The 57,671-nt window shown below is 40.2% G+C and carries 35 protein-coding genes (2 of these 35 cut by a window edge); 29 read left to right on the top strand and 6 right to left on the bottom strand.

What is annotated here, in order from left to right; all coding sequences use genetic code 11:
- Positions 1-194, top strand: the final stretch of a protein-coding gene (locus AC07YT_RS06505) for a hypothetical protein (protein ID WP_086545588.1). It extends 655 nt beyond the left edge of the window; 194 of the gene's 849 nt are visible here — the last part of the coding sequence; its start codon lies beyond the left edge, outside the window; its stop codon occupies positions 192-194.
- Between the two features lie 56 nt (positions 195-250).
- Here AC07YT_RS06505 and AC07YT_RS06500 read toward each other — a convergent pair whose 3' ends face one another.
- Together AC07YT_RS06500 and AC07YT_RS06495 are read right to left on the bottom strand one after the other, a co-directional pair.
- Positions 251-2,086, bottom strand: coding sequence for a RagB/SusD family nutrient uptake outer membrane protein (locus tag AC07YT_RS06500; RefSeq protein ID WP_086545589.1), 1,836 nt, complete (start codon positions 2,084-2,086; stop codon positions 251-253).
- 21 nt (positions 2,087-2,107) lie between these two features.
- Positions 2,108-5,314 carry a SusC/RagA family TonB-linked outer membrane protein gene (locus AC07YT_RS06495; RefSeq protein ID WP_086545590.1) on the bottom strand — a complete coding sequence of 1,069 codons (3,207 nt, stop codon included), beginning with the start codon at positions 5,312-5,314 and terminating at the stop codon, positions 2,108-2,110.
- Between the two features lie 609 nt (positions 5,315-5,923).
- Between AC07YT_RS06495 and AC07YT_RS06490 the strand changes: the two genes are divergently transcribed.
- Positions 5,924-7,759: a hypothetical protein gene (locus AC07YT_RS06490; protein ID WP_086545591.1), complete on the top strand. Its 1,836-nt coding sequence runs from the start codon at positions 5,924-5,926 to the stop codon at positions 7,757-7,759.
- Positions 7,760-8,243: 484 nt separating this feature from the next.
- On the top strand, positions 8,244-8,459 hold the full coding sequence (locus AC07YT_RS06485) for a hypothetical protein (protein ID WP_494945238.1): 216 nt from the start codon (positions 8,244-8,246) through the stop codon (positions 8,457-8,459).
- A 57-nt stretch (positions 8,460-8,516) separates the two neighbouring features.
- Here AC07YT_RS06485 and AC07YT_RS06480 read toward each other — a convergent pair whose 3' ends face one another.
- The 3 genes from AC07YT_RS06480 to AC07YT_RS06470 all read right to left on the bottom strand — a co-directional run bounded on the left by AC07YT_RS06480 (position 8,517) and on the right by AC07YT_RS06470 (position 12,932).
- Complete coding sequence (locus AC07YT_RS06480) at positions 8,517-9,962, bottom strand: sulfatase family protein (RefSeq protein WP_086545592.1); 1,446 nt, start codon at positions 9,960-9,962, stop codon at positions 8,517-8,519.
- Between the two features lie 431 nt (positions 9,963-10,393).
- Positions 10,394-11,683 (bottom strand): M12 family metallopeptidase, encoded by a 1,290-nt coding sequence (locus tag AC07YT_RS06475; protein ID WP_086545594.1) that lies wholly within the window; start codon positions 11,681-11,683, stop codon positions 10,394-10,396.
- A 349-nt stretch (positions 11,684-12,032) separates the two neighbouring features.
- Complete coding sequence (locus tag AC07YT_RS06470; protein WP_086545595.1) at positions 12,033-12,932, bottom strand: hypothetical protein; 900 nt, start codon at positions 12,930-12,932, stop codon at positions 12,033-12,035.
- 1,284 nt (positions 12,933-14,216) lie between these two features.
- Between AC07YT_RS06470 and AC07YT_RS06465 the strand changes: the two genes are divergently transcribed.
- From AC07YT_RS06465 to AC07YT_RS06385, 17 genes are all read left to right on the top strand, one after another.
- The gene (locus AC07YT_RS06465) at positions 14,217-14,927 is read left to right on the top strand and encodes an SDR family oxidoreductase (RefSeq protein WP_494945237.1); all 711 of its coding nucleotides are present in this window, start codon (positions 14,217-14,219) and stop codon (positions 14,925-14,927) included.
- A 2-nt stretch (positions 14,928-14,929) separates the two neighbouring features.
- Entirely contained in the window at positions 14,930-15,247 is a 318-nt protein-coding gene (locus AC07YT_RS06460) for a hypothetical protein (protein ID WP_494945236.1), read from the top strand.
- Positions 15,244-15,888: an NAD-dependent epimerase/dehydratase family protein gene (locus tag AC07YT_RS06455; protein WP_086545597.1), complete on the top strand. Its 645-nt coding sequence runs from the start codon at positions 15,244-15,246 to the stop codon at positions 15,886-15,888. Before AC07YT_RS06460 ends, AC07YT_RS06455 begins: the two co-directional genes overlap by 4 nt.
- Positions 15,885-16,682: a helix-turn-helix domain-containing protein gene (locus AC07YT_RS06450; RefSeq protein WP_086545598.1), complete on the top strand. Its 798-nt coding sequence runs from the start codon at positions 15,885-15,887 to the stop codon at positions 16,680-16,682. Before AC07YT_RS06455 ends, AC07YT_RS06450 begins: the two co-directional genes overlap by 4 nt.
- Before the next feature lie 305 nt (positions 16,683-16,987).
- A complete protein-coding gene (locus AC07YT_RS06445; RefSeq protein WP_086545599.1) occupies positions 16,988-17,734 on the top strand; it encodes a YceI family protein in 747 nt (248 codons plus the stop codon).
- A 367-nt stretch (positions 17,735-18,101) separates the two neighbouring features.
- Positions 18,102-21,410 (top strand): SusC/RagA family TonB-linked outer membrane protein, encoded by a 3,309-nt coding sequence (locus tag AC07YT_RS06440; protein ID WP_086545600.1) that lies wholly within the window; start codon positions 18,102-18,104, stop codon positions 21,408-21,410.
- A gap of 24 nt (positions 21,411-21,434) precedes the next feature.
- The gene (locus tag AC07YT_RS06435) at positions 21,435-23,216 is read left to right on the top strand and encodes a RagB/SusD family nutrient uptake outer membrane protein (RefSeq protein WP_494945235.1); all 1,782 of its coding nucleotides are present in this window, start codon (positions 21,435-21,437) and stop codon (positions 23,214-23,216) included.
- 25 nt (positions 23,217-23,241) lie between these two features.
- Complete coding sequence (locus AC07YT_RS06430) at positions 23,242-24,081, top strand: endonuclease/exonuclease/phosphatase family protein (protein WP_494945234.1); 840 nt, start codon at positions 23,242-23,244, stop codon at positions 24,079-24,081.
- A 147-nt stretch (positions 24,082-24,228) separates the two neighbouring features.
- Positions 24,229-25,863: a ribosomal protection-like ABC-F family protein gene (abc-f, locus tag AC07YT_RS06425; RefSeq protein ID WP_086545602.1), complete on the top strand. Its 1,635-nt coding sequence runs from the start codon at positions 24,229-24,231 to the stop codon at positions 25,861-25,863.
- A gap of 443 nt (positions 25,864-26,306) precedes the next feature.
- A complete protein-coding gene (locus AC07YT_RS06420) occupies positions 26,307-27,452 on the top strand; it encodes a formylglycine-generating enzyme family protein (RefSeq protein WP_086545603.1) in 1,146 nt (381 codons plus the stop codon).
- A gap of 161 nt (positions 27,453-27,613) precedes the next feature.
- Positions 27,614-30,727, top strand: a complete 3,114-nt coding sequence (locus tag AC07YT_RS06415) for a SusC/RagA family TonB-linked outer membrane protein (protein ID WP_086545604.1) — start codon at positions 27,614-27,616, stop codon at positions 30,725-30,727.
- 27 nt (positions 30,728-30,754) lie between these two features.
- Entirely contained in the window at positions 30,755-32,275 is a 1,521-nt protein-coding gene (locus AC07YT_RS06410) for a RagB/SusD family nutrient uptake outer membrane protein (RefSeq protein WP_086545605.1), read from the top strand.
- A 44-nt stretch (positions 32,276-32,319) separates the two neighbouring features.
- Entirely contained in the window at positions 32,320-34,635 is a 2,316-nt protein-coding gene (locus AC07YT_RS06405) for an arylsulfatase (RefSeq protein ID WP_086545606.1), read from the top strand.
- A 72-nt stretch (positions 34,636-34,707) separates the two neighbouring features.
- Positions 34,708-35,301 carry a hypothetical protein gene (locus tag AC07YT_RS06400; protein ID WP_086545607.1) on the top strand — a complete coding sequence of 198 codons (594 nt, stop codon included), beginning with the start codon at positions 34,708-34,710 and terminating at the stop codon, positions 35,299-35,301.
- Positions 35,253-35,972 (top strand): hypothetical protein, encoded by a 720-nt coding sequence (locus AC07YT_RS06395; RefSeq protein WP_086545608.1) that lies wholly within the window; start codon positions 35,253-35,255, stop codon positions 35,970-35,972. Before AC07YT_RS06400 ends, AC07YT_RS06395 begins: the two co-directional genes overlap by 49 nt.
- Before the next feature lie 17 nt (positions 35,973-35,989).
- On the top strand, positions 35,990-36,301 hold the full coding sequence (locus AC07YT_RS06390) for a hypothetical protein (protein ID WP_086545609.1): 312 nt from the start codon (positions 35,990-35,992) through the stop codon (positions 36,299-36,301).
- A 150-nt stretch (positions 36,302-36,451) separates the two neighbouring features.
- Positions 36,452-38,650, top strand: a complete 2,199-nt coding sequence (locus tag AC07YT_RS06385) for a polysaccharide lyase family 8 super-sandwich domain-containing protein (RefSeq protein WP_086545610.1) — start codon at positions 36,452-36,454, stop codon at positions 38,648-38,650.
- Between the two features lie 122 nt (positions 38,651-38,772).
- Here AC07YT_RS06385 and AC07YT_RS06380 read toward each other — a convergent pair whose 3' ends face one another.
- The gene (locus AC07YT_RS06380; protein WP_086545611.1) at positions 38,773-39,366 is read right to left on the bottom strand and encodes a GIN domain-containing protein; all 594 of its coding nucleotides are present in this window, start codon (positions 39,364-39,366) and stop codon (positions 38,773-38,775) included.
- A 349-nt stretch (positions 39,367-39,715) separates the two neighbouring features.
- Between AC07YT_RS06380 and AC07YT_RS06375 the strand changes: the two genes are divergently transcribed.
- The 9 genes from AC07YT_RS06375 to AC07YT_RS06335 all read left to right on the top strand — a co-directional run.
- The gene (locus AC07YT_RS06375; protein ID WP_494945233.1) at positions 39,716-40,756 is read left to right on the top strand and encodes an adenylate/guanylate cyclase domain-containing protein; all 1,041 of its coding nucleotides are present in this window, start codon (positions 39,716-39,718) and stop codon (positions 40,754-40,756) included.
- A 759-nt stretch (positions 40,757-41,515) separates the two neighbouring features.
- Complete coding sequence (locus AC07YT_RS06370; RefSeq protein ID WP_086545613.1) at positions 41,516-42,898, top strand: glycoside hydrolase family 88/105 protein; 1,383 nt, start codon at positions 41,516-41,518, stop codon at positions 42,896-42,898.
- Positions 42,899-42,925: 27 nt separating this feature from the next.
- Entirely contained in the window at positions 42,926-44,287 is a 1,362-nt protein-coding gene (locus tag AC07YT_RS06365; protein WP_494945232.1) for a TolB-like translocation protein, read from the top strand.
- Between the two features lie 447 nt (positions 44,288-44,734).
- Positions 44,735-46,960: a fasciclin domain-containing protein gene (locus AC07YT_RS06360; protein ID WP_086545615.1), complete on the top strand. Its 2,226-nt coding sequence runs from the start codon at positions 44,735-44,737 to the stop codon at positions 46,958-46,960.
- Positions 46,961-46,966: 6 nt separating this feature from the next.
- Positions 46,967-50,215: a SusC/RagA family TonB-linked outer membrane protein gene (locus AC07YT_RS06355; protein WP_086545616.1), complete on the top strand. Its 3,249-nt coding sequence runs from the start codon at positions 46,967-46,969 to the stop codon at positions 50,213-50,215.
- A gap of 10 nt (positions 50,216-50,225) precedes the next feature.
- Positions 50,226-51,689, top strand: coding sequence for a RagB/SusD family nutrient uptake outer membrane protein (locus tag AC07YT_RS06350; protein WP_086545617.1), 1,464 nt, complete (start codon positions 50,226-50,228; stop codon positions 51,687-51,689).
- Positions 51,690-51,699: 10 nt separating this feature from the next.
- The gene (locus AC07YT_RS06345) at positions 51,700-53,514 is read left to right on the top strand and encodes a fasciclin domain-containing protein (RefSeq protein ID WP_086545618.1); all 1,815 of its coding nucleotides are present in this window, start codon (positions 51,700-51,702) and stop codon (positions 53,512-53,514) included.
- Positions 53,515-53,546: 32 nt separating this feature from the next.
- Positions 53,547-54,980 (top strand): fasciclin domain-containing protein, encoded by a 1,434-nt coding sequence (locus AC07YT_RS06340; protein WP_086545619.1) that lies wholly within the window; start codon positions 53,547-53,549, stop codon positions 54,978-54,980.
- A 29-nt stretch (positions 54,981-55,009) separates the two neighbouring features.
- Positions 55,010-57,671 carry the 5' portion of a SusC/RagA family TonB-linked outer membrane protein gene (locus AC07YT_RS06335; protein WP_494945231.1) on the top strand. 572 nt of this gene lie beyond the right edge of the window, so the window shows 2,662 of its 3,234 coding nt (coding positions 1-2,662); the start codon lies at positions 55,010-55,012; its stop codon lies off the right edge, out of view.

Raw genomic sequence — 57,671 nt, 5'->3', positions numbered from 1 at the left:
GGGTATCAAGTTATGGATCTACCAATAGTAATGCAGTACAGCGATATGATGTTAGTGTGAGTCTTCAGATCTACATGGACAATAATGCGAGTATCTATAATGAAAGTCACAAAGCCTTCCTGAGCAATACTGATGGATCCTACAGTGGTCCGCTCGAATATTTGTTAAAAAGATGCCCTTTATACCGTAAATAATTCATTTAAGGTGCATGCTGAAATAAAAAAACCGCAATTTTGCGGTTTTTTTATTGTTACCATCCGGGAGATTGTGCCAGATTTTTATTTAACACCAGTTCCTGAGTAGGGACGGGTTCGTAATAAAATTTATTAAGCCAGCCTGGTGGCGTACCGAAAAATTCGACATATCCAGAAGCTCCACCACCAGAAATACTTAATTTATTACCATAGTCAGCATTATTGACCCAAACACCCAGTTGCTGTTTATTTACGTAAGTTCCCTTTTTCCAGCGTTTCAGGTCGTTAAACCTAAAACCGTCTCCAAAAAGTTCAACACGTCGCTCTCTCCTAATTTCCCACAATAGGGGTGTTACATCAGGATCACGCTTGGGATCGAAAGATGCATTGATATCAGCAACGGTCATTTTTGGCAGACCAGCGCGGGGCCTTAATTTATTTATGGTCTGATCGGCTACTGCCTGCGTAAATAAGCCCAGTTCTGCCATAACTTCTGCATAATTTAACCAGATCTCTTCGATGCGAAAAAGAGGGCAATCGGTTGTGGCATAACTGCTTTTTGCATCAAGAGGCAATCGGTTGTAGCTTTTCCAGTAATAATAGCCTAGCTCACCCACCACTTGAGGTTGCCCAGAATTTGATTTTCTGAAATGTGGCGATTCGCTGATGATGGTTCCCGTTTGCATGGTTTGACTCCATTGGGCAATAGGCAGCGATTTTTTAATTGTATTCTCTGATTGAAATGTGGTAAACAGATCAATGTATTCTGCATCAGCAGCATTAGCATTTTTTTTCCAGGTATAGTTAGGATTGCCGATTACAACCTTATAGGGCGGAACAACCGTATACAGCAATCGTCTATCGCGGTTACGAAATTCGTTGTACATCGTCTTGTCGCCTGCATATACCGCACTGCTTCCAATTGGTCGTCCATCGGTACATAAATAACTTTCTACTGCATCCTTTGCCACATCAATATAACTGTTGGCACTTCCTTGCAACCTTACTCCCGAAAAGTGGGTGGTAAGGTTTGCCGCGTATTGCTTAAAAAGGATAATCCCTGGTTTTTTACTTAAATCTTCCAGGTTATAAAGATCATCATAGTTGGCCATGCAGGTGCTAAAGTTATTCATCAACTTTTCTGAAGCCGTTTTGCTGGCTTGCAAGTACACATCGGCATTGCCTAATGCATGGTATTTGCGCCAGGTTCCTTCAAAAAGGCCAAAACGCGATATTAAGTACCTTACACAATGTATATTGATTGTATTATCTCCATCACCGTCTGCTTTAATGTGTGTTTCAGCGAAGTTAAGATTATCCAGTATGTTTTTGGCCACCACATCGCGAGGGGTCCTTTTGCCAAAAAGTTCTACAGTGGAGGTGTCGCTTAGTTTATGTTCAATCCAGGGCACATCGCCGTAAGCCGCAATTAAATCGTAATACCGTAAAGCCCTGAAGAAGTAGCCTACGCTGCGCCAATGGTCCTTATCGGCCTGTTTCATTGCAGATTTATCGATATTATCAATCATCACATTTACCTGGCGCACATAATCGAAATTCCAACCCGAAGTGCTTAACGATCGGGTGCGACCGCCATCGCCGGGTATTATTTTGGTTTGATAGGCGTACTCTGATTGGCTACCCGCTAATGTTCTGGCCAGGTTATCAGAATTGGCATCACTGCTCAAAAGTGCCGCTGGATAACCATCGCCATTAACTCCGTATCCATCAAAATAATCGTACATTCCCCATGCGTAGGTTTTGAAATTGTCGTAGTTGATAAAAGCTGTTTCCTCGGTGAGTTCAATAACAGGAGTTTTATTTAAAAAGTCCTTTTTGCATGCTGCCAAAAGTAAGGGAGCAACAAAAAATAGGTATTTTATATTTTTCATGATTAAAATCTTTATCTTTTATTAAAATGTAGTATTTATACCGAAAGAGGTTTTTCTTAAAAAAGGATAACCCATGCCAGAACCGAGGTTAGTTAATGAGGGGTCTAAACCCTTGGGTAAATGGTTAAAGTTGAAAGGATTTTCTACACTGCAAAACAACCTGAAAGTATTGATGTGCAATTTGCTCAGTAACGATTTTGGCAGGTTGTAGCCCAATGCTAAATTGGCCATCTGCAAATAAGCGCCATTTAACAGATAACGACTTTGTATGGTGTTTTGATTGTAGCTTTGGTTACCAGTGGCTTTATCGTAAAGTCTGGCGTAATGAGCATTAAGGTTATTGGGCGTCCAATAATCGAGCGTATTGGCCACAACAGTAGAAAAACCACCATAATTTGGTGCGGTAAGCGTAGTGGCCATAAAGTATTGACGTTTGCCCACGCCACGTAGTACGAAGCTGAAATCGAAATTTTTATAGCTTAATCCACCGTTTATGCCAAACTGGTAGCGTAAGGTATTATTGCCAATGATGGTACGGTCACCCGGATCGCTGGTCGTTCTTAAGCCTTCAAAAACTTTACCATCACCATTCAGGTCTTTTAAAAGTACGTCGCCTGGATTTGGCAAGATCCCCTGATAGGTAGGGACACCGGGTTTTAAGGCGCCGCCAGTTAGATCTGCTTTTAAGCTTCCAGGTACAAAATCATCAACGGTGTAAAGCCTGTCGGTTGTATAGCCCCAGATTTCGCCTAATTGCTGGCCAACGTAATAGTAGCTAAGGAAATTATTGTCGTTTCCGCCAAATTTGGTAATCTTCGAGGTAAAATCGTAGAGGTTAGCACCAATGTAATAGCTCAAATCTTTACCGATTTTATCCTGCCATGAAACATTAACTTCATAACCTTTTGAGCGTAGACTTGCGGTATTTTGTAGCGGCGCACCCGTGCCCAGCACAGCAGGTAAAGAAATGGCACCTTCGGCAAGGATATTTTTGGTATCTCTGGTGAACCAGTCAAAACTTCCGCTTAACCTGTTGTTTAAAAAGCCAAAATCTATACCGAGGTTTAGGGTGCGTACAGTTTCCCAGGTAAAATCAGAGCTGATTAAATTAAGTTCGCCTAAGGAGGTTAAATATGACCCTGCTCCATTTAACCAATGAGGCTGAGAGGAGGTAAATGTTGGGATAAATTTATATGCGCCAATATTCTGATTCCCCACCTCACCAAGCGAAGCTCTTAATTTGAAGTTAGACAGCCATTTAGCATGTTGCTTTAAAAAATCTTCTTCAGATACTACCCAACCGATTGAAGCGGAGGGGAAAATACCAAAGCGATGATTTTCTGGAAATTTTGAAGAACCATCATACCGTTGATTTAATTGAAGCAGATATTTGTTTTTGTAATCGTAGTTTAATCTCCAGAAAAGACCTGTTAAGGAGAATGCTGAATAGCTATTTGAGGTATTTATTGGGCCAGTTGCGTTTACCAGCGATGGAAATTCGCTCGAAATCATGCCATTTCTTGATACATCTGTAGCCTGATAAATGCTTTCTTCTTTATTAAAGCCAGCTAGCAGCGAAAAATTGTGATGACCAAATGATTTTGTGTAGTTACCAAAAATATTTAATGCATTATATATGGTTCCTCCATTAAATAACTGATAAGTGCCGTTTCCACTGGTTTGTTCCTGAAAATTATACGGACTCACTGTTTGAAAGGCTTTATTGTAATTGGTCACATTATTGTTCAGCTTATCGTAAGTGTACTCGCCAGTAATCGTAAGTCCGCTGATGGGTTTGAGGATCGCACGGCCAGTAAGTCTGATATCATCACTTTTATTGAGGTTGGGTGAACCATTTAATACAATATATCTGGGTATGCCGTTTATGCCGACTACACCGTTAGAGGCTGGTATGGTTGCATCTGGCGATATTAATGGTAAAGAGATGCCAAAGGGCATATTCGATGGGGTAGAGGTAATCGAATTAAAATATTGCGCATCTAACTGGGTACTTAACCATTTGTTTATATCGGCATTAATGAACGATTTAATATTATAACGTTTATAGTAATCCTGTTTTGCTTCTGGAACCACAACTCCCTTTTCATTTGCACTGCCGTAAGCCAAACGATAAGTAATTTTATCAGTTCCGCCGGTTACTGAAAAATTATGCTGAAATTGGGGTACGTTTTTAGCCAGGTAGCCATCAATTAGGCTTCCCGCCCGAACGGGATAAACTGTTGTACCCACGTTTGCGAGTCCGTTTGGATATTTATCGGGGTTGGCTTTCGCTTCGTTGTAAACCTGTATCCAGGTATCAACGTTTTGTAACGACCAGTAGCCCACGGTTCCCATGTCTTTTAAAGATTGTAAGAACTGCTCTGGCGTAGCCTGATCTGGGAGGTTGGTTGGACTAGCCAAAATAATGTTGTTGCTATAATTAAACTGGGGTTTTTGATTAATTTTCCCCTTTTTTGTGGTCACCAATATTACCCCGAATGCCGAGCGGCCTCCGTAAATGGCAGCAGATCCTGCATCTTTTAATACTGTTACGCTTTCGATGTCCTGAGGATCGAGCTGACTTAAATCGCCATTAAGCGGTACATTGTCTACTAATACCAATGGCCCGGAAAGATTAATGCTGTTTCCGCTCGTATTCAAACTGGTAGCGCCACGCAAATTGATGGAACCAACTGTACCCGGTTTGCCGCTGCCTACACTCACCTGCAGTCCAGGCACTGTTCCCTGCAGCAATTGGGTTGTACTGCTCACCGGCCTGTCGCGTAAAACATCATCCATCTTTACTGTGGCAATAGCACCTGTTACTTTTGCATTACTTTGGGTACCATAACCAACAACAACCACATCATTGAGTGTTGCATTATCTGGTTGCAGGCTAATGTTTAGGTTAGAAATATCACCAACCAACCGGCTAAGGGTTTTATAGCCCACAAATGCGATACTTATGCTATCCTGAGCATTGGCCTGCAGGCTAAATTTTCCTTGTGTATCTGTACTTGTAGCCTTGTTAGTCCCTTTGATTTTGATTACGGCGCCGATTAAGGGTAACTGTTTTTCGTCTAAAACCTGGCCGTTTAAAATCTTTCGCTGTGCATTGGCAAAAAGACTGAGGCACACTAAAAAGATTAAGGTTGTGATGGTTTTACCTGGACTGAAAAAATGATGTCTCAGGTCGTTGATAATAATTATTGGGTATTTTTTTTGCATAATGAGTGGAAAGGGAAATTTTCCCTGATAAAGTTTATCGTTAACTGTACTGGTTATTTATTTAATCAGTATTTGACTAAATGATGTTTACGAGGTGGGAGTAGGAGATCAATCAGCATGAATAATTTAATTTGCTGAGGTAACAAAGGCGTGAAGGAATAATCATCTTTATTAAGTATATAAAATCTATAGAATTAATAGTCGAAAATATGATAAAACATCGGTTTCTCTTGCCAGTGAAGACCAACTTGTTAAAAAGCGGGTCATTTGGATTAAAATATGCTAACTTTTGTTATTTAGATGGGTAAAATATTAGTTTGGAATATACAGGATCTCTTGGTAAGAACGATAGTCGTTTTAAGTTGTAACGTGGGAAATACCGTAGGCCGGACTGGAGATTGGCCGAAGATTTTTGTTTAAAGGAAATGCAGACCATTCGTTACCTTTATGTGATCAGACATAGTGTGTATGCTATTTTTACGCTGGGTGGGAGGAAGGAAAGGTGAGGTTAAATATGATCAGGCGATGAAAGGAAGATAAAAAAAAGGCTACATGGCAACTGTTTTTGCTGGCACACTCCAGGAACAATATCAAAAAATAACTTGAACTATGGACAGAAAAGACTTTATTAAAAATAGTTTTTTAGCCGCGGGGGCAGTTTTACTTCCCAATGCAGTTTGGGCTTTTGACAAGAACTCCGCGGGCAGCGCTGCAGATGCGAATAAATTTGTGTCCATAGCTAATTTAAGAAGATTTAAACGTGCGGAGAATGGGTTAAGGTTTTTCGAAACAGAATTGAATATTTCTAAACCTAAAACCTTCTTAAAGCTACACAGGAAATATTTCATTTCAGAAAACACGGCAGGAATCTGTACGCCTGCTTTGCTGGAGACCTGGAACAAGGAAAATCTGGTTTTTATCCCCGAACTCTATAGAGATAAAAAATACAATGGTTTTATCATAAAGGTCTGTGAAAATGGATTGTGCGAAGAAACCATGATATTTTCACACGAGAATCAGGGTTATTATGCTTTTTGGGGCAAGGAATACCTAGGTGGCCCGACATTGTACCACTATGATATGGAAACATTTCACCTGATGCGTATGCACAGCGAAAATGGGCAATGGATAAATCACAAGGTTATGCCGATGTATCCGGACGAAATTGCCGTACTCTACCGGCAGCAGTTACAGCAGTTAGGGCAGGGACAGCTTTCTCAGCAGTTCGGTCATGATTTTGAAATACGTAAAGATGGTTTTTATCAATTGATGGCCTTAAAACGCAGTTGGGAGCAAAACATCGTCACCAAAGAAAAAGAAGTTTATGAAAAAGAAAATCCGGCACCGATCTATTTAAATTCAATAACTACAGAACCTGAAAATGTTAGATTTGATGGCTATACAAATCCGTTTGCACCAATTTATTGTGAGGGGGATAACCTGAGTTACGCAATCTTAAAGCCAGCAATTATTTACCAGGAGGTGGCAGGTACAAAAATAGAAATAGCCAACATGCCTGCTTACAAAACTCAGGATGATATTGGAGATTGTAAGGCTTTTAGTTTAGCTGCAATATTGCAGCACTACACTTGCCAAAAATGGAAAAGTGATATCCCTGATTGTAAAAATCCTCCTGCTGATATGGCCATATCCTATTTTGGGTTGATGGCTTATACAAATCAGGCCGCAGATGAGGATTATACCTTTCAGCCCAATCAAAAAAGCGGAAGAGGGATGAATGATGTTATCAATGATCTGGGCGTGAAGTACTACAATAGTTTAATATTGGAGAGTTGTAATCCTTTTGAAAACCTGACAAAAGAATTTAGCTTAAATGGTAGGAACGGACTAATCAAAAGAGATGAATTCTTTAATTATCTGAAAAATATTTTTGGGAAGTTAAAAGATGGCGACCTGGTAAAAATAAAAGACTGTAGCGATGAAGTTGAAAAACTTAATGCTTACGTAAATTTGAATTTTAATCAAAAAACGCTTAAAACAGCTCTGACTAAAAAAGATTTTGACCATTTTTTATTTACATTATTTTTTAGCGATTGTAAAAGAGAATTATTTCCACCGGGTTTTAGTGCTGCTGCATTTCCTTTAGATTCAATGAATGTCTCACCCGATGATGTCAAAAAGCAGATCTTAAAAGGATTAAAACTTGGAAAACCAGTCCTTTTCCCATCACTATGTATTTCACAGGATAAAGGCGAAGGATGCAGTATGTCACATTCGCTAGTTGTCTCTGGCTTTAAGCAGGTTAAAAATGGAAATACTAAAAAAGATGTGTTTAAATTACACAATTCCTGGGGGCCAGAGTGGCAACAAAAAAATAATGATGGATGGGTAGATGCAGATATTTTATGCCAAAATACTGTAAGAACGAATTCAGGCAAGGGATATCGCATCGACTCAGGAAGCGTAATTTGGTTAGATCCTTAAAAGGAGTGTAATCAGCTAGTGAACGCTGGATGTTTTTTTGGCATGCCTATAGCGAGTCGCGTCTTTCGCTGTATCTTCCTGCGGGAGGATGTCGCTGCACCCACTCACGCATTTTCGATTGAAGTAATAACAACACAGAGAAACGTGATGTCTTGATCGTTAGTATGCTGTTGTCCCTTGAAGAGTTTCGCAACCCGTGGTATTTTATTTTCCAAAAGCATGTCGCTTCTTTCTCTGAGAGGGAAATATTCCCAGAATTAAGGCCGTCATATTTTTCTCCCTTTTACATTGTTAGGTAATTAATCATGTAGATTCACTTTGGATTTTTTAGTTTTGCGCTGCAAACCTACTGGTCTGCACTTTTATCTAAAATAGCGCTTTCAGGATTGAAGCACTTTTTTTTTGTGAATTGACTTGTATTATGACAAGTGGGATCTAAACCTCCGATTAATTGATTTTTGGCCTTGTCAATGCATTTTCCTTGATGTGTAAAAAGCCCTGCTACAAATTCTTTTTTAGGTGGCTAAATATTGTACCACAAATCGAAAATGCAGTGCAGGCACTGAGCGCCTTGTATGTATTGGAAGGCTCGATCATGGGCGGAAGCATCATTGTAAAAATGCTCGAAAAAGGAGGGGTTACCAAAGGCGTTTCTTTCTTCTCGGGCTATGGTGAAGCCACTGGCATTAGGCACCGTTAATAATTCGGTACCTTTTTAACCAGTTTGATTTTCGATCCCCTTTTTGTAAAAGTCAAATTACGGGTTAAGGTTGTTTATATCTACGCCAGTCCACTTTTTAGGTGCGCCCCAATCTGGCTTATCTAAATCGCAGAAGTCATTTAGTTGTTTCATGGTCAAACTAAGCGCTGCGGTCATTTCAACTACTCTCTGTTTATATCCTGCGTTTTCCGCCAGATTTTGCATTTCTAATGGGTCTGTTTTTAAATTAAAAAGCTGCACCGGATGCTGGCCTTTTACATTGTAAAGAATAAGTTTAAAATTGTTTTTTACATAGGCACGTTGGAGGTTACGATAAGCAAAAAAAGCAAAATCGTGACCCTGAAAACCAGTATCACTAAAGGCTTTAGCCAAAGACTGACCTCCCACAGTTTTAGGGATATCGATATTGGTGAGTTCGCAAAGCGTTGGGTAAATATCATTCAAATACACAATAGCATTTTCTCTTTTGTTTGCTGGAATGCCAGGACCGCTAAATATCAATGGTACCCTTATCGATGATTCATAAGGGTTCTGTTTTCCCAACAATCCCTGTTGACCGACTGATAATCCATTATCCCCGGCCAGTACAATAATGGTGTTTTTATCTTTACCTGCAATTTTCAAGGCATCCATAACACGGCCGATCTGATAATCTACCTCGCTCACCATTGCATAATATTTGGCAATTTCTGTTTTTACAGCTTCTTTAGTCCGGGGAAAGGGCAAAAGTGTTTCATCCCTGATCCGAAGTTCTCCATTATCGAAAGGATGCTCAGGGAGATAATTGGCAGGTAGAGATACATCTTTGGCTGAATAGCTATGTCCATACCAGGTTGGTGGCGTACGTGGGTCGTGGGGAGAGGTAAATGCCAGGTACATTAAAAACGGCTGGGTAGAGGTTTTCTGTTTGTCAATAAAATCAATTGCAGCATCCGCAAAATGGATGGAGGAATAATTATCGCCCCAAAAAGGCTTGTCATATTTGCCGGTCGTATCGTAATGAAATAATTCCGGCCGGTATTGCCCACCATTATCAGGAGGGTTCATGCCGCCTATGTGAATATTTTCGCCTGCGGCAAAAGAACGGTTTAATGATTTTGTATCCTGATGCCATTTACCTGTTTGAAAAGTGAGGTACCCATTTTCTTTAAACAATTGCGGAAAAGTAATGTCCGATTCAGGAATATAAGCGCCGTCTTTTCGGATATGAAAAAGTGTTTTACCGCATAGGATCATGGCCCGGCTCGGTTGGCATACCGCTCCATTAAGTGCACCCATGATGTGTGCGTTGGTAAAGGAAGTTCCATTTTTTACCAATTTATCCATAGTAGGTGTCACAATTTCTTTATTTCCAAGAGCATGGATAGTTTGATAGGTCTGGTCGTCAGTAATAATAACCAATACATTTTTTTTCTGTTGTGCAAGGGAAACTGTAACTGTACAAAGGAATATAATTAAGGAAAAAAACTTTCGTAACATCATTTATTTTGAAATTGTAATTATTGTTTTTATGAATTATTTAATGCCGTAGTTTTTGTTGATCAAATTTCACAGTTAGACCTATGCAAAATATTAAGATTTTATTTTTGATGGGATCCAGATAGTTCCCGTTGTCTAAATTGTATTTGCAGGTCTTTAAAAGCGAATGTTTTAAGGTATGGGCTTTGGCTTTATGTTTTTATCAGATTGTTTCGCTCCTGGTGATCAGAAGGCAATTAATATAACTGAAATGCATCTTTCGGCTTATCATGGCGTAGTTTCACTCCTCGTTACTCCCGATATGTGGCTCCATGAAAGAAGCATTGGTTACATATTGATGTGGCAACGTTTTATTGTTAACTTTTCTTTAGCAAAAATTGATTATAAAAGCCCGATTCTTATTACGAATCGGGCTTTACCTTATTTAATCTTTTTTAAAATGTACTAAATTTGAATTTTTGATTGTTGGCACCACCATAACCCCAAAGGCCAGGCAGGGTTCCGTTTGCGGTTGCACTACCCGGAATATCAATATTTTTGGATGGTACATTGCGTGGAGAAATGATATAATAACCACCCTCAACCGGGAAGATATTAAACTGCTGAGAGGTTGTACCTGTGTTTGTTCTAATTTCAAGTTTAGTACCATTCGCGATACCACCACCCACTACGGTAAGTACCTTTCCTGGTGCATTTAACGGCGATAATATATAATAACCACTGGCATTTTTGGTCACATTCCACCTTCCGTTACTGGTGTTTACATCTGTCCATAAAATGACCTGCGTACCATCTGCCGTGTAATTCCCGGATACGTTCAGCACCTTGGTAATATCCAATGCTGTAGAAATTTCATAATTAGTATTTGCAGGTAAGCCAACATATGTAAAACCGGTATACATGTGGTTGATGCCTGCAATATCTGCAGGGCTCATGTTTGGTGAAGGAAAGCAGGTCTCATAACGAGATCCATCTAATTTCGTTATCTTTTGGGGACTTCCGATTGGATCTGCGGCGTACATCAGAATTGATTCGATATCTAATGGAGTACCAATAGTTGTATAACTTGTTGCCGAAACCTTATTATAGTTGTATGCACCACTTGGATCAATGTTGTCATAATTCACAATGATATAATCATCTCGGTCTGGGCGGCACATTTCATGATTTGCGCCCAATGAATGGAATATTTCGTGGATAATGATGCCGATAGTATTATAATTTACCAAATTCACGGTCTGTGCCCCACCGATCATTCCTATTGGCGAAGTATTACCAGTGGACTTCATGAAATTAATGTAATTGGCCTGAGTAGTTCTTTGCACAAATGTTACCGGAGAAACCCTGCTAATATATGCCATCGCCTTTAGAGAAGCAGCTGTATCGGCACCCAGACCCGATAAGTTATAATAAACTATACCACCTGGCCAGCGCTTAGCTAAAGCATTTATTACCAGTGCCCGCTCTGAGGTAGATACGTTTTTGTTGCTGTTAATTTTTATTAGATTAAACTGTTCTTTACTAAGTGTGATATCATCGGCGAGATAATATACTCCGTTGTCTTCTTTGATCTGAATGTTATTGCCGTCGAAATTAAAGGTATGCATTTTTGCAGATCTGTTTGCATCAACCACTTCGTTAGTCACGGCATTTTGCTTTTTACAGCTTAGGGCTGAAACAGACAAGAGTGCTGCCATAAAAAAGTTTAAATAGTTTTTTTTCATTGCTTTTTTAATTAAGGTTTAGTTTATAGATTAATTTATAATTGCGATAGAATTTTTTTTGCTTAATGATATGCAAGCATCCCAATCCACTTTTCATTTGACAACCTATAGAAGTTTCTTATTGACTAAGGTTGTCTGCTGTTTAAATCCATTTCCCCTTTTTTCACCTTAATGAAAACACAAAATAGCCTCAGCTTTCTATTTTTACTAAACGAAGTTAATAAATACTAAACTTATAACTGGCTGAATATTAACATGTAATTACCACAAATTGACAATTATACAACTTCAATGAGCATTGAAAATGGCTTCTGATGTAATTGGTTTTATTATAGGGTGGATGAAATAGCTAAAACCTATAACCGATAGATGCCGCTACAGAGAGGGCTTCAAACTCTACTTCATTAAGACGGGTTGTACTGCTGGTATTATTGTTGAACAACAATACATCTGTGCCTTTTTTGGCAATACCATAGCGGTAACTTGTTCCAATCCCAATATCCCACTTCTCATTGTAAATGTATTTCATTTCCACATCTGTGTTGAGAATATATCCCTTTGCCTGGTGTAGATAACTTTTTGGTTTTGCCAGGTTTTCCCTGAGGTTCCAGTTGCCATATCCTTTGTTTTTGACGTAATAGCCGGCTAAATTGTAACTAACCTCAAATGCTTTAAAGGGGATTAACTTAAAAGATATTGTTGGCCCGAAGCCATTCCAATTGGTTCTGTAATAGGAGTTCAGGTTTTCTATATATACCGAAGGGTCTGATGTTAGTCCAGTCTCCTTAGCATTCAAAATATAATTTTTCTGGAACTGGCCCAGGTAGCCAGCCTTTGCTGTTATGCTAAAAGTTTCGCCCTTGAAAATTTGATAACCTAAACTTGCGGTGATGTTTCGGTTGAAACCTGCTGTAACGCCATAATAGCTAGAAAATATATCCGTGCGGTTGTCAGATGCATAATCGATATCGGATAAGGTACCTGATTTTATAAAAAGACTATTAAACTGAAAATCAGCGATATTTTTTTTAAAAAATATTGTTTGCAGATTAAATCCATATCCTTTTTGAACTACATTCTGCCATTTTAACTCAGAAAAAACATTAGGGCCACTACCTGCTGGTGTTCCCGCAATCGAAAAATTAAGATCGGATACTTGATAGATACCCTGTACAGACAACTTTGCTTGCGCAAAAACAACATTAGTCGCTAACAAGATTAATATAACAGTTAACCATTTTCTTTTCATCTTAATTTTTTCTACTTAATCATCTGCATTAATGTGTCGTTATTCTCTAATGCCTGTTGGTTTTATTGATTAACATTATTCTGATGATAGAGAAGCGGTAATGACGCTGAGCCAGAAAATCTGGCGATTAACTATTTCTATCATTAAAGGCCTTAGCCATGTTCATTTCCGGATAAAATTGCGCCATTGTAGTCATTATTGATATCTTCCCCTACATATGTTTTAATGGTAAAAGCTGTACTGGTTTCAGCTTTAAACAAAATTAATAGTTGCTAAACAACTGGTTGGCTCGATTTTACCTTATATAAACAGCATATTAACTGTGGCTTACTTAAACACGGCTAAATGCTATATCATTTTTTATCCTGGATTTTCCACTTAACATTTTTTGAATCTGGATCGTAATTTTGATATTTCAATGAAACTGGTCAATCCTTTTTTGGCTATAAATACCGGTAATTAAAAAGTTTCACCAGTGTTCAGATCCCTTAGCGAGATGTCTCTTAATTCTCCAATGCCTCCGAATGTAAAATTCAATCCAGAAACTTTTCCAATTGTGTTTTTATAGGCGGTGGTAAACAGCTGTTTACCATTTAAGAAAAATTTCACTCTTTTGTGTCGGACTAATAATCGTATATCGCCTCCTGATCTCAAATCTCTACCCAATGTGCTCAAGTCATATTTACTTCCTTCTCTGCTGCTTTCAGAGAAAGAGCCGTAAGCCCAGGCCGTGCACCCAGGTCTGAGTATCAATATATCATGTCGTGCCTGGATAGCCTTGGGCTGATAGCCCTTTTAGTGATGGGGTGCTATGGCTTTTCATACATTAGAAAAAAATTATAAACCAGCGGTTGGCATAGGCAACAAAAATTTTAATGAGATATTGATGTTTCGCCTTGATGACTTTCAGCAAATCAGCAATGAATTTATTGCTGATTTGAACTTTTGCTCCGTTGGGCCTTTAATAGATCTTAAAGTACTTTCTGTTTTTAGACTATTTTCAAACCATTGAATAAAAGCGATGGAGACCCGTTTGGGTTTCGAGCTCCATATTGGCACTTAGGATGCAAAAATAGTTTCTTATTAATCTATTTCTTGATTCGATGCTGGTCATCTATATCCTTTAGAAAAGGAAACCCATAATTTCTCATTATTGCAATACTAGGTTCTATTCGGATTGTGATCAGCTATCAAATGCTGACCTTTACAGCAAGTAAATTTGGACCTTATAACAAGCTTTTTGACTTTTTTATCGTTGAACTTTGTCTTATCAAAACTTCAAAAATGGAAAATAAAGAAACAGTTTTAGTTACAGGTGGATCGGGTTTTATAGCTTCTTATTGCATGATTACCTTATTGAAGAATGGTTTCAAGGTAAGAGCAACGCTGCGTTCCCTTCACAAATCAGAGTTGGTCAAACAAATGCTGAAAGAAGGGGGTATCAACTCTTTTGAAAACTTAGCTTTTGTGGAAGCCGATTTGCAAAATGAGCGCAGTTGGAAGAAAGCCGTCGAAGGATGCCAGTATGTTATCCACGTGGCTTCACCCACACCAAATACCGATGCAAAAACAGAAGATGATTTTGTGGTTCCTGCAAAAAATGGTGTGCTGTTTGTACTACGTGCTGCTAAAAAAGCAGGTGTAAAAAGAGTGGTACTTACATCTGCTTTCGGTGCTGTAGGTATGGGAACAACAAAAACAACACCTTACACCGAGGAAGATTGGACGGTCATCAACGAGACTGTTGCACCTTACCAGCGTTCTAAGACCATTTCGGAGCAAGCGGCCTGGGATTTCATCAAAAATGAAGGAGCGGGCATGGAACTTTCCGTGGTCAACCCGACTGGTGTTCTGGGGCCTGTGCTGGCTGATGATTATTCCCATTCCATCCAAACCATTAAACAGATGCTCAATGGCGAAGTAAGCGGATGCCCTAAAATGAGTTTTGGTTATGTAGATGTACGCGATGTAGCTGACTGCATTTTAAGGCAATGACGATGCCACAGGCTCTTGGTCAGCGTTTTATTGCCGTAGCCGGAGAAAGCATTTCAGTATTGGACATCGCTAAAATTCTTAGAAAAAACTTAGGCGATATGGCAAGTAAAGTACCAACCAAAGAATGGCCTAATTGGTTGGTAAAGTTATTGTCGGTTTTCATTCCAAAACTTAAAATGATAGTGCCCCATTTAGGGCTAATAAAAGAAGCCAGCAACGAAAAGGCAAAAACATTGTTGGGATGGAAGCCAAAAAGCAATGAAGAAGCTATATTAGCTACTGCAAATAGTCTCATCGATTTAAAAATTGTAAACGTATGAAAGTAATCATAACAGGTGCCACCGGAATGGTGGGCGAAGGCGTACTTTTCGAATGCTTAGATCATCCTGTGGTAAGCGAAGTGCTTATCATTGGAAGAAAACACTATGATAAAAGCCATCCAAAACTGAAAGAATTGATTTTAAAAGATTTTTCGGAAATCAATAATCATTCGGATTTATTGAAAACTTACGACGGATGTTTCTTTTGCGCGGGCGTAAGTTCTGTTGGCGAGAATGAGGAAAGCTTTACTAAAAAGACCTATGATTTTGTAGTTCCATTTGCCGCAACAATTTCAGATATTAATCCTGGAATGACTTTTATTTATGTATCGGGGAACCGCACTGATAGTACAGAAAAAGGAAAAGTAATGTGGGCAAGGGTAAAAGGAAGGACCGAAAATGCATTGATGAAACTGCCGTTCAAGGGGCAGTATAATTTTCGTCCGGCAATAATGACAGGAAGCAAAGGACAGAAAAATGTAAAGACAATTTATAAAATTTTGGGCCCGCTGATCTCGCCATTTTTTCCGGCAAAAACATTGAAACTTTCTGAAGTAGGGAAAGCGATGATTAATGCGGTGTCAAAAGGTTATCCAACACAAATTTTGGAAGCAGACGATATTTTTAAATTGTCGAAATGAAAATAACCGAAATAAAATCCTGCATCGTAGGTCCGGCACTTTCGGCAGAACAATTCATCGCCGAGCATTTCTTTGTATTTCTGGCAAAAGGAAAGATGAATGGCTATGATGGCAACAAACATTATGTGTTGAAGCCGGGCGAAAGTTGCCTTGTCCGGAAAAATCATTTGGCCAGATACAATAAAGTACGGGACAATAACGAGTTCGAGAAAGTGATCATTTTTTTTGATGAAGTGTTTTTAAAAGCATTTCAAAAAAAACACTCCATTGTATTCAAAAAGTTTATTTCAAAGGATGCATTTGTTAAACTGAAAAAAAATGATTTAATCAATAGCTTCTTGTTGTCGTTAGAACCGTACTATAACAATTCGGGAAATATCAGCCCAACTTTCTCAGCCATTAAAAGAGAAGAATTATTGCTCATTCTATTGCAATTACATCCAGAGTTGGCAGACATTCTTTTTGATTTTGGCGTTCCTGGAAGATTGGACCTGGAAAAATTTATGCAACAAAATTACAAGTTCAATGTGAGTATGGAAAGGTTTGCATTTCTAACGGGACGTAGTTTATCTGCATTTAAAAGAGATTTTAAAACTATATTCGAGGAAACACCCAATCGTTGGCTGTTAAAAAGACGTTTGGAAGAAGCCCGTTTTCTCATTGAAGAAAAAAAGCAAAAACCGACCGACATTTATCTTGATTTAGGCTTTGAAGATATAACCCATTTTTATTTTGTGTTTAAAAAGGAATTTGGCATCACGCCGAGTGAAATTAATGGTCCTAAAAGAGATTAATACATTTCTTATTATTCCTCCAGAATTTTTGAATAACCGCCTAATTCAATCAATTCGTCCGCAAAGTGGTTCGAATTACGCACTATCGCTGATCACTTATGGGCAAGGTACCAGCACCGCAATGTGATGATTGGATAATTCAATCAGCAATCATATCTCCGCCATTCATTTCATCATCCACTAGCTTTTATAAGGCTAGCATTACTCATTTAAATTGAATTTACATTCTTTACAATTCTTTTTACAATATTACTGGTGATGGAATGCGCTGGCCAAATTAGATTTGTCAGACTAATTGTGTTCCTATGAAAACAAAAACTATTTTATTATTTCGGGCGATGATGTTTCCCCTATCGGGTTTTGCCCGGCAAAAGGAAAGTTCGGTAGGCAAGCCTGTTGCCGGGTGGCCTAAAATTGCGCTGATTAACCAGCCCATAAAAAATAAATATGTAGTGGTTTTGGCGATACTGTTCTGCCTGATCAATACAACTATGGCGAGGCAGCAGCCAGCTGGCAAGCCGATTGTTTACAAATTAGATTTGAACATGAGCAAGCTCTTTTGGAAGGCTACTAAGGTTAATGGTGGACATAATGGCTTTCTTTTGTTCAATTCGGGCGTATTATATGCCGATGCAAAAGGGAAATTTCGTAATGGCAATTTTGTGATGAATATGACTTCCATCACTGCGGTGGACAAGTTGCTGCCACGCGAAAACAGGGAATCTGAACAGGTAGTCAAGGCGGGTAATTTCTTTGCAACTACCCAATATCCTACAGCTAACATCAATGTGAAGTCTATTGTAGCAACGGGTAAGGTAAATCAATATCAGGTAACTGGTGACCTGACCATAAAAGGGGTGACCAAACCGCTGGTATTTGTGGCTACAATTAGCCCTAATGGAAGTGGTTTAAAAGCTGAGGCTGAAATGGATATTGACCGAACAAAATGGGGCATTACCTACAAATCAGGTAATTTCTTTTCCGATTTAAAGGATGAACTGATTTCTGACATGATCCATATTTCGTTGAATTTGGTATTTTACAAAGGATAATCGTAATAAAATAAATATCAAAGAATATCCAATTTATCCGCGCTGACAAAAGCAAGGAATTTCACCCTTAATCAGAAAGTGCCTTAGGAAACTCCTATGGCACTTTCTTTTTTTAGCTCACAATCTTTTTTGTTAAACCTTTAGCATTTGGCGGTTAGTGTAGTTTATCGCTAAACCCCTAACGCTCTCCGCTAAATCCTAAAATAAAAAAATCAATCTCCCCATTCCTCACCTCATTCATTTCGGCTTTAAAAATTAAAGTAAGTTAATATAGTGTTTACATAGGTCGAGTAGCTTTGCCAGCATTCTAAGGGACCCAGAATATAAACTAAAACGGTTTAGAACCGATTACTAATTTTTAATTAACATGAAAAAACCTTTACTGCTTAAGCGGAAGTTTTTGCTATGCGTATCATTGGCAAGTCTATTATCCGGTGTAATCTCAGTACCTGCAAACGCTGCGATTTATTGGGATCATGCAGTACATGCTATAAAAAAGCAAGGCACAGGAACCATCAGTGGTAAGATCGTTGATGAAAAGGGCGACCCACTTCCGGGTGCAAGCATACTGATCAAGGAATTAAACAAAGTTGTACAAAGCAAACCTGATGGTAGCTTTAGCATAAATGTTCCGGACGGAACCTACAATATTCAGGTAAGTTTCATCTCTTACACGGCTGTAACCTTAAATAAAGTTGTAGCGAAAAGCAACGAAACAATCACCCTAAATGTAACCCTTAAAGGAGAGACCGGAAGTTTAAACGAGGTGATTGTTGTAGGATATGGCACCCAGAAGAGAGAAAATGCAACCGGGGCGGTTGATCAGATTACCTCTAAGAGCATTGAGAACAGACCGATTACCAACCTTACACAAGGGCTTCAGGGACTTCTTCCAAATCTAAATCTGAAAATGATGGATGGTAAGCCCACCCAGTCACCCAGCTATAATATCAGGGGTACAACTTCCATCGGTCAGGGTGGGAGTGCGCTGATCCTGATCGATGGTTTTGAGGGAGACCCGAGTCTGCTTAATCCCAACGATGTTGAGAGTGTCTCCATCTTAAAGGATGCTGCCTCTGCAGCCATTTATGGTGCACGGGGTGTTTTTGGTGTTGTGCTGATCACCACTAAAAAAGCTGAAAAAGGGCGCACAAGTGTTGCATATTCATCCAATTACTCAATAAAAAGCCCATTGCAGGTTCCAGATTATGTAACTGATGGTTACACCTGGGCAAAAATGTTTGCTGAAGCTTTTGTAAATGGCGATGGTGCTTTTCCTCAAAATGCGAACAAAACCCAGAAATTCTCGCAGGCATATCTTGATGAGTTTAAGAAAAGAGCAGAATCTGGTCAGCCTTACAATCAGATCGAGGTTAATCCAACTACAGGAGAATATACTTATTATGGCAGCACCGATTATTATGCCGAGCTGTATAAAAAGAATACTGCTGCCTTTGAAAATAACCTGTCGGTAAGTGGTGGTGGTGATAAAGCTTCATTTCTGGTTTCAGGACGTTTCTTAAATCAGGGCGGTTTGTTTAGATACAACAGCGATGATTATGATATGAAAAATATCCGTGCAAGAGGTGCTGTTCAGGTTTTTCCATGGCTGAGTATCGAAAACAATGCCGATTACTCCGTGATGAATTATCACAATCCAATTAACGTTGGTGAAGGTGGCGGTATATGGCGGAACATTGCCGACGAAGGAAAGCCAACAATGCCTTTGTTTAATCCTGATGGATCATTAACTTTCGCCTCTGCATATACCGTTGGCGATTTTATCTACGGCAAAAACGGGATTGATACCCGACGTCAGGTTTTTAGGAATATTACAGGCTTACGAAGCAGTTTTTTAAACAATAAATTAAGGGTAAATGCTGATTTTACCTTTCGCAATACCAATAACGATATCGACCAGAAAAGGGTGCAGGTGCCTTATAGCAATGTACGCGGCGTAACGGCCTACGTAGGGACAACCACTAACGATCTGTTGTTTGATAAACGGGAAACGAATTACCTGGCCACTAATATTTATGCCGAGTTCGAAAACCGTTTCGGGGCTGATCATTATTTAAAAGTAATGGCAGGTTACAATTATGAGCAATCTACTTATAACCGCGTTGCCATTCAGCGAAATGGAATTATTTTTGAAGACGCCACAGACCTCAACCTCGCTTTGGGCCAATCAATCAACACAGGTGGAGGATATGAGCAGTGGGCTATTTTGGGTGGTTTCTCCAGGTTAAACTACGCTTTTAAAGATCGTTATCTGGTAGAGGTAAATGCACGTTATGATGGATCATCAAAATTCCCTTCAAATCAGCGTTATGGATTTTTTCCTTCAGTTTCAGCAGGATGGAGGATCAATAAAGAGCCTTTCTGGAAAGTATCTGATAAATTTATTTCCGATTTAAAATTAAGGGCTTCTTACGGATCTCTTGGAAACGGTAATATTGCTTCCTACGCATTTCAGGAGATCTTCAATATCAGCCAATCCAATGTTATTCTGAATGGTGTTAAACCACAAACAACCAAAATTCCGGCAGTATTGCCAGATGGCTTAACCTGGGAAACCTCTACCACGACCAACTTTGGTTTAGATCTGACCATGCTTTCAGGCCGTTTGACATTCACAGGAGATGCTTATGTCCGTAAAACTACTGATATGTTTACTTTCGGGCTTACGCCACCCGCAGTGTTTGGGGCCGATGTTCCCAAAGGGAACTATGCAGACTTAACAACCCGTGGCTGGGAAGTTTCGGTAGGCTGGAATGACCGGATCGGAAGATCGGATAAGCCCTTCAGGTATAATGTGAGGCTAACCCTTTCTGATAACAAAACCAAGATCGATAAATACAATAATCCGGATAAGTTATTGAGCGATTATTACGAAGGACAAACTTTGGGAGAAATTTGGGGCTATGAAACCGAAGGTTTCTTTATTGATGATGCCGATATAGCAGCTCATGCCAAACAGGATCCACAGATGAGGGCATCTCCAACAGGTAAATGGTTCCCTGGCGATATCAAACTTAAAGACCTGAATGGAGATGGTTTTATCAACGTAGGCGAGAATAAAGTGGGCAAATCCGGAGATAGAAAAATCATCGGTAATTCGGCACCAAGATATCTTTATGGTATTAATCTGGGTGCAGACTGGCATAATATCTCATTTTCTGTATTCTTCCAGGGGGTAGGCAAACAACAATGGTACCCAAGCACCGAAACAGAAATGTTCTGGGGGCAGTATAACAGGCCATATAACAATATCCCAACTTTTCATTTGGGCAATATGTGGACACCACAGAACACCGATGCCTACTTCCCAAGAACAATGTCGAGGGCGGCATCGAGTAATACCAACCGTACACTTGGCGTGGCGCAAACAAAATACCTGCAAAATGTGGCTTACCTGAGAATGAAAAACCTTCAGGTGGGATATAACCTGCCAGCCAAATGGATAAACAAGATTGGTGCACGCAGTGCGAAGGTGTTTTTCTCGGGTGAAAACCTATTTACCTACTCGCCGATGTACAAAATTGTAAAACATACCATCGATGTAGAAAATGCCGTGCCTTCAGATCAGGACCTGAATCCAAACAGTACAAATGGTGATGGTTATAACTATCCTTTAATGAAATCTTACTCCTTTGGATTAAACATTGGTTTTTAAGCTGTGGATTACTAAATAATAGAAATGATGAAAAAACAATATATCTGGATTCTTTTGGCCTGCCTGAGTTTGGCCGCCTGCAAAAAGTTAGATCAGCAACCAGAATCAACAGCCTCTAAAAAAGCTGTTTTCGGTACAGAGAACGGACTAAAATTATATACCAACTCCTTTTATGGCATGGATTTTCTTCCCAAGAATTCTACCAGCCAGGATGCAATGTCCGATTATCTGGCCGTGAAGTCCGTTCCTGATTTTATCCGCGAGGGTGGTTTTGCCGCCAATAACAGCTCTGGCTGGACCTGGAGAGATTTAAGGAACATTAATTATTTTATCGAAAACTGTAACGATCCCGCCGTGTCAGCTACAGTTCGCAATAACTACCTGGGTATAGCACGTTATTTCCGTGCTTATTTTTATATGGAAAAGGTAAAGCGTTTTGGCGATGTACCCTGGATTAACAAGCCTTTAGATATTGACGACCCGGCATTAAATGCAGGCAGAAATAAAAGAGAACTGGTTATGGATTCAGTACTGGCCGATATCAATTTTGCCTGCGCCAATATTCTGGCCACCAACGATGCCAGCAGAACCACAATTACCAAATGGGTAGCCTATGCCTACAAATCCCGGATCTGTCTTTTTGAAGGCACGTACAGGAAATATCATACCGAGTTAAGTTTGGGTGCAACGGCAAACAAATGGCTGGAAGATGCTGCCTCAGCTGCCGACGAGATTATCAAAAAGGGTGGTTATTCACTTAATACAGCTGGAGGTGCGGGGGTATCTTATCGTCAGGTATTTACAAGCAATACACCGTTGGCAAATGAAGTGCTTCAGGCAGCTGTTGCTGATGTTAACCTTGGCGTATTAAATGAGGCCAATTGGTGGTGGACCAGTGGTACCTACGGTGCTAAAGCAAGTTTTACCCGCACCTTTATTAATACTTTCCTGAAACTGGATGGTACACCATATACCAACGATCCGGCTTATAGTACAATGCTTTTTAAAGATGAGGTGAAAAATCGTGATTTAAGATTGAAGCAAACCATCCGTTTAGGCGACTATAAAAGAATAAGCAGTGGGCAGCAAGTGCCTGCGCCGCCAGTTTTCTCTTATACCTTTACAGGTTACCAGCCGATCAAATACACACTTGATGATACTTACTTTGATGCAGGTGCCCTGAATACCAATGCAATAGCCTTATTTCGCTATGCAGAAGTATTGCTGAATTATGCTGAGGCAAAAGCCGAACTGGGTACTTTAACTGACGCGGAGTGGGCTTTGACCATCGGTGCACTACGATCGAGGGCTGGAATTACCGGAGGCTTAAGTATCAAGCCAACCTTTGCTGATCCTTATTTAACTACCAATTACTTTCCAGGAATTACTGATGCCACCTTACTGGAGATCAGGAGAGAACGTGGTATTGAGCTGAGCCTGGAAGGACTGCGTTATGCTGATTTATTGAGATGGAAAAGAGGCCCTTTGATGGAGCAAGAATGGAACGGTTTCTACGTGCCAGCTTTAAATACTCCTATGGATTTAAATGAGGATGGTATTCTGGATGTTGCATTTTATCAGGGAACACGCCCAACACCTGGAGTAGCAGGTGTAACTTATGTGGATGTTTCTGCAACCATTGGTGGTGCGGCCAATTCACAATTGTTGAAGAACGGTAGTTCTGGCGAACTTACCTGGATGAAAGAAATTCCACGAAAATGGAATGAGCGAAATTATTATTATCCAATTCCTTTAAGCGATCTTCAACGAAATCCTAACCTGAAACAAAACCCAGGCTGGGAATAATTACTGATTTAACAGATAAATAAAAATGAAAATAAAATTATTGTTGACTGCACTATTATTATCCTTAACTACATTGGTGGTGAAGGCGCAGCAGATTACCATTGGTACCTTTAATATCCGTTATGATAACCCTGCTGATTCAGGTAATTTATGGATAAACAGGGCGCCTGTTGTTGCTAACCTTATCCGCTTTCATAAGTTCGATGTACTTGGAATTCAGGAAGGTTTAAAAAACCAGTTGGATGATATTTCTAATGCCCTGCCAGAATACGCGCGGTATGGCAAGGGAAGAGATGACGGTAAAGATGGAGGGGAACATTCTGCTGTTTTTTATCGTAAAGATCGTTTTAAACTGCTTAAAAGTGGTGACTTCTGGTTATCTGAAAGCCCTGATCAGCCAGGGAAAGGATGGGACGCCACCTGCTGCAATAGAATTTGCTCATGGGTTTTCCTTGAAGATGTGCAAAGCAAAAAGAAGTTTTATGCCTTTAATGTACACTATGATCATCAGGGGGTTGTTGCCCGTAAAGAAAGCAGTAAACTAATCTTAAAAAAGATAGCTGAAATTGCCGGTGATGCACCAGCCTTGTTAACCGGCGATTTAAATGGGGGCAGAGACAGCGAATGGTATCAAAGAATCGCAACTTCAGGTGTTTTATCAGATACACATACAAAAGTTAAGTTTCCGTATGCCAATAATTCATCTTCAAATGGGTTCCGCACGCCACGTGGGCAAACCGTAATTGATCATATCTTTATAAGCAAACAATTTACAGCAACCAGGTGGGGCATTTTGACGGATACCTATTTTGGTAAATTTCCTTCAGATCATTTTCCGGTATTGGCCGAAGTTGAACTGAAATAGTCAAACTTCCTTAAAATTCCGGTACGGACTAATCATAAAAAAGGATCTTTTGAATAATCGTTCAAGAGATCCTTTTTTATGTATTAGATTCTGGCAAAAATTTAACCGCTTTCCTTTATCTTTGCCGCGAATTTAATATTCCCAATCGTGATTAATGTAAATAACATCTCCGTTTCATTTGGCGGAACCACCCTTTTTAGCGACGTAACCTTTTCGATAAATGAAAATGATAAAATCGCCCTAATGGGTAAAAATGGTGCAGGCAAGTCGACCATTCTAAAAATTATTGCTGATGTAGCTAAACCTACTTCTGGCAGTGTAACTGGTCCGAAAGAAGCCGTAATTGCCTATTTGCCACAGCACTTGCTTACGCATGATAACGTTACTGTTTTTGAGGAAACCATGAAAGCTTTTGCAGAGGTGAATCAAATGCAAAAAGAGCTTGATGAGCTGAACGAGCAGCTTACAATTCGTACCGATTACGAAAGCGACGATTATATGAAGCTGATCGAACGGGTATCAGAACTGAGCGAGAAATTTTATTCGATTGAAGAAACCAATTACGATGCAGAGGTAGAGAAAGTATTAAAAGGCCTGGGTTTCGAACGTAAGGACTTTACCCGCCAAACCGCTGAGTTTTCGGGTGGATGGCGCATGCGTATTGAGTTAGCCAAAATTTTATTAAAGAAACCGGATCTGATTTTACTGGATGAGCCGACCAACCACATGGATATCGAAAGTATTCAATGGCTGGAAGATTTCCTGATCAATTCGGCAAAGGCGGTGATGGTCATCTCACACGACCGTACCTTTGTAGATAACATTACCAATCGTACCATCGAGGTAACCATGGGTAGGATATACGATTACAAAGCCAAATACACCCATTACCTGCAATTGCGCGCCGAGCGTCGTGTACACCAATTAAAAGCTTACGAAGAACAGCAACGTTTTATTGCCGATAACCAGGAATTTATCGATCGTTTTAGGGGAACCTATTCTAAAACTTTACAGGTGCAATCGCGTGTAAAAATGCTGGAGAAACTTGAAGTCATTGAAATTGATGAAGTGGATACCTCGGCATTAAGATTGAAGTTTCCTCCCTCACCACGTTCAGGTCAGTATCCGGTAATGGTAGAAGAGCTGACCAAAACTTACGGCGATCATGTAGTTTTCGAAAAAGCATCAATGGTGATCGAGCGGGGAGAAAAAGTGGCTTTTGTGGGTAAAAATGGTGAAGGAAAATCGACCATGATTAAAGCCATTATGAACGAGATTGATTTTGAAGGTGGTTTAAAGGTAGGGCACAATGCTAAAATTGGCTATTTTGCTCAAAATCAGGCGGCTTTACTTGATGAGAACCTAACGGTATTCGAAACCATTGATCAGATTCCGTTAAGCGATGGCTCAATAAAAATCAAAGACCTTTTAGGCGCTTTTATGTTCAGTGGCGATGATACCACCAAAAAGGTGAAGGTACTTTCAGGTGGAGAGAAAACCCGTTTGGCCATGATCAAGCTGTTGTTAGAACCCGTAAATGTATTAATCCTCGATGAGCCAACCAACCATTTGGATATGAAAACCAAAGACATTATTAAAGATGCGTTGAAAGATTTTGATGGTACTTTGATTTTGGTATCACACGACCGCGATTTCTTAGATGGATTGGTACAAAAAGTATTTGAATTTGGCAATAAACGTGTTCGTGAACATTTTGAAGATATCAAAGGTTTCTTAGCCTATAAAAAAATGAATAGCCTGAAGGAAATTGAGCAAAGCTAAATCAGATTTCCAATAAAAATTTTGAAAGCAGTTCTGAAAAGGACTGCTTTTTTGTTTGAAGCGGATTTTTGAGTTTGTCAGTATATACCAGATTACCAGGTCAACTCACCAGCTTTTTCATTATAGTATTGGCAATTCTGTATTTTTTTAGGCCATTCTTTTTGCAAAATCCTTAATGTATCATGCTGATTATTTAATATTTATAATAAATCTACTATATCCATAGATAATATAGATATATTTATATATTTGCACTGTCAATGTTACACATAACGATATGAACCATCTTTACATTAACAAATCTACTCGACCTGATTTTAAGTTGAATGTTGTTTTAAGCCATGCTGAAACCTGTTGTAGAATAGATGCAGATTGTTGTATGTGCAGCTAACAACCAAGCGCTCGTCACAAACATTATTTAGTATATCCTTATTATCCCTTTTATGAATCTCCTTTTCAGGAAACTGGTAATCAGCTCTTTGGTTATTTTTCTGGCATGCCCTTTTTTGAACTTCAGGCAGGCATACCCGGTGGTTAAATCTCATCCGGTGGCTGATGCTGTTTTATCTTGCTGTTCAGCTAAGCTTCCAAACAGGTATGGAGTGAAGTTTACAACATTAAACCAGTCTAAAGAAAATACACCCGGTGTTGCGGTAAAGACCATCAGTGGAATGGTTTGGATAAAGGGCGGAAGTTATTTAATGGGGGGCGACGATAAGCAGGCACAGGCCGATGAATATCCGAAGCACCGGGTAAGTGTTAAAGGTTTTTATATTGATGTGACCGAAGTAACCAATGCCCAGTTTAAAAAGTTCGTCGATGCAACACATTATAAAACTACTGCTGAGCGCACGCCCGACTGGGAGGTGATCAAAAAACAGCTTCCGCCTAATACGCCTAAACCTGACCCCAGTTTACTCGTAAAAGCTTCGCTGGTTTTTAAGCCAAGTGTCAATAAGGTCGATTTAAATGATTATTCTCAATGGTGGGTATGGACCAAAAATGCGGATTGGAAACATCCCCATGGGCCAAAGAGCGATATTAAAAATAAAGATAATTACCCTGTGGTCCACATCTCTTTTGAAGATGCAATAGCTTATTGTAAATGGGCGGGAAAACGTTTACCAACCGAAGCGGAATGGGAGTGGGCAGCGAGGGGTGGACTCGAAAATAAAATCTATCCCTGGGGTAATGAAGCCCTCAACGCAGGCAAAGTGAAAGCAAACACCTGGGAAGGAGAATTTCCTAATCAAAACGCGAAGAAAGATGGCTACTATTATGCCGCACCGGTAAAGTCTTATCAGCCCAATAACTATGGGCTGTACGATATGGCGGGTAATGTATGGGAGTGGTGCTCAGATTATTACGATAGCCGGTATTATGCAAGTGCCAAAGTTTTCGATAACCCCAGAGGTCCGGCTAAATCTTTTGATCCTGACGATACTTTTGCCATAAAAAGATTGATCAGAGGTGGTTCCTTTTTATGTAATGCCAGCTATTGCTCCGGATATCGGGTTGCAAGGCGAATGAAAACATCAGAAGACAGCAGTCTGGAGCACCTTGGCTTCAGATGTGTAAAAGATAAATAACCAGATTCTTAACTATAAACCAAAACAAATGAAAATGAACTGCAGAAAATAAAAAAAGGGAAAAATTTTCATTTCTCCCTCCAAACTAAATAAATCTTCGAACCAGGTTCTCAATTGGCGTTGGCCCTGATTCAAATGGTAACTTAATTCTAAACAAAATTATGCAAAATTTCTATGAAGTACGTGCCCGGCGCACGCTTACTTCAAAATTTCCTACACAATACTTTAGGAAGCTATTCTCTGTTTCTTTCATCGGAAGAAAAAAAATAACCTTCAGCTTCCTGATTTTATTCTTGCTGCTTGTACTTTCAAAAAATGGGCATGCGCAAACCACTCCGCTTATTAATTCAACTTTAACCGGAACGGTTAGAGATGCCAGAACGGGTGAAACCTTACCAGGCGTAAATGTGGGCATAAATGGCACTACCCATACGGCACTAACAGATAATAATGGTATTTTTCGTTTCGTAACTGGACAAAAATTCCCCTATACGCTTACCATTAGTTTTGTAGGCTATAAAACATTGCAGGTAGTAGCCAACGGCTCGCCGCTTGAAGTAAAACTTGAGGAACAGGTAAATACACTGAACAATGTAGTGGTAGTGGGTTACGGAACGCAGAAAAAAAGCGACTTTACAGGTTCACTTTCCTCCGTTCCCACTGAACTGAAAGGCGTTCCGGTGGCCTCACCAGACCGGCTTATCCAGGGTGCAATTTCTGGTGCCCAGGTTACCCAATCCAGCGGACAGCCTGGTGGTGGCGTTTCGATCCGGGTGCGTGGTGGAACATCTATTAATGCGGGGAACGAACCCCTTTATGTAATTGATGGTTTCCCGGTTTACAATGGCGATGCATCAGTTGATGCCGGTATCACCAACGGACCGGCCATCAATCCACTTTCTGCAATTAATCCAGCCGATATCGAATCGATAGATGTACTTAAGGATGCTTCTGCAACTGCAATTTACGGCTCTCGTGGTGCAAATGGTGTAATTCTGATTACCACTAAAAGAGGCAGCAAAAACAGTTTTTCCATTAACTACAGCGGTTATTACGGTACACAAAAAGTGAGTAAGAATATAGGTGTATTGAATGCCAGGGAATGGGGAGCGCTAAAAAACGATGCCCTTACCGATGCGGGTAAAGCGCCCTTTTATACCCAGGCGCAGTTAGACCAGCTTGGAGAAGGAACCGACTGGCAAAGCGAGGCTTTCAGAACAGCACCCGTGCAGAATCACAGCCTTTCGATTTCGTCGGGCAATGAAAAAACACGTTTATTACTTTCTGGAAATTACTTCAAACAAGAAGGGGTAATTTTAAATACAGGTTTTGACCGGTATTCGGCAAAGCTAAATATTGATCATGAAGTAAACGCTAAATTCAAATTGGGGGCTTATCTGAACGGAAGTATAACCCATGCCGATGTGGCACCAAGCGGGATTGTGGCCAATATTCTTTCTATGGTACCCGTTGTTCCGGTAAAAGATGCTAATGGGAATTTTACGGCAAACAGTAGTTTTGGGGCAACGGTTGCAAACCCGATAGCTACTTTAAGCTTGCAGACCAACGAAACAAAAACCACCAGGTTTTTGGCCAACAGTTTTGGAGAATATACCATTATCGATGGATTAACAGCCAGGGTTTCTTTAGGTGCAGATATCATCAATAACAAACAGAACAGATACCTGCCATCTGCACTTTACGAAAGTCTGCCAGGTGGAAATGCATCAATAGGCGCTTTATCAACATTAAACTGGCTAAATGAAAATACAATTAACTACAAAAAAACAGTTAATGGAAAACATAGCTTCGATATCCTTTTAGGTAATACACAACAAAAATCGGTTACCGAGGTTTTTACCGCAGGTACTTCAAATTTTGTTAGCGATGCATTTAAATACAATAATCTGGCTTCCGGAACGGTGCTGGCAACCCCAACATCATTAAAAACAGAGTGGGCACTGCAATCCTTCCTTGCCCGTATCAATTATGCCTACGATAATAAATACCTTTTAACCTTAACGGCCCGCGCCGATGGATCTTCAAGGTTCGGTATCAATAACAAATGGGGAACTTTCCCTTCGGCAGCAATTGCCTGGAATGCCTCGAATGAGGGATTTCTTCAAGGCATAAAAGCCATTAGTTCGTTGAAATTCCGTTTTAGTGCGGGTGTAACCGGTAACCAGGAGATCGATCCATACCGATCACTTTCGCGCTTGTCGAGTTATCAATACACTTTTGCCAATACCCTGGTTAATGGTTTAGCCATAGCCAGTTTTGCAAACCCTGATTTAACATGGGAAAAAACAGCTCAATATAACTTTGGTATCGACCTGGAACTGTTTTCGGGCAGAATCCAGTTAACAACTGATGTGTATTATAAAAGAACTTCAGATTTATTGCTTGAAGTTCCGGTGCCCTATTCTTCAAGTTTGACCAGTGCATTTCAGAATTTAGGTGTAGTCAGGAACAAAGGGGTAGAGTTAGGACTGAAAACCATAAACTTCCAGGGCGATTTTAACTGGACAACCAACCTGATATTTTCTGCAAACAGAAATAAAATTATTACGCTTGGTGGCGCGCCTTATTTCTTTGTTACAGATCCGGCCAGTCCCACCACTTTACCAACCCAGATTATTAAAGTTGGCGAATCGGTCGGTGCATTTTACATGTACGAAACTGATGGTGTAAATCCTGCTACGGGCTTACAAAAGTACAAAGACCTGAATGGTGATGGTGCGATAACGCAGGATGCCGATCGCAAGATTGTGGGTAGTTCTCAACCAAAATTTTTGGCAAGCATAACCAATACTTTTAGGTGCAAAAATTTCGATTTGTCGGTTTTTTTCAATGCCTCGTATGGGAACAAAATCTTCAACTGGACGCGCGCCAACCTGGAGTTAGGAACTGGTTATACCGGTGCTGTAGCGACATTACTTGACCGCTGGACACCGACCAACCGGAATACTGATGTACACAAAGCCATCGAAAACCCGGCAGTAACTATTTCTGACCGCTTTGTGGAGGATGGCGCTTTCATCAGACTTAAAAATGTTTCTATTGGTTATAGCATTCCAGGCCGCTTACTCTCCAAATTGAAATTAAGTGCACTAAGGGTGTATGTCTCAGGTTCTAACCTTTACACGTGGACGAAGTATACTGGCTACGATCCGGAGGTAAGCACCAATGGACAGAACTCGATAAGCACGGGGATGGATAGGGCAGCTTATCCGAATGCAAAATCAATTCAGGGTGGCATCAGCCTAACGCTTTAATTTTTTCAAAATCTAATTTTTATTACGATGAAAATAAAATATTTACTGCTGGCAATTGCTGTTGCCAGTCTTTCAGCCTGCGTAAAACTGGATGAAAACCCAAAATCATTCATCTCGCCAGAGCAATTTTACAAAACAGCTGGCGATGCTGTTTCTGCTGTTAATGCCATATATTATCCAATGGTTGACAATAGCACAGGTGCTCAGCCGATATATAACCGGCTGTTTTATACAGGATTGGATTTCCTGACGGATGATCTGGATGCTGGTCCGGGCTCTCCCAATGCAGAAGTAAGGGCACTGGCCAAGTTAACCCATGCTTCTACAAATTTACGCATCCAACAAATCTGGACGGAACATTACGAGGGCATTAATAAAGCTAATATTGCCCTGGAAAGAATTCCTGCGATAGAAATGGATGGCAAACTTAAAAACCGCTTACTTGGTGAAGCCAAATTTTTGAGGGCCTTTTATTATTTCAATTTAGTCAGGCTTTATGGCGATGTTCCATTGCTGTTAAAAGACCAGACACAGTTGAGCATTGCTGAACTGCAGGTACCACGAACACCGAAAGAACAGGTTTATCTGCAGATTATCAATGATCTGGAAACCGCGGCCTCTTTATTCAAAGCGGGCTCAGGCGGTGAAGCAGGTCGTGCTACCGAAGGTGCTGCGGTGGCCTTGTTATCCAAAGTGTATTTAACCAGAAGAGATTGGGCCAATGCCGTGAAATATGCCGAAGCCGTAATTACAGGCAGTTATGGTTACGCATTATTTGATGATTATGCACAGGTTTTTCTTCCGGCATATAAAAATGGAAAAGAGCACATTTTTTCTGCACAGATAAAAGGAAGTACAATCAGCACCGGTCATTTAATTACCTCAAGTGATATCCGCTCCGGTGTTCCCGGATTAAAAGGATCCTACGGAAATCAATTGGCTTTTTATACCGTTGGAAGCGATAATTTTTTCAGTCTGTACAAACTTTATTCGGGAAAGGATAAAAGAAAGCGTGTATCATTTGTCACTTATTATACCAGTCCGACAGATGGTAAAAAGTATGCCACGATCAATGCACCAGGGGATTCTGTTCCTTTCATCAATAAAAACTGGGACCCTAATTATGCCAGCACCGGAAACTCTGATGCCAATATGAACATCTTACGTTTTGCAGAAGTGATTTTGATAGACGCTGAAGCTGAAAATGAACTTAACGGGCCAACAAGCAAAGCTTATACTTCAATTAACAAAATCAGGAAAAGGGCTGGCCTGGCCGATTTAACAACAGGATTAACCAAAGATCAGTTCAGGGATTCGGTTTATCTGGATCGCCGCCTCGAACTGGTAGGCGAATGCCACAGGTATTTCGATCTGATCCGTCAAACGGGAACCGAAGTTACAGGCGTTGGTCCTGAAGGGAAAGGGATTTTACTTAAAAACCTGAAGCTGGTTGGAAAAACGAATGTAGCTGCGCGACATTATTTATATGCCATCCCACAGGGTGAAATTGATAGAAACCCAAAACTTACCCAAAACCCAGGCTGGTAAGAAACAAATTTTTAGAAAACCATAAACTTTAAATGATACGTATTATGAAAAGGATACATTATAAGATTGCGGGAGCAGCTATTTTAATATCATCGATATTTCAAGCGGCATCTGCACAAACATCAAACCCATTAACATCCGATCAGGGTTTTAAAGGCAAAATTGGCAGAACAGCAGCCGAATCTCAGGAATATTTTCCCGAAAAGAAAAAAGCACCTGCTGGTGCACCAAATGTAATTGTATTTTTAATTGATGATGCCGGTTATGGCACATCGAGTGCTTTTGGAGGTTTAATGCAAACACCGGTGTTGGATAGTTTGGCCAATAATGGGTTACGTTATACTAATTTCCACTCTACAGGAGTTTGTTCCCCAACACGTGCTGCGCTGCTCACTGGCCGTAACCACCATTCGGTACATATGGGTACCTTAAATTACAGTTCGAGTGGTTTCCCGGGTTATGATGCAATTATGCCAGCCGATAAGGGAACAATTGCCGAAGTGCTGCACGAAAATAACTATAGCACCTTTGCTGTAGGAAAATATCATGTTGCGCCGATCAATGAAATTACAGCAATTGGCCCCTACGATAGATGGGCTGTTGGCCGGGGTTTCGATCACTTTTATGGATTTCAGCTGGGGCATACCGATCAGTATCATCCAAATCTTTACGAAGACACTAAAGTTGTTGATCCGGAACCAAATGGGAAACACCTGACCACGCTATTAGCTGACAAAGCGATCAACTATATTTCTAATCAAAAATCCATTGCACATGATAAACCTTTCTTCCTCTATTTTGCAACCGGTGCAATTCATTCTCCGCATCAGGTAGATAAAAAATGGAGCGATTTGTATAAAGGCAAATTTGATAAAGGCTGGGATTGGTACAGAGAAGAAGTTTTTGCCCGTCAGAAAAAACTGGGAGTAATCCCTGCCAATGCGGTGCTGCCCGATCGCGATCCTACGGTTAAAGCCTGGAATAGCTTATCGCCAGAGCAAAAGAAAGTATATGCCCGTTTTATGGAAATTTATGCGGGTTTCTTAACGCATGCGGATTACGAGTTTGGCCGCATTGTTAACTATGTAAAAGAAATCGGACAGGCAGACAATACGGTGATCCTGGTGAGTATTGGCGATAACGGATCAAGTCACAGCCCGGAGCATGGTAGTTTAAATGGTTATATCAGCTCACTGGATGAAGATAAACAAGTTGCAGCGTTATATAAAAACATTGATAAACTGGGTACAGAACACTCTTTTGAAGATGCACCCTCAGGCTGGACCCAGGCAACCAATACACCGTTCAGGTTATGGAAAGCAGACCCGAACAGTGAGGGCGGTACGCACCAGCCGCTTATTGTGTATTATCCGAATGGCCAGTTAAAAAAGGGCGATATCCGCGGTCAATACGGGCATGTAATTGATATTGCACCAACCATATATGAGTTAACAGGAGCAAAGGTTCCTGAAGTTATTAAAGGAAGTGTACAGAAACCGATTGAAGGGACAAGTTTGGTTTATTCATTTAAAGATGCCAATGCCGAAAACAGGCACAAAATTCAGTACTATGAGTTATTTGGAAAGCGGGCCATTGTGAAGGACGGCTGGAAAGCTTCTGTTTTTCATAAATCCGGAAGTGATTTTAATCAAGATGTATGGGAGCTTTATAACCTGAATGACGATTTTAACGAACGTATTAACCTAGCTGCAAAATACCCTGAAAAAGTAAAAGATTTACAGGCACTTTTTGAGCAGGAGGCCATTAAGTATAATGTATTTCCATTAAATGATAATGCACTCGGCCACAGCGTCGGCGGAAGAGCCCGCAGTCCTTTTGGTCTTGATAAAAAGGTGGTGCTTTACCCGGGTATTGAGCAGTTTTTAACCCTTAGCGGACCACAGTTCCAGAACGATGCATTTTCAATTACTGCAGATGTTGATATCAAATCGGCAGGAGCACAAGGAGTTTTATTTGCTACCGGCTCTGAATTTGAAGGTTTAAGTTTATTTATTAAAGATGGCAAATTTGTAGTGGCACATAACACAGGCAGCATTGTTAAGTATCTGGAATCGAATGTTCCGGTTTCAGTTGGCAAATCAAAACTGAAGTTCGAATTTAATTTCACTGCGCCGGCTCACGAAAGTAAAGATAAAAATGCACCTGCAGGTACTGAGGCGATTTATATCAATGATAAAAAGGTAGGCGAGCGCAATGTTGTTGCTGCAGAAGGTAGAATTGCAATATATAAAGATGGGATCGACGTAGGTGCAGACAGAAATTCGACTGTAACCGATCGTTACAAAGCACCCTTTAACTTTACGGGAAAGTTAAACAACATCACTATTGAATATAAATAAGACGATAAATAACAGGCTGCCATCTTTTGGTAGCCTGTTTTGTTTTACTACAATTTCTCAAATCGATATCAAATGAAAATAATACTCAGAATTTTTATGCTCGCTGTTTTGGCAAAAAGCACATGGGCACAAGATAAAGCCGGTGATCCTATTTTTAATGGCAATAAATTGTTCGCCGATGTAAAGCAATACGTTGACTTTGGGATTCACAGAACTGCGACAGATGGCGATAACCAAACATCGGCATGGCTGAAAAATAAACTGGATAAATTAGGGTATAAAACCGAATACCTTTATTTTCCGGTGAAGCAGTATTTTTTGGAAAGCGCTTCACTACAAGTAAAAAATAAAGTATTAAATGTATTTCCGCTTTGGCCTGTTGCCCAGGCCAATGTGTCTTTAAATGCGGTTTTAGTTGATGCAGATAAGAACAAACAGTCAGTTTCGGGAAAAATTGCCATCATCAGATTAAAAAAAGAAGACCGTCAATACATTGACCGTTTAGAAAAACTCGATCGCTTTAATGATTTGATTGCCCGGCATGCCAGTGCTATAATTTTGATTGTGGATAATGAAGCAGGCCAAATAGCTGCTTTAAATACCCAACCAAATGCATCGTGGAAAATTCCTGTGGTCAGATTGCACCAAAAGATACCGCACAGTTAATCAGCGGTGCCACAGCTTCCCTTCAGATTAAAGGCAGTTTAAAAGATGTACAGGCACGTAACGTAATCGCCAAAATTGGATCTGGCAAAAAAGAAGTCATTGTTTCTACTCCAATTAGCGGCTGGTTTACCTGCGGTGGAGAGCGCGGACCTGGAATTGCAATTTTTAATGCCATCGCCGAATGGGTAAGCGTTACCAAACCACCGTATACCTTTGTTTTTATCGCAAATTCATCTCACGAACTGGAAGATCATAGGGGAACTCATGTATTTATTGATAAAAGGGCACCAAAACCAGAAAATGTCAGGCTGTGGGTGCATTTTGGTGCGAGTTTTGCCATAAACGCATATCAAAAAACAACTGACGGAATAAAGAAACTTGATGCTGTTGATCCTAAGAGGAGGGTTTATTATAGCTCAAATATGGAGAATACAATCCATAAAGCCTTTGATAACAGACCGATCGCTCAGCTGAAGGATGTTGCCTTAGGAGAGCTTAGTGTAGCCAAAAAATACGGGTACGCTTCTTATTTCGGTTTTGTTGGGGCCGATTTTAATCCTTATTTTCATACCCCAGTTGATGATGAGACCGCAACATCGCCAAAAATATTAGAAGAAACGGCTTTACTGATCAGGAATGCAATTGAATTAGAATTGGCAAATCACTTGTAATGAAATTTAGATGATTTATGGAAAATAAGATAGATGAAATGCTAACAAAATATAACCTGAATACGGAAGATAGCATTTTATCTATTTTGGAAGATTTTAGAGATGAAAATGAGGTTCGCGAATATTGTATGAGGGTTTTACAGGCCTATCCTGACCTGAAAAAAGAAGACTGGATAATCGGAATGGAAGGGGGGGACTACATTTACAGTTTTGAGGGCAATTTTATTTTTATCACCGATGATATCTGGAGTTTTAATTTAGTGGCCAAAAAGCCTGTATTGGAATTATTGGCAGAGAAAATGAGATTGTTGAGGCAATCAACGCTTTGAAAGAAGAGGAAAGATAAAACAGTTTAATTTTATGGTGTTTTGCCTTACTTTATCTGGTGGTAATTAAGAAATCAAACACTCCATCATTCCATAGGCTAGCATATCCTTTACCAATTCGGTATTAGCAAGCGAAAATTTATATTTGCCGATATGAAGAAGCCCGTTTTTTTAGTTTTCTTATTTATACTCGGCTCAACTTTTTTTAGCCATACAAAAGCGCAATCCGTATTCCAAACCATATTACAAAGGGTTCATCAGGAGCAAATTGATGACGTAAAGGATATAAAAAGCCTGGACAAACGGGTGGAAGATAATCTGGCAGGTTTAAATCTAAAGAGTGGAAAATGGGAATCTATAAATTATGCAGATTATAAACGCATCAAGCCAGGTTGGTTACCTGTATTGGAAAGGATAAGGACCATGACATTAGCTTATTCATTTCCTAAAAGTAGTTATTATAAGAATAAACAGATTTTTGAAGCCATACATAAAAGCCTGAGTTATTTCATTAATCATAAACCTTTGCCTTATTGCGATAATTGGTATCAGCAGGGTATTACGCGTCCACAAACTTTAGCTTTAAGCCTTGTCAATATGAGGTTTGGCGAGTCGCCCCTAGATGGTGAGTTGGAAAAAAATACGCTGGCTGTAATTTGCAAAGATACTTCCGTTACCAGTATCGGACGGAATAACCCTATGCACAGGTTTAATTTTGGAGCCAATAAAGCCCAGATTGCGATGGGCTGGATATTTATAAGTGCTTTGCTAGCGAATGAAAAAATGTTAGAAGTGGGGGTGAAAGAGGCTTACTTGCCCATTCAATACACCACTGGAGAAGGAATTCAATATGATCTTTCTTACGATATGCACTATGGGTATCTGTACAATGGTGGATATGGAGTGGAGTTTATGACAAGTGTGGTTAAATCTGCTGCTTATACTTTTGGAACCAAGTATGCGCTGAAAGGTGAGAAACTGGATCTATTTCGAAAATTTATATTGGAATCAATATTTGGCGTTATCCGTGGGAAGTGGATGGATTGGAATGTGATGGGTAGGGGTATTTCGCGTATTGGTGCAATACAAAAAGACTACTCTTCATATCTCGAAAAGTTGGAGCAGATTGATCCACAGGGAAAGGAACAATATAGTGCTATTAGAAAAAGGATGAAAGGTGAAGAACCTGTTTTCTTCAAAGTGGAACCCTTCCACCGTCATTATTGGAATACTGATTATACGGTGCACACCCGGCCTTCATACTTGATGTCGATACATGCTGTTTCAAACAGAAAGTACTCACAAGAGATTGGCAATCTGGAGAATCAGAAAGGATTTTGGGGTTCAGAAGGAACCATGAACCTTCAATTGAAAGGGAATGAATATTACAATATATTTCCACTATGGAATTGGACCAAACTACCTGGCACTACACTGCCAGATACTTTGCCTACCATTAAAGATAAGGCGCCAGGTGTAGGAGATAGGAGAGGAACACATTCCTTTTCAGGAGGAGTGTCTGATTCAAGCTACGGAGCTACCGCTTATGTAATGGATAATGATCTATATACCTCAGCAAAAAAATCCTGGTTTATGTTTGATGATGAAATTGTATGCTTAGGAGCAGGTATCAAGTCAACCCTGCCTTATCCGGTTGCCACTACTTTAAATCAGGTAATGCTTTCTGGAAATGGACTAACCATATGCGCTGGTAGTCGTGTTACCCGATATCAAAAAGGCATCAACCTAACTTTTAAAAATCAGGTAGAATGGGTATTGCATGATCATGTAGGATATGTGTTTCCTCAAGGGGGCAATGCACATCTATCTGCTGAAAACAGGATTAGTGATTGGGCAGGGGTGAGTATGACTGGTGAAGAAGCTAATAAAAAGATAGAGCAGAAATCTGTTTTTCAGTTAAGCTTACAGCATGGTATTCGTCCTGAAAATGAGAAATACGCCTATATCCTAGTGCCGGCTATCAAAAATTCTATTGAAATGAAACATTACCTTGAAAGGAAAAATGTTACAATCAAGTTCAATAACGAAAAGCTCCAGGCGGTATATCATAATAAATTGAAGATATGGCAGATGGTATTTTATGCGGGAAATATGTCTTTTAAGGATGATGAAATTAATTTATCAACAGATATTCCATCAATTTTAATGCTTAAAAAAATAGAGAAAGGAAAATATCAACTTTATGTTGCAGATCCTTCCCATCTTTATGAAAAAATGAAGGTTAGCCTTAAGATAAGCGGGGGCGATACGCAGACGTTTGACTTAGATCTGCCGCTGAAGCAATATGCTGGTCAGACTGTATCGATTGTTGTAAATTCCGAACATCTTTAATATTTTCTATATCTGAAATAATAATATTAGGTTATCAGATAGCACTACTGGAATCCATTAGGCCTTCCAGTAGTGATCGTCAACTGTTTTCTAAATTAATTAATCCAGTTTTTTTAATCAAGCTAAAGAACCAACGCAGCAATTTCTTCCCCGGTTCCCACCTGGGTGACCTCCGTTTGGACGGCAGCAAAACGATCGATGGTTAAATTTGGTGCTTTACCCATCACGAGTGTATGGCGATTGGTGTTGCCTTTGAGTTTTAAAGTACTATTGTCGAGAATTTCAGTATATAAGCCTTCACTACTGCTGTCGATATCGGCAAAGGCATTTCCCTTAAGAATAATCTGGAGATATTTAGTACTAAGCTTTGCTTCTGTTCTCACTACAGCGTTTTGATCAGCCTCAATGCGGTAGATGTCATTTACATAAATAATAAGTTTACACGTTTCTTTATTGAGGCCGGTAATGCGTAACACTTCGCCCTGCTGCATAACTTTCACACTTCCAGCGTTATCATCTGCAAAGAATATTCCGATGGCGCGCCGCTGCACCAGCATCACTTCTACATTGCCCTTGATCACAATCCTCCTGAAGTTTTGAATCTTATTGAGCACTGTTTCTGTTTTTTCTGTAGCCCTTGAGTGGTTTGGAAAGCTAACTGTTAAGGTAAGTATGGCAGATGCCATGGCGATTAGCGTTTTAATTGAGGTTTTCATGGTGTTTTTTATTTAAATGTTAAAATTTGTTGAGCTTATGATGGCGTGCTAATAAAAATCAGCTTTACCGGCATTTCAGTTTCAGGGTTAACCAAGCGGATGCCAAAAAGAAAATGTCTGCTTAAGCGCGCTATAATGCGTTTTTTTTATTTAATGCTGATTGCGGCATGTTCATTTTCGAACAGTGCTTGTGCGGGAGCGAACAGTTTTGATGTACAGGCACCTGAATGAAGCTGGGATCTTTTTATGGGTATTATTCAATCGTTAAGCACAGCCATATCAGATTATATTCATTATTTTAGTAGAACCTTAGGGTATATTGAATCAGTTGTTTTGAATAAAAATCACGATGTCAGTAAAAATCAATCGCCAGACACAGCAGAAACTTCAACAATTATTCATCATTATCCTGGCCTGGATGATGACTGGGGTTGTAATTGCGGTTTTTGAAGATCTTGTGCTGCATACCCGAAATTCTTTAGGACCCGTTCCAGGTTATACCTTAGTTTCTTCTATTTTACTCAATGCAGTTATTGGCCTTTTTGGCGCGCTGTTAGGAGGGAGTTTGCTTGTGTTTTTTGTAAATGTAAAATATAACGATAAGCCTTACGGTTATACCCTTCTTATTGTAGCCGGATCATTTTTATGCGTGATTTTGATTGTAAACGAGTTACTGAGCCTCTATGAATTGGGCGATTCGAAAAGATTTTTGAAAAACGGATTGGTGTGGGCCATTGTGGTTTCCATTACGCAGTTGCTGCTTCAGATAAACAGTAAATTTGGACAAGGGATTTTCTGGGATATCATCAGGGGAAAGTACAATACACCTAAGGAAGAATCACGGATTTTTATGTTTCTCGACTTAAACTCATCCACCTCCATTGCCGAAAGTCTCGGCGATAAAAAATACCATGAATTACTAAAAGATATCTTCATCGATATTACCAATCCTATTTTAGAAAACAGGGGAGAAATATACCAATATGTAGGCGACGAGGTGGTAATAGCCTGGCGTTATGATGAAGGATTAAGGAACAATAAATGCATCAATTGTTTTTTTGATATTAAAGCGCATCTGTTACTGCTCAGGAATAAATACCATGAAAAATATGGTTTATTGCCAGCTTTTAAAGCCGGTATTCACTGTGGCAAAGTGATAGCGGGAGAAGTTGGAATTATAAAGCGTGATATTACCTATTCGGGCGATGTGCTGAATACCACTTCAAGAATCCAGAATATGTGTAAGGAGTTTAACCAGGAAATGCTCGTATCCATCGCGCTGGCTGAAGAACTCCAGTTAACAGACCATTATACTACCCAGCTATTAGGTGCAATTAAACTCCGTGGAAAGGAAAAAGAAATGCAGTTAGTGGCTGTTCAGCCTGTTTAATATGCCCTGGAGCATAAATATAACCCTTTCAAATAGGTTTCTTGATTATTGTCAAACAGATTATAATTTGCAATGAACGAATTTAACGGGATTGTATTATTTTTGTTGCAGCATGAATTAATTGTCTATCCATTCATGTAGGTAGGATTTGTTTAATTTGTGATGACTTTAAACAAAGGAGAGGGTGAGCATGAAGAATGTTTACCCTTTTTTATTTTAATCCGTAACTAAAACCCTGCTAATTTCAGACGTATCCTTAAGACACAACGTTTTTTCTTTGATTTCCTATGCATTTTGCTAGCTACTTGAATAAACCACAGGTTTTACCGAAGCACGCGGTCAATCCCAAGTGGCAGAAAAATCAAAAAAACAGCTGCAGAATAGAACAAATAGCACCATCAAACCTTAAACGCAGTGGTTTTGTGTTCAATAATCATAATCCTCAGCTTTTCAAAGGTATTGAACACAAAACGAAGTGCCGCTGTTTTTTTGATGAGACTGGGGCAGTGAGAAGCCACCTTGCTGGATTGACAAAGCGCTTTGGGTACTTTGGCGCTCCAAAGTACCATGCCCCGCGGCAAAGAGCGGGAAAAAAAATCAACATTTGTGCGTAACGTAATAATTTCTTTACGGAAGAAGCAGGACAGAGCAGGTCGCTTCTTTTTTTAAATTATTATAGATTGGCTTGATTAACCATTTATAAACCCATATATGTTTTGTTCCCGTTTGGGAATAATGATATAGTTTAAGCCATCCACTATGTTTGTTTTTACCCATCTGATTAAACCTCCAGGATTTAAAATATTATTCCTTGCTACTGCCGTATGCACTGCTGTGCCTGCTTTTGCACAATATGTTGAACATAAAGGTAATGATGTTACCGCGCCGCTACATTTACTGAAACCGGCTTATGTTACACCTTATGGCGAGACAAAAATGGCAGATATTAAAGTATCGCTTGATCGGGTTTATAACTATCTGGATAAAACTACTCCTTTCGAACTGATCGATAAGGTTTCGGGAAAGGTGATTTCGGATTTAAAGAAAGCCGATTCCAGTTCGATATTTAAGCCTGGAGACTACCGTTTAACGAGTTACGAGTGGGGCGTTACCTATACGGGTATGTTAGAGGCTGCTGCCGCCACCGGAGATCGGAAATTTAAGGATTATACGGTTGAGCGCGTCAATTTTTTGGCAGCCGTTGTTTCCGCTTATCAAAAGTATTTAAAAACAAATAAAGGGGCTGTAACGCCCGTTCGTTCGGTAATAGATCCGCATGCATTGGACGATGCAGGTTCTATTGCGGCTGCAATGATCAAAGCGCAACGAACAGGTGAGGTAAATGCGGATCTCCGTCCGGTTATTGATCATTATTTAAATTATATCATGACCAAAGAGTTCCGTTTGAAAGACGGCACACTGGCCAGAAACAGGCCACAACCCAATACCTTATGGCTTGATGATCTCTACATGAGCCTGCCGGCTATTGCCCAGATGGGCGTGTTAACTGGTGAAGCTAAATATTTTGATGAGGCGGTGAAACAATACAGATTGTTTGCAGAACGGATGTTTAACCCCGAAAAAGGATTGTATATGCATGGCTGGGTTCAGGATATGGATCCTCATCCCCAGTTTCACTGGGGGAGGGCCAATGGCTGGGCACTTATGACCAAAATAGAATTGCTGGATGCTTTACCTGCAAACCATCCCGACAGACCTTACCTTTTGAAAATGTTAAAAGCACATGTAAAAGGTTTGGCGGCTTTACAGAATGGAACAGGCTTTTGGCATCAGCTTTTAGATCGTAACGATTCTTATTTGGAAACTTCAGCTACTGCTATTTATAGCTATTGCATTGCCCGTGCGGTAAACAAAGGCTGGCTTGATGTTAAGGCTTATGGCCCCATGGCACTGCTGGCCTGGAATGCGGTGAGTACTAAAATAAATGCAAATGGCCAGGTAGAAGGTACTTGTGTGGGCACGGGCATGGGCTTCGATCCAGCGTTTTATTATTACAGGCCTGTAAATGTTTTTGCTGCGCATAGTTATGGCCCGGTGCTTTTGGCAGGAGCAGAAACTTATCGTTTGCTACAGCAGCACCCTTTTGTCATCAACGATAGTTCAGTACAGATGTATAAATAAGAAAGACCGCTTTTAATCAAAATAACGATGAAATATACCTCCTGTTCCTTTCTCCTAACCGTTTTTACCTGCATGTTTGTATTTAATTACTCCCCTGGTTACGCACAGATGGGTAAACGTTTTCCTTCGGAAAGAAAAGTGCTTAAAGATCCCGTTACAGGTGTTGTACTGACTTTTCTAACCAGTACGCCTGCCGGAGATTCGAAAATTTATCAAACGCATAACCAGTGGACTGCTGACGGGCAATGGCTCATTTTTCGGTCGGGCAGGGTTAAAGGCGAGGCAATGGCTGTAAATGAGCAAACAGGAGACCTGGTTCAGGTGACCGAAGGTGGTTATACCGGAATGTTGAATGTGGCCAGAAAATCGATGAAGCTCTATTTTATGCGGAATGTGGATTCGAATAAACGCGCAGGCGGCGCAGTGAAAATTGTAGAGGTAGATCTGGCGAAGGTATTTGCAGATAGTAAATCTGGCAAAATGAAATCCTTATCCACTTACGAGCGCATTTGTGGAACTACGCCCGAAGAAATTGCTGCAGGTGGCGATATGGCGCTTGATGGCGACGAAAACTGGGCTTATTTCAGGGTGGGTAAAGAAGAAGCGGCTAAACATCTTGTAGCAGGAACTAAACTGGAACCGAACTTCGGACCACGGAAAATGGGCGCTGGTCCTGCGGGTATTGCAGGGATGAATATATATACCGGCGAAATCAAATATGTAGTTTCCGTTCCTTTTCAGGTAGGGCATATACAAACCAATCCCTGGCTTGCCGGCGAAATTGTTTTTTGTTGGGAAACCGGAGGGAAATCGCCGCAACGAACCTGGACGGTAATGGCTGATGGAACGGGATTACGGCCGCTATATCCGGAGGCTGATTATGAATGGGTTACCCACGAGGCCGTAATTTCGCGCGATGAGGTAGCCATGGCCATTATGGGGCACAGGCCTATACCTGGAACGGGTGCTGTATCTGCTCCGCAAACCGGGGTAAATGGCGCTAATCCGGGGCAGGAAAATGGCTGGGGACCATCAGGTACCCGAGAAAAACCCACCGGGCTGGCGATTGTAAATTTAAGGACAAGGGAAATGAGAATTGAAGGGCAAACGCCAACAGGTAGCGGGCTTTGGCATGTTAGCGGTTCGCCAGACGGTAAATGGGCGGTTGGCGACGATTTTTCGAGGAGCATTTATCTCATTAACAGGAAAACGCATGAAATGAAATTGCTCTCGGCAGGACATAAACAAAGCGCTGCAGATCATCCGCATCCTACCATGAGTCCGGATGGTAAAAAAATCGAAATTCAGTCTGCGATGTTGTCGAAAGACAACCGATCGATGAATATCTGTGTGATTGCCATACCAGAAGCATGGATGAATACCAAATAGCTTTAAAACCCAGCAGTATTTCATTAGATAATACTTCACAGCCCATTGGATAATAACCTTGTATTTTGTCTTATTTCTTGTACTCTTCATATTTTTTTTGACCATTAATACTGTTGTTTATTTTTTTTTAAAGGCACTCAGCCTTACTTAAAACGATTTATGTGTAGTGTAGGTGGATATAATCTTTTTATGATAATATTTTATAGTAAAAAGACAGGATAGTACAGGATGGGAGTTTTAATCGACCTTTTTATATTTAAGAAATAATTCACTAACCAAATAACTTTTTAACCAACTATTTAATTAACGAACGTTAATACGATTCTATGCAGTAAAAATCTACTCACCCCTTTAAGTCAGTTTTTGCATTTTTTAATTTCTAATTGATTTAGATCCATAGCTTTTTATTGCCCAGTATTTAATGGCCGTTTATCCAATGAAATTGCTATGAGTAAAATTTTACAAAAATTTTTAATCGTTAATTTGACGATTATATTCATTCTCAGCGCTTGCCGGAAAAAAGAATTTGATGAGTTCTATGGCCGTCCTGAAACATTAGCCGATCCAATTTATCAACAACTCCAGGCCAAAGGAAATTTTACCAGATTTTTAGATTGTATAGATAAATCGGGCTACAAAGAAACCTTGAGTACGGCGGGTTCGTGGACGGTTTTTGCACCAACAGATGCGGCTTTTACCACCTACATGTCTGAAAATAACTTAACCGAAATCAATGCAACACTGGCTTCGGCAATTGTACGTTATTCGATGACTTACGATGGAGAGAAGGTAGAACGTTTAAGCGATAACTTAACATCAAAAGGTTTCGTTAAAAATGTTGGTTTCAGGCGACGTACCGTTTATTACGATTTTGTTTACGATGGCGTAGATAACGATGGTAAAGCGATAAAGGTAATTGCGGGAAACCGTAACGGAACTTATTTATCAACCGATTTCAATAATAAAAACCTGCCCTTTTTTCTAACACCCTTCGTCACTTTTGCAGGCATTAGTGCGCTAGACTATAACTATTTTTATCCCAATACAAGCTTTACCGGAAAAAATGTTGGCCCTGGGAAAATTATCGAACAGGATATTGTGGCCGAAAATGGCGTAATCCATATCGTAGATAAGGTACTTACCCCACCACAAAGCATCGATCAGTATATCGGCACTAAGGCACAATATGGTGCTTTCAAATCCCTTTTAGATAAATACGTAAGCTATAATTTAAATACTGATATTACCCATCGCTACCAGGTGTTAACCGGAAAAAGCGATAACGTTTACGCTAAAAACTATAGCATACTGCTTGGTTTTTCGCCCAACAACGAAAATTATCTGAAAGAAGACGCCAACGATGCACAGATAGGTATGTATACCATTTTTGCACCAACTGATGAGGCGGTAGAAGCTTATGCAAAGGTGCTGTTAAAATATTATGCAAAAAACAGGTTACAACCCGGAAATTATAAAGCACAGCTGAACGAACTGTTTTCTTTACGGTCAGACATCATCAGGGATTTTATCAACTCCCATTTATACAGAACGACCGTATGGCCAAGCAAGTTTAATACGGTTAACAGCTTTTTAGGCGAGGCCACTAAACTTACGCCTGCAAATGTGGTAGACAAACAGTTTTTAAGTAACGGATTGTTTTACGGCGTAAATGCGGCCCAAAATGCCAACGTATTTTCAACCGTTTACGGAAAAGTAAATTTAGATCCTACCTATTACATTATGAAACAGGCGCTTGATGTATTGGGTTATGCCATTCCGATTAAAACAGCTTCTTTAAAATATATTGTTATCCCCATTCCTGATGCCACATTGGTTAGTTTAGGATTCTCATACGATCCCTTTTATCCTTCATCACCCATCAGGGGCGATCTGAATGTTTTAAGGCGATTGTTGCAAACACATATTATCCCGCTGGGCGATCGTGCCGTACCAAATTTTGCCACCACAGCTGGCATTTTAGAAACTTCGGGTGGCGAATACATTAAGTACAATAATGGTTTTTTCTCTTCAGCAGGTACAGAAGATTTGCCAGCGGTTGCCGATAAAAGTATTAAGATCGATTCGGTTGCTACAGCAGTTAACGGCGCTGATGCTTATGCAGCCAAAGTACTGATGTATACCGTACTTCCGGTAAGCAAGCATATCGAAAAATACGGAACTTTAACAACCGATCCTTATTATTCCTTCTTTCAATATCTTAAAAATAACCTAACCCTTTACACTGCGGCAACAGGTGCTATCCAGGGGGTTACAGATGGAACTTCTTACACCGTTTTTATTCCAACAAATGCGGCTATACAAGCTGCGGTAACCGCTGGGTTATTACCGAAATTAGCCAACGGAACGCCAAACTATGCGCCAACAGATGCCGCAGACATTAGCCGGGTAGCCAAATTTATCCAATACCACATTATTAAAGGTACGGTAGCCAGTGATGGACAGAAAACGGGCTCTTTTGAAAGTTTGCTTAAAAACGATTCGGGTGATGCAGCCAAGGTTACGGTATCCACCAATACCACTAATACACTCACACTAAGAGATGTAACCAATACTTCTGTGAATGTTTTGCTCGGTACAACCGATAGAAGCAACGTATTATCTAACAGAACGGTTATCCACCAAATCAATTCTTATTTAAAATATCAATTCTAAACCGAGATGACTAAAAGATATAATTATAGTTTTTTTATTTTACTATGCTGTTTGTTGGTATCATCCCTAAGCTACGCACAACAAATTAACTATGTAAAGGGAAAGGTTATTGATAAAAAAGATAAACAGCCTATTATTGGTGCATCTGTTGTAATTGTTGATAAGGACAAAAGGGTAATTAAAGGTGTTTCGACAGATATTGATGGAAATTACACTTTACCGGTAGCAGATAAGACCTATAGAATTTCGGTTTCTTACATCGGTTATAAGTCTTCGGCACCGGTTAATATCGATAAAGCCGTGATCAATTTTCAGTTGGAAGCATCTGATAATCAAATGGATGAAGTTCAGATTGTTTCGAGGGCTAAAACGAGCAACGGAAGTGGAATGACGATCGATAAACGCGACCAGACTTCGGCTACGGTTACCATCGATGCCAAAGATCTTGAAGACCTCCAGTCGGCATCAATCGATCAGGCTTTGCAAGGTCGTATGGCAGGTGTTGATATTACCGCCAGTACAGGCGATCCGGGCGCACCGATGCAGATCCGCATCCGTGGTACATCTTCCATCAATGGTGCTACCGATCCCTTAATCGTATTGGATGGGATGCCTTACGATATTACCATTCCTTCTGATTTTAACTTTGCCACCTCCGATGAGAACAATTATGGTCAGTTATTAAATATTGCCCCATCTGATATTAAAGAAATTAGTGTGCTAAAAGATGCTGCGGCTACAGCCGTTTGGGGATCGAGGGCAGCAAACGGTGTATTAATCATTACCACAAAAAGAGGTTCGATTGGTCCGCCGGCTATTTCCTATAACTTTAAAGGTTCGTATTCTAAACAGCCAAGTCCCATCCCCATGTTGGATGGTAACCAGTATTCTTCGCTTATTTTGGAAGAATATTATAACGCAGGCCGCCAGTTCTCTACCTCAGAATATGCAAAAGAATTTCAATACGATCCGAATGATCCCTACAATTATTATAACTACAGCAACAATACCGATTGGCTATCGGCCATTACCAGGGTAGGTTACCTGCAGGACCATAACCTTTCTATTTCAGGAGGTGGTGAAAAAGCCCGGTACCGTGCTTCGGTAAATTATTTTAACCAAACGGGTACAACCATTGGCACCGATTTAAACCGTGTTTCGGCAAGGGTAAACTTAGATTATATGGTGTCGAATAAAATCAGGTTTAGTTCGGATATTTCTTATACCCATATCGATCAGAACGGACTTTTTAATACCCGCGTTCGAGATGTTGCTTATACCAAAATGCCTAACCAAAGTATTTATGAGTACGATGAATATGGCAATTTAACTTCAAACTTTTTCAGCCCTGCTGCAACCGCACAAGGTGCTTATGCCGGTACTTTTAATCCATTGGCCATGGCATCGGCAGGTAGTAATCACCAATTGGGCGAGCGTATTACACCAAAATTTAGTTTGCAGTACGAAATTTTGCCAAGTGTGTTACGCCTGAACGGAAGTTTTATGGTGAATATTAACAATACCAAGGTAAAAACCTTCCTGCCTCAAATTGCAACAGGCCGTCCTTATACCGAATCGGTGGTGAATACGGCTTCAGATGCTGATGGCGATTCTTTTACCATGAATACCAGTATGACTTTGGCTTACACGCCCAAACTGAACGATAAACACGACATTATTGGCTTTTTACGTTTTGATAGTGAAGATAGCCGTCGTACAGGCCAGTACCTGTTTGCAACCAATACGGCATCATCTTATTTAACCGATCCTTCGGTTGATAGCCGTACCAATTATACCGGTTCTGCAACCTCATCTTTAGGTCAAACCCGGTCGGTAGGTTTATTGGCTAACGTTCAATACAAATTTTTAGACCGTTATATCATCAATGGGAGTATCAGGGGCGATGGTAATTCCAGGTTCGGTGCGGCTAACCGATATGGTCTTTTCCCTTCAGTTTCTGGTCGCTGGCGGATATCCGGCGAACCTTTTATGAAAAAGGCGAATAAATATGTCGACGATTTTAGTTTAAGGGCCAGTTATGGTAAAAGTGGAAACGTTCCGCGTAACGATTATTCTTACTTTAATATTTATCAGAATTACGGTTTCAGTTACCTGGATAACGCCGGGGTGTATTCTACCAATATGGAATTAACCGATTTAAGGTGGGAAACCGTTACCCAATCCAATCTGGGTATTACCTTAAATCTCTTTAAAAACTTAAATATCGATTTCGATTTATACCGTAAACGCACTACCGATCTGTTTTATCCGGGTTTACAGGTAGCGAGTTATAACGGTTATGGCGGTGTTGATATGAACGTGGGTACCATGGATAACCAGGGCTGGGAAGTAAACCTGAATGCTACGGTGATCAAAAAGAAAAAAATAAGATTAGATCTCTCTTTCAATATTGCACATAACGAAAACGTCATCCGCGAGGTTTCGCCTTTATACCCAAGAGAGAATAAGGCTAAAGTAACCAGTAACAACGTGTACAAGGTATTTGTGCAGGAAAATAATCCTTTCGGTTCGTTTTATGGTTTCAAGTTTAAAGGGGTATATCCTGATAAAAACGCAACAGTTGCATTGGATGAAAATGGAAACCAGATTGTTGGACCGAATGGCGATAAAATTTACATGCGTTTTGCTTATCCATCTATCGATTATGTTTTCCAGCCGGGTGATGCCATGTATGAAGACATTAACCACGACGGGAATATCGATTATAAAGATATTGTGTACCTGGGTAATGGTAACCCGAAACTAACAGGAGGATTTGGATCTAACCTCACCATCAACGGAAACCTTCGTTTAGGTTTTAACTTCACTTTCCGCACCGGTTACGACATTATTAACGGTACTAAAATTAATACCACCAATATGTACGGCTTTAATAACCAAAGTACAGCCGTATTGCGCCGGTGGAAAAAAGAGGGAGATGTTACCGACATGCCAAGGGCCATGTATGCTACGGGTTATAACTTTTTAGGTTCTGACCGGTACATTGAAGATGGCTCATTTTTAAGGTTGAGCTCGGTAGTATTAAGATACGATTTTGCCAAAACCTTTATGAAGAGATTGGGGATGAAATCACTTACCACCAACCTTACCGTGCAGAATATTTTAACATTTACCAAGTATACGGGGCAGGATCCTGAGGTGCCAATTAAGTTAAATGGGTCGAACACGGTGATCGATAATTCTACCACACCGCCAATTAAGACAATCACTTTCGGTTTAACTGCTAACTTTTAATTCAAAACTGATGAAAAATATTATATATAGCACTTGTTTATTATTGATGCTGGTGATGAGCAGCTCCTGTAACAAATGGCTCGATCTTCAACCTAGAGATGGGATTACCAGACAGGAGTTCTGGAAAACGAAAGAAGATGTATTAGCAGCAGTTTCTGGCTGTTATGCCTCTTTGCTGGCGCCGCCTCCGGGTATTTCTGATAAATCTTTATTGGAATACATGTTTATGTATGGTGAGCTTAGAGCAGATATGATTGCGGGCGGGCCCAGCATTACAACCGAAGAAACGGATATTATCAATGTAAATATTACCCAGGATAATACCACTGCAAAATGGGCAGCATTTTACCGTACCATTAATTATTGCAATACTGTACTAGATTTTGCTCCTGGTGTTAAAGGTACCGACCCCACTTTTACCGATGCAGCATTAAACGGTTACGTGGCAGAAGCACTTACCTTAAGAAGCTTAATGTATTTTTACCTGTTGCGTACTTTTAGGGATGTACCATTAAAATTAACCGCTACCGTAAAAGATACCGATTTACAGGATCTGCCAAAAACCAAACAGGCTGATATTTTAAAACAAATTGTTGCCGACTTAAAAAAAGCAGAACAAGGCGCGGTTACCACTTATGGCAGCACAAGGTTAGATAAGGGCAGGGTAACCAAATTTACCGTAAATGCTTTGTTAGCCGATGTGTACCTGTGGATGGAAGATTATCCAAATTGTATTACCGAGTGTAATAAAATCATCAGCTCGCAACGGTTTGCCCTGGTTGGTGCAGCTGGCTGGTACAATAATGTGTTTTTTAAAGGTTCATCCATCGAAACCATATTTGAATTTGATCAGGCGATTGAAAATCCGTTTTATAATTTATTGGTAAATACCCGACGACGTTTTATCGGCTCTCCGTTTTTGAGCACCGAAATCTTTATTGCAGATGATGTTGATCCGGATAATAACTATGATATCAGAGCGGCTTCTTACTACAATTCGGCTTTTACCATCCAAAAATATGGTACCGAAAATCCATCTTATGTAAAATGGCAGGCTTACCGTTATTCGGATATTATGATGATTAAAGCCGAAGCTTTGGCTTTAACCGGGGGTGGTGCAGAAGCTTTGGCGCTGGTTGATGAACTGAGGTTAAGACGGAATGCCGTTAATGCCACAAAGGCTACTGTAGATCCTTCAGAACCTGAAGCTTTGTGCGATTATATTTTGGCCGAACGTGCCAGAGAATTTGCTTTTGAAGGTAAAAGATGGTTCGATCTTTTACGCCATGCCAAACGCAATAACTACAGCCGCATTGATATCCTGTTAGATATTGCTGCAAAAACCGTATCGCCTACGCTTCAGCAATCGGCCATTACCAAATTTAGAGATCCCAATAGCCATTACCTGCCGATTTATCAGAGCGAGTTATTTACCGATCCTAATCTTGTACAAAATCCATTTTACACTAAATAGAATAAGTGATATGAAAGTGAAATTAGACCTCCGCAAAATTACCTATTTGGTTATACTCAGTGCATTTGTAATCTTTGTGATTAATGCCTGTAAAAGAGAAAGTTTAACATTAACCACCACCGATGATGTTAATATTACCGGGTTTCTGGAGAAAAATCCTGATAAATTTTCTTTGTTTACCCAAATCTTAGAAAGATCTGGTACAAAGGGTTATTTGGCGGCATATGGTAAATACACCATGTTTACCCCCGATAATAATGCAGTGAACAATTGGTTAAAAAGTTTGAATAAAACGGCAGTCGATCAATTAACAGCTGCAGAACTGAAAGATGTTGTTCGTTTCCACGTTTTGCCAGATACCGTGGCCACAGGTAAATTTACCGATGGTAAGTTAACGCAGATTACCCTTTATGGTCAGTACCTGCAAACGGGCGTTACTTTTAAAGATGGTATAAGTAGCTTTATTATCAACAAACAGGCCCTGATTACCCAGTCGAACGTTCGGGTTGGGAATGGCATTATCCATGTTATCGATCATGTGTTAATCCCTTCAACTAAAACACTGGCTGCTACCATTGAAGGTAATAACAGATACAGCATTTTTACCCAGGCCTTAAAAGAAACCGGTTTTTACGACTCGTTAAACTATGTACAAGCTGTAATTCCTGATACTACACGCCGTTTTCAGACCGTAATTCTCGAATCCGATTCGGCATTACAAGCCGCAGGTTTTAACAATTATGCCGCTTTAAAAGCCAAACTTTCTAAAACAGGTAATCCGAAAAGCCATGCCGATAGTTTGTGGATGTATGTGGCTTATCATATTTCAACAGGCGCAAGTTATACCCCTGATATTGTTTCGTCGCCTTCATTGGCAACATTGGTGCCGAGTGAAATCATAACCACCAAATTACTGGGAACGAAAGTTTTATTAAATGATGATGAATTTAATGGGGTGATTGAACCAGGAGTAGAAGTTAACAGAACGTTTAGTAATGTGACTACCTCAAATGGGGTTTTACACGAATCGAAAGGTTTTTACAAAATTAAACCAAGGGTACCTACAGGCGTTTTCTTCGATATTGGCGATCAGCCGGAATTAAAATTACTGGCAGCCTGGCGTGCACCCGGACAAACCATCCAGCTCTTGCAAAATGGAAAATTAATTACCGCGGGCATCAGGCTAGATGCTTACCGGTCGGGCACAATCGGCCCTGTTTATGCCGTGTCGTCAACCCCGATAGGTGCATCTGATGGGCGGAGTTATGCCAATAGAGATGTTATTCAATTTAACCCAACCACCAGTAATACGGCACGTTCCATCTGGATGGAAATCAGAACCCCTATGCTGGTAAAAGGCAAATACAAAGTTTGGATCTGTTATACCTACAATGGCTCTGGACCACTTACACAGGTTGGGGTAGATGTGGGTACACCTCAAGAGCAGTTACTACCCAATCTGGTCGATTTCGCACAAACATTAACCAGTTCCGGGGTGCCTACCGCCAATGCGGCTTTGCCTTCTGCAGATGGATTAATGTTAACCAATGGCTTTAAACGCTATATGGCTACAACTGCTGAAGTAAGCAATGGCGTAAATGGTTTACAGCCCATCTCACAAAATAACTTATGGTCGGTTATGGTCGGGAAACTGGCTGGTGTGGTTGATATTAAAACAACTGATAAACACTGGGTAAGGTTTACAACACTGCGCGGTAATGGAAGCGGAATTATGAATATGGATATGATTCACTTTATTCCAATTGATGATGACCAGAACTATCCAAGATTTAGTCCGTCGGGCCTGATTTACAAACGCCCTTAACGAATTGAGCCATAGAACTAAAAATATAAATAATGACTAGAAAATATATCATATACGTTGCCCTGCTCAGCATCACTACAGTTTTATATTCCTGTAAAGATAACCTGGAACTGCATAACAAGCTTACCAATGTAGATAACAGCTTAGATCTTGCGCAAAAGCTTGATGCTCAGGCCAACGTAAGCATTTTTAACGGTTATGTTAAAACAACCGGTTATGATAAAGTGCTTGCCAGTGCGCAAAATTATACGGTTTGGGCCCCAACCAATCAGGCTTTAGCCAATTTAGATGCTGCAATTGTTTCTGATCCCGCAAAATTGAAAGATTTTGTAGCCAACCACATTGCATTATCTACTTATCCGTTAAATAAAATAGGCGATACCACCAGGTTAAAATTACTGAATAATAAGTTTGGTGTTTTTACCAGCACGAAATTTGAAGAAGGTACTGTTGCCGGCGCTGGCCAGTTTGTGAAAAATGGGGTATTGTATACCGTAGATCAGGCAGTTCCGGCCAAACAGAATATTTGGGATTATATGCTCTCTAGCACGGATGGTGCTTTGCAAAAAAATTACATCAATAATCTATCCGTTACCGTTATCGATACCGCAAACGCTACTGTAATTGGTTATAATGTATTGGGTAATCCAATTTTTGCACCAAATCCGCCCATGGTATCTAGAAATACGTACTGGGTCAATGTGGCCGATCTGAGAGACGAAAGTCAGCAGTACACTTATTTCATATTACAGGATGCCGCCTTTACAGCCGAATCAGCAAAACTTTCTAGCTATTATCCAAGTATCAATCCGAATTTAAATGCTTCTTTCTTTCTGGTTAAAGATTTAACCATAAAAGGCGTGTACCCAATTGAAAAATTGCCAGATACGCTTATCTCATTAAAAGGGGTAAAAGTGCCAATCAATAAGGCCAATATTGTCCGTTCTTACCGTGCCAGCAATGGAATCGTGCATGTGGTTAATGCACTGCCTTTCCGTTTGAAGGATAAAGTACAGGAATTTAAAATCGAAGGGGAAAAACCGCTGTCTGTTAGTGCTGCACGAACGATTTTATACCGTACTAAACTCGATAATTTAGGGAAAACCTTTAACGATATTGAGGTTTACGACCATAAGTATGCCGAATTTGGGGTGTTTTATACCAAAGCCAATTTGCCGGTGGTCAAATATAAAGTGTATGCCAGGGCCATTTCTGGTTTACCCGGCGATCCGCAGGTGGCGGCATTTACGCAGCGTTACTTTTTTTATAATCCAACCACCTTAAGTTATACTTTATTTTATACGCATTTGGTAAATCCCTTAACCTATGGCGAAACCTATTTAGGAGAATATACGCCTGCAGACTTTGGTAATTTTCAGGTGAGGTTAACCGCTGCAAACAGTACGAATGTAAATGTAAGTACACTCATACTGGATTATCTCCGCTTCGAACCAGTTTTACCTTAATTATGAATCTTGCTTTCAAAAAAAATACTATGTATAATTTTACAACGATAAAAAAAGTTTGGGGCATGTTACTTTGCTTACTGGTGTTTGGCTTAGCGGCACAGGCACAGGAAGTAGATTCGATGAAAACCGAAACAGATACCACTACCGTAAAAATAAAAGCCCGCGCCGTTAAGGGCGAAAAAATAAGGGGAGTTGTGCTCGATGGAAATACCAATAAACCTTTAGTGGGTATCAATATTACCGTTACTGGTTTTAATGCCGCCATTACTGATGAAAAAGGCAGGTTTACTGTAGTTGTACCCGATTATAAAGCCAGTATTATTATTTCAGGTAATGGTTTCCAAACCAAGGTGCTACCCGTTTACAAAGACAAAGAAATTAGAACCAAACTTTACCCTTTGTCATTTACCTCTGTTTACAACGAGGTGCTAACCCCATTAGGTACGGTTTCTCAGGCAAGGGCAATCCCTGCCATCAGTAATGTGAGTTTGCAAGGCAACTGGGCCAGCAATTCTGAAAGTGTAATGAGTTACATTCAGGGCAGGGCAGCAGGTGTTAAAGTGACCAGGCGTTCAGGAACACCTGGGGTAGGTGCCGATGTGCTCATCAGAGGGTTTAACTCTTTGTACGCCACCAATCAGCCTTTATATGTGGTGGATGGAATGATTTTCGACGCCAATAACTATGGTACTTCGCTAATTAAAGGTCATGTTAATAACCCGCTCCAGTTTATCGATGTTAGGGATATTGAAAACATCAGTATAATTAAAGATGCAGCTTCGGCAGCAACTTATGGGGTGAAAGCGGCAAATGGAGTGGTATTAATAACCACCAACCGTGCTCACGATCTGGCCACGAATATCGATTTCTCCGGATATGCTGGTTTTAATTTCAAACCTAAAAACCTGCCTGTAATGGGGGCTGCTGATTATAGGTTATACCTTTCAGATATCTTAAAAAGTCAGGGATTGAGCAATAGTGCTATCGCCGCAAAACCATATATGAACGATAGCCCGGCGAATACCGATTATTTTAAATACCACAACGAAACCAATTGGCAGAATGAAGTATTAAAAAGCAGTTTCGATCAGAATTATTTTTTAAAGGTTACCGGGGGTGATAATATTGCCAAGTACGCACTTTCTGCTGCTTATGCCAGAGACAGGGGCGTGATTGATAGTACCGATAACTTAAAATACAGCACGCGCTTTAACAGCGATTTAAACCTGACTAAAAAATTGCAGGGAAGCACCAGTTTATCATTTACTTATACCGAGCAGCGTTTAAAAGACCAGGGCATTGCTCCGGTAACCAATCCGCTGTTTTTAGCTTTGGTTAAATCGCCTTTTATGGCCAGAAATGAAGTAAATTCGGCCGGAGCCGTTTCACCTAATTTAGCCGATTACGATACTTTACAAGTGAGTAATCCAAGAGCCTTGATCGAAAAAGGACAAAATTTGAAAAAGGCTTATCGGTTTTATGGTAACATTAATTTCGATTTTACTTTCAACAAAAACTTTAAATTATCTAACCTAAGTGGGGTAACTTACGATAAAACACAGGAAACACTGTTTATTCCAAGAAAAGGGGTAACCAACGATACACTTTCCAATTATGTGGGCGATAGCCGTTTAGGTACACAGGTAGGAAGGTTTTTTAATGTGTTTAACGATCTACGTTTAACTTACGATCAGTCTTTCGGTTTATACAGCAAGTTACATGCAATTGTAGGTACGCGTTACTCACAGAGCGAAAGTGAGCAGGATTATGCTTTAGGTTTTAACTCTGCAACAGACGAATTAATTAGCATTGGGAACAGTAATGCCGCTTTTAGAACATTTGGTGGTGATATTGGGAAATGGCGTACGCTGAACAATTACCTGTCTGCCAATTATAGTTACGCTGATAAATACCTGGTTAACTTTTCGATGGCTGTTGATGGTTCTTCACGTTTTGGCGCAAAGGCCGGTCAGGGTTTCTTAAACTTCGACGATGGTTTTCGGATTAATGGAAGCCGTTATGCTGTTTTGCCCGCCATTGGTGCTGCCTGGGTGATCTCTTCGGAGCAATTTATGCGCAATTTACACCGTGTTGACCTTTTGAAATTAAGAATGAGTTACGGTTTAGTTGGAAATGATGATGTGGGGAATTATACCGCCAGAAAATATTATACTTCTCAGAATGTATTGGGCATTAGGGGGATTGTAACCGGCAATTTCGCCAATCCGAACCTGCAATGGGAAACCGTACGCAAGTTTAATGCGGGTATAGATGGTTCCTTTTTTAGTGAACGCTTAAACATCAGTTTAGATTATTGGCGAAACAGCACCAAAAATATGTTAAGCTATCAATTGCTGAGTGTGGTTACCGGTACAGCTTCGTTTATCAGCAATAATGGCGGCATGCAAACAAATGGTTTAGACTTAGCCCTGAACGGCCGGATTCTGAATGAAAAATTAAAATGGGATGCGGGTTTAACCATTGGTACATCGAGCAATAAAATGACCAGTTTGCCGGATGGAAATTCAGTTATAACCAGTTATGCAGGTGGTGCTTATATCAGTCAGGTTGGTCAGTCGGCCAATCAGTTTTATGGTTACAAAACCAATGGCGTATATGCAACCAATGCAGAGGCTGCGGCCTCGGGTTTATCTAGCCGCAACAGTTCAGGAGCGCTGGTGCCTTTTA

It is taken from the genome of Pedobacter sp. GW460-11-11-14-TSB4, assembly GCF_059423705.1.
Note: the sequence above shows the minus strand (reverse complement) of the source record. Positions and strands in the feature narration are given on the sequence as shown.

Bases quoted from the DNA above. Each gene is read 5' to 3' on its own strand.
- AC07YT_RS06500 (WP_086545589.1), bottom strand. From the start codon at position 2,086: ATGAAAAATATAAAATACCTATTTTTTGTTGCTCCCTTACTTTTGGCA.
- AC07YT_RS06355 (WP_086545616.1), top strand. From the start codon at position 46,967: ATGACTAAAAGATATAATTATAGTTTTTTTATTTTACTATGCTGTTTG.
- AC07YT_RS06340 (WP_086545619.1), top strand. From the start codon at position 53,547: ATGACTAGAAAATATATCATATACGTTGCCCTGCTCAGCATCACTACA.
- AC07YT_RS06360 (WP_086545615.1), top strand. From the start codon at position 44,735: ATGAGTAAAATTTTACAAAAATTTTTAATCGTTAATTTGACGATTATA.
- AC07YT_RS06375 (WP_494945233.1), top strand. From the start codon at position 39,716: ATGTCAGTAAAAATCAATCGCCAGACACAGCAGAAACTTCAACAATTA.
- AC07YT_RS06350 (WP_086545617.1), top strand. From the start codon at position 50,226: ATGAAAAATATTATATATAGCACTTGTTTATTATTGATGCTGGTGATG.
- AC07YT_RS06435 (WP_494945235.1), top strand. From the start codon at position 21,435: ATGATGAAAAAACAATATATCTGGATTCTTTTGGCCTGCCTGAGTTTG.
- AC07YT_RS06345 (WP_086545618.1), top strand. From the start codon at position 51,700: ATGAAAGTGAAATTAGACCTCCGCAAAATTACCTATTTGGTTATACTC.
- AC07YT_RS06415 (WP_086545604.1), top strand. From the start codon at position 27,614: ATGCAAAATTTCTATGAAGTACGTGCCCGGCGCACGCTTACTTCAAAA.
- AC07YT_RS06490 (WP_086545591.1), top strand. From the start codon at position 5,924: ATGGACAGAAAAGACTTTATTAAAAATAGTTTTTTAGCCGCGGGGGCA.
- AC07YT_RS06480 (WP_086545592.1), bottom strand. From the start codon at position 9,962: ATGATGTTACGAAAGTTTTTTTCCTTAATTATATTCCTTTGTACAGTT.
- AC07YT_RS06385 (WP_086545610.1), top strand. From the start codon at position 36,452: ATGAAGAAGCCCGTTTTTTTAGTTTTCTTATTTATACTCGGCTCAACT.
- AC07YT_RS06465 (WP_494945237.1), top strand. From the start codon at position 14,217: ATGGAAAATAAAGAAACAGTTTTAGTTACAGGTGGATCGGGTTTTATA.
- AC07YT_RS06470 (WP_086545595.1), bottom strand. From the start codon at position 12,932: ATGAAAAGAAAATGGTTAACTGTTATATTAATCTTGTTAGCGACTAAT.
- AC07YT_RS06380 (WP_086545611.1), bottom strand. From the start codon at position 39,366: ATGAAAACCTCAATTAAAACGCTAATCGCCATGGCATCTGCCATACTT.
- AC07YT_RS06405 (WP_086545606.1), top strand. From the start codon at position 32,320: ATGAAAAGGATACATTATAAGATTGCGGGAGCAGCTATTTTAATATCA.
- AC07YT_RS06370 (WP_086545613.1), top strand. From the start codon at position 41,516: ATGTTTGTTTTTACCCATCTGATTAAACCTCCAGGATTTAAAATATTA.
- AC07YT_RS06430 (WP_494945234.1), top strand. From the start codon at position 23,242: ATGAAAATAAAATTATTGTTGACTGCACTATTATTATCCTTAACTACA.
- AC07YT_RS06450 (WP_086545598.1), top strand. From the start codon at position 15,885: ATGAAAATAACCGAAATAAAATCCTGCATCGTAGGTCCGGCACTTTCG.
- AC07YT_RS06445 (WP_086545599.1), top strand. From the start codon at position 16,988: ATGAAAACAAAAACTATTTTATTATTTCGGGCGATGATGTTTCCCCTA.
- AC07YT_RS06365 (WP_494945232.1), top strand. From the start codon at position 42,926: ATGAAATATACCTCCTGTTCCTTTCTCCTAACCGTTTTTACCTGCATG.
- AC07YT_RS06410 (WP_086545605.1), top strand. From the start codon at position 30,755: ATGAAAATAAAATATTTACTGCTGGCAATTGCTGTTGCCAGTCTTTCA.
- AC07YT_RS06420 (WP_086545603.1), top strand. From the start codon at position 26,307: ATGAATCTCCTTTTCAGGAAACTGGTAATCAGCTCTTTGGTTATTTTT.
- AC07YT_RS06455 (WP_086545597.1), top strand. From the start codon at position 15,244: ATGAAAGTAATCATAACAGGTGCCACCGGAATGGTGGGCGAAGGCGTA.
- AC07YT_RS06485 (WP_494945238.1), top strand. From the start codon at position 8,244: ATGTGTAAAAAGCCCTGCTACAAATTCTTTTTTAGGTGGCTAAATATT.
- AC07YT_RS06475 (WP_086545594.1), bottom strand. From the start codon at position 11,683: ATGAAAAAAAACTATTTAAACTTTTTTATGGCAGCACTCTTGTCTGTT.
- AC07YT_RS06390 (WP_086545609.1), top strand. From the start codon at position 35,990: ATGGAAAATAAGATAGATGAAATGCTAACAAAATATAACCTGAATACG.
- AC07YT_RS06460 (WP_494945236.1), top strand. From the start codon at position 14,930: ATGCCACAGGCTCTTGGTCAGCGTTTTATTGCCGTAGCCGGAGAAAGC.
- AC07YT_RS06440 (WP_086545600.1), top strand. From the start codon at position 18,102: ATGAAAAAACCTTTACTGCTTAAGCGGAAGTTTTTGCTATGCGTATCA.
- AC07YT_RS06400 (WP_086545607.1), top strand. From the start codon at position 34,708: ATGAAAATAATACTCAGAATTTTTATGCTCGCTGTTTTGGCAAAAAGC.
- AC07YT_RS06495 (WP_086545590.1), bottom strand. From the start codon at position 5,314: ATGCAAAAAAAATACCCAATAATTATTATCAACGACCTGAGACATCAT.